The organism is Dokdonella sp., assembly GCF_044227025.1.
Lineage (GTDB): Bacteria > Pseudomonadota > Gammaproteobacteria > Xanthomonadales > Rhodanobacteraceae > Dokdonella_A.
On the sequence record NZ_JBGAFX010000004.1, the window covers coordinates 1 to 57,671 of the forward strand.

Annotated in this window: 50 protein-coding genes, 1 tRNA gene and 1 other annotated feature (1 of these 52 running past the window's edge); of the genes, 35 read left to right on the forward strand and 16 right to left on the reverse strand. The window is 66.4% G+C overall.

What is annotated here, in order from left to right; all coding sequences use genetic code 11:
* From gmtX to ACILRJ_RS10385, 5 genes are all read left to right on the forward strand, one after another.
* Window positions 1-723 (forward strand): gamma-mobile-trio protein GmtX (gene gmtX / locus ACILRJ_RS10365; protein ID WP_395683099.1); only part of this gene is annotated, 723 nt, incomplete at its 5' end.
* 126 nt (window positions 724-849) lie between these two features.
* Window positions 850-2,589 (forward strand): hypothetical protein, encoded by a 1,740-nt coding sequence (locus tag ACILRJ_RS10370; protein WP_395683101.1) that lies wholly within the window; start codon window positions 850-852, stop codon window positions 2,587-2,589.
* 703 nt (window positions 2,590-3,292) lie between these two features.
* A complete protein-coding gene (locus ACILRJ_RS10375; RefSeq protein ID WP_395683103.1) occupies window positions 3,293-4,237 on the forward strand; it encodes a DUF2971 domain-containing protein in 945 nt (314 codons plus the stop codon).
* Window positions 4,238-4,309: 72 nt separating this feature from the next.
* The gene (locus ACILRJ_RS10380) at window positions 4,310-5,173 is read left to right on the forward strand and encodes a hypothetical protein (RefSeq protein WP_395683105.1); all 864 of its coding nucleotides are present in this window, start codon (window positions 4,310-4,312) and stop codon (window positions 5,171-5,173) included.
* 19 nt (window positions 5,174-5,192) lie between these two features.
* Window positions 5,193-5,426 carry a hypothetical protein gene (locus ACILRJ_RS10385; RefSeq protein WP_395683107.1) on the forward strand — a complete coding sequence of 78 codons (234 nt, stop codon included), beginning with the start codon at window positions 5,193-5,195 and terminating at the stop codon, window positions 5,424-5,426.
* A 58-nt stretch (window positions 5,427-5,484) separates the two neighbouring features.
* Here ACILRJ_RS10385 and ACILRJ_RS10390 read toward each other — a convergent pair whose 3' ends face one another.
* Together ACILRJ_RS10390 and ACILRJ_RS10395 are read right to left on the reverse strand one after the other, a co-directional pair.
* Entirely contained in the window at window positions 5,485-6,777 is a 1,293-nt protein-coding gene (locus ACILRJ_RS10390; RefSeq protein ID WP_395683109.1) for a Spo0J and IME4 domain-containing protein, read from the reverse strand.
* A 111-nt stretch (window positions 6,778-6,888) separates the two neighbouring features.
* Window positions 6,889-8,102 (reverse strand): IS3 family transposase gene (locus ACILRJ_RS10395; protein WP_395681472.1). Its coding sequence is split into 2 segments (ribosomal slippage): window positions 6,889-7,817 and window positions 7,817-8,102, totalling 1,215 coding nucleotides; the frame shifts between segments, so codons are not numbered across the junction.
* Window positions 7,708-7,824, reverse strand: a sequence feature (AL1L pseudoknot). (Overlaps the previous gene by 117 nt.)
* A gap of 109 nt (window positions 8,103-8,211) precedes the next feature.
* Here ACILRJ_RS10395 and ACILRJ_RS10400 point away from each other — a divergent pair.
* Together ACILRJ_RS10400 and ACILRJ_RS10405 are read left to right on the forward strand one after the other, a co-directional pair.
* Window positions 8,212-8,970, forward strand: coding sequence for a hypothetical protein (locus ACILRJ_RS10400; RefSeq protein ID WP_395683111.1), 759 nt, complete (start codon window positions 8,212-8,214; stop codon window positions 8,968-8,970).
* On the forward strand, window positions 8,967-10,388 hold the full coding sequence (locus ACILRJ_RS10405; protein WP_395683113.1) for a hypothetical protein: 1,422 nt from the start codon (window positions 8,967-8,969) through the stop codon (window positions 10,386-10,388). Before ACILRJ_RS10400 ends, ACILRJ_RS10405 begins: the two co-directional genes overlap by 4 nt.
* A gap of 65 nt (window positions 10,389-10,453) precedes the next feature.
* Here ACILRJ_RS10405 and ACILRJ_RS10410 read toward each other — a convergent pair whose 3' ends face one another.
* Together ACILRJ_RS10410 and ACILRJ_RS10415 are read right to left on the reverse strand one after the other, a co-directional pair.
* Window positions 10,454-11,083 (reverse strand): helix-turn-helix transcriptional regulator, encoded by a 630-nt coding sequence (locus ACILRJ_RS10410; RefSeq protein WP_395683115.1) that lies wholly within the window; start codon window positions 11,081-11,083, stop codon window positions 10,454-10,456.
* A gap of 112 nt (window positions 11,084-11,195) precedes the next feature.
* Window positions 11,196-11,271, reverse strand: a tRNA-Phe gene (locus ACILRJ_RS10415).
* Window positions 11,272-11,481: 210 nt separating this feature from the next.
* On the opposite strand from ACILRJ_RS10415, the gene ACILRJ_RS10420 reads away from it, so the two are divergent.
* Window positions 11,482-13,227: a hypothetical protein gene (locus ACILRJ_RS10420; protein ID WP_395683117.1), complete on the forward strand. Its 1,746-nt coding sequence runs from the start codon at window positions 11,482-11,484 to the stop codon at window positions 13,225-13,227.
* Window positions 13,228-13,278: 51 nt separating this feature from the next.
* Here ACILRJ_RS10420 and ACILRJ_RS10425 read toward each other — a convergent pair whose 3' ends face one another.
* From ACILRJ_RS10425 to ACILRJ_RS10440, 4 genes are all read right to left on the reverse strand, one after another.
* Window positions 13,279-13,455 (reverse strand): hypothetical protein, encoded by a 177-nt coding sequence (locus tag ACILRJ_RS10425; RefSeq protein ID WP_395683119.1) that lies wholly within the window; start codon window positions 13,453-13,455, stop codon window positions 13,279-13,281.
* Between the two features lie 266 nt (window positions 13,456-13,721).
* Window positions 13,722-14,399: a YceH family protein gene (locus ACILRJ_RS10430; RefSeq protein ID WP_395683121.1), complete on the reverse strand. Its 678-nt coding sequence runs from the start codon at window positions 14,397-14,399 to the stop codon at window positions 13,722-13,724.
* 77 nt (window positions 14,400-14,476) lie between these two features.
* Entirely contained in the window at window positions 14,477-14,689 is a 213-nt protein-coding gene (locus tag ACILRJ_RS10435) for a hypothetical protein (protein ID WP_395683123.1), read from the reverse strand.
* Between the two features lie 134 nt (window positions 14,690-14,823).
* The gene (locus ACILRJ_RS10440) at window positions 14,824-15,645 is read right to left on the reverse strand and encodes a hypothetical protein (protein ID WP_395683124.1); all 822 of its coding nucleotides are present in this window, start codon (window positions 15,643-15,645) and stop codon (window positions 14,824-14,826) included.
* Between the two features lie 368 nt (window positions 15,646-16,013).
* Between ACILRJ_RS10440 and ACILRJ_RS10445 the strand changes: the two genes are divergently transcribed.
* The 17 genes from ACILRJ_RS10445 to ACILRJ_RS10525 all read left to right on the forward strand — a co-directional run bounded on the left by ACILRJ_RS10445 (window position 16,014) and on the right by ACILRJ_RS10525 (window position 31,577).
* A complete protein-coding gene (locus ACILRJ_RS10445) occupies window positions 16,014-16,394 on the forward strand; it encodes a helix-turn-helix domain-containing protein (protein WP_395683125.1) in 381 nt (126 codons plus the stop codon).
* A gap of 91 nt (window positions 16,395-16,485) precedes the next feature.
* Window positions 16,486-17,142 (forward strand): hypothetical protein, encoded by a 657-nt coding sequence (locus ACILRJ_RS10450; RefSeq protein WP_395683126.1) that lies wholly within the window; start codon window positions 16,486-16,488, stop codon window positions 17,140-17,142.
* Between the two features lie 36 nt (window positions 17,143-17,178).
* On the forward strand, window positions 17,179-17,736 hold the full coding sequence (locus ACILRJ_RS10455) for a cob(I)yrinic acid a,c-diamide adenosyltransferase (RefSeq protein WP_395683127.1): 558 nt from the start codon (window positions 17,179-17,181) through the stop codon (window positions 17,734-17,736).
* A gap of 222 nt (window positions 17,737-17,958) precedes the next feature.
* Window positions 17,959-18,360, forward strand: coding sequence for a hypothetical protein (locus ACILRJ_RS10460; RefSeq protein WP_395683128.1), 402 nt, complete (start codon window positions 17,959-17,961; stop codon window positions 18,358-18,360).
* The gene (locus ACILRJ_RS10465; protein WP_395683129.1) at window positions 18,357-19,280 is read left to right on the forward strand and encodes a histone deacetylase family protein; all 924 of its coding nucleotides are present in this window, start codon (window positions 18,357-18,359) and stop codon (window positions 19,278-19,280) included. The genes ACILRJ_RS10460 and ACILRJ_RS10465 overlap by 4 nt, the downstream gene beginning before the upstream one ends.
* Before the next feature lie 53 nt (window positions 19,281-19,333).
* Window positions 19,334-20,077: a CsgG/HfaB family protein gene (locus ACILRJ_RS10470; RefSeq protein ID WP_395683130.1), complete on the forward strand. Its 744-nt coding sequence runs from the start codon at window positions 19,334-19,336 to the stop codon at window positions 20,075-20,077.
* A 16-nt stretch (window positions 20,078-20,093) separates the two neighbouring features.
* Complete coding sequence (locus ACILRJ_RS10475; protein ID WP_395683131.1) at window positions 20,094-21,137, forward strand: hypothetical protein; 1,044 nt, start codon at window positions 20,094-20,096, stop codon at window positions 21,135-21,137.
* A 253-nt stretch (window positions 21,138-21,390) separates the two neighbouring features.
* The gene (locus ACILRJ_RS10480) at window positions 21,391-23,739 is read left to right on the forward strand and encodes an LPS-assembly protein LptD (protein ID WP_395683132.1); all 2,349 of its coding nucleotides are present in this window, start codon (window positions 21,391-21,393) and stop codon (window positions 23,737-23,739) included.
* A gap of 118 nt (window positions 23,740-23,857) precedes the next feature.
* Window positions 23,858-25,186, forward strand: a complete 1,329-nt coding sequence (locus ACILRJ_RS10485) for a peptidylprolyl isomerase (RefSeq protein WP_395683133.1) — start codon at window positions 23,858-23,860, stop codon at window positions 25,184-25,186.
* A 46-nt stretch (window positions 25,187-25,232) separates the two neighbouring features.
* Window positions 25,233-26,249 (forward strand): 4-hydroxythreonine-4-phosphate dehydrogenase PdxA, encoded by a 1,017-nt coding sequence (gene pdxA, locus ACILRJ_RS10490; RefSeq protein WP_395683134.1) that lies wholly within the window; start codon window positions 25,233-25,235, stop codon window positions 26,247-26,249.
* A complete protein-coding gene (locus ACILRJ_RS10495; protein WP_395683135.1) occupies window positions 26,246-27,358 on the forward strand; it encodes a methyltransferase domain-containing protein in 1,113 nt (370 codons plus the stop codon). Before pdxA ends, ACILRJ_RS10495 begins: the two co-directional genes overlap by 4 nt.
* 69 nt (window positions 27,359-27,427) lie before the next feature.
* Window positions 27,428-28,228, forward strand: coding sequence for a 16S rRNA (adenine(1518)-N(6)/adenine(1519)-N(6))-dimethyltransferase RsmA (gene rsmA / locus ACILRJ_RS10500; protein ID WP_395683136.1), 801 nt, complete (start codon window positions 27,428-27,430; stop codon window positions 28,226-28,228).
* On the forward strand, window positions 28,225-28,608 hold the full coding sequence (gene apaG / locus ACILRJ_RS10505; protein ID WP_395683137.1) for a Co2+/Mg2+ efflux protein ApaG: 384 nt from the start codon (window positions 28,225-28,227) through the stop codon (window positions 28,606-28,608). The genes rsmA and apaG overlap by 4 nt, the downstream gene beginning before the upstream one ends.
* On the forward strand, window positions 28,608-29,456 hold the full coding sequence (locus ACILRJ_RS10510; RefSeq protein ID WP_395683138.1) for a symmetrical bis(5'-nucleosyl)-tetraphosphatase: 849 nt from the start codon (window positions 28,608-28,610) through the stop codon (window positions 29,454-29,456). Before apaG ends, ACILRJ_RS10510 begins: the two co-directional genes overlap by 1 nt.
* 10 nt (window positions 29,457-29,466) lie before the next feature.
* The gene (locus tag ACILRJ_RS10515; RefSeq protein ID WP_395683139.1) at window positions 29,467-29,760 is read left to right on the forward strand and encodes an ArsR/SmtB family transcription factor; all 294 of its coding nucleotides are present in this window, start codon (window positions 29,467-29,469) and stop codon (window positions 29,758-29,760) included.
* A gap of 88 nt (window positions 29,761-29,848) precedes the next feature.
* A complete protein-coding gene (locus ACILRJ_RS10520; RefSeq protein WP_395683140.1) occupies window positions 29,849-30,598 on the forward strand; it encodes an SDR family NAD(P)-dependent oxidoreductase in 750 nt (249 codons plus the stop codon).
* A 91-nt stretch (window positions 30,599-30,689) separates the two neighbouring features.
* The gene (locus tag ACILRJ_RS10525; protein ID WP_395683141.1) at window positions 30,690-31,577 is read left to right on the forward strand and encodes an alpha/beta hydrolase; all 888 of its coding nucleotides are present in this window, start codon (window positions 30,690-30,692) and stop codon (window positions 31,575-31,577) included.
* Between the two features lie 3 nt (window positions 31,578-31,580).
* Here ACILRJ_RS10525 and ACILRJ_RS10530 read toward each other — a convergent pair whose 3' ends face one another.
* From ACILRJ_RS10530 to lgt, 3 genes are all read right to left on the reverse strand, one after another.
* Complete coding sequence (locus tag ACILRJ_RS10530; RefSeq protein ID WP_395683142.1) at window positions 31,581-32,078, reverse strand: dihydrofolate reductase; 498 nt, start codon at window positions 32,076-32,078, stop codon at window positions 31,581-31,583.
* Window positions 32,079-32,281: 203 nt separating this feature from the next.
* A complete protein-coding gene (locus tag ACILRJ_RS10535) occupies window positions 32,282-33,076 on the reverse strand; it encodes a thymidylate synthase (RefSeq protein ID WP_395683143.1) in 795 nt (264 codons plus the stop codon).
* Window positions 33,076-33,978, reverse strand: a complete 903-nt coding sequence (lgt, locus tag ACILRJ_RS10540; protein ID WP_395683144.1) for a prolipoprotein diacylglyceryl transferase — start codon at window positions 33,976-33,978, stop codon at window positions 33,076-33,078. The genes ACILRJ_RS10535 and lgt overlap by 1 nt, the downstream gene beginning before the upstream one ends.
* A gap of 143 nt (window positions 33,979-34,121) precedes the next feature.
* Between lgt and ACILRJ_RS10545 the strand changes: the two genes are divergently transcribed.
* From ACILRJ_RS10545 to ACILRJ_RS10555, 3 genes are all read left to right on the forward strand, one after another.
* Window positions 34,122-34,718: an ECF-type sigma factor gene (locus ACILRJ_RS10545; RefSeq protein ID WP_395683145.1), complete on the forward strand. Its 597-nt coding sequence runs from the start codon at window positions 34,122-34,124 to the stop codon at window positions 34,716-34,718.
* Between the two features lie 26 nt (window positions 34,719-34,744).
* Complete coding sequence (locus ACILRJ_RS10550) at window positions 34,745-37,594, forward strand: protein kinase domain-containing protein (RefSeq protein ID WP_395683146.1); 2,850 nt, start codon at window positions 34,745-34,747, stop codon at window positions 37,592-37,594.
* A 191-nt stretch (window positions 37,595-37,785) separates the two neighbouring features.
* Window positions 37,786-39,240: a hypothetical protein gene (locus tag ACILRJ_RS10555; protein ID WP_395683147.1), complete on the forward strand. Its 1,455-nt coding sequence runs from the start codon at window positions 37,786-37,788 to the stop codon at window positions 39,238-39,240.
* A 126-nt stretch (window positions 39,241-39,366) separates the two neighbouring features.
* Here ACILRJ_RS10555 and ACILRJ_RS10560 read toward each other — a convergent pair whose 3' ends face one another.
* The 3 genes from ACILRJ_RS10560 to ACILRJ_RS10570 all read right to left on the reverse strand — a co-directional run bounded on the left by ACILRJ_RS10560 (window position 39,367) and on the right by ACILRJ_RS10570 (window position 42,483).
* Window positions 39,367-40,560 carry a class I SAM-dependent rRNA methyltransferase gene (locus tag ACILRJ_RS10560; RefSeq protein WP_395683516.1) on the reverse strand — a complete coding sequence of 398 codons (1,194 nt, stop codon included), beginning with the start codon at window positions 40,558-40,560 and terminating at the stop codon, window positions 39,367-39,369.
* A gap of 256 nt (window positions 40,561-40,816) precedes the next feature.
* Window positions 40,817-41,551, reverse strand: coding sequence for a hypothetical protein (locus tag ACILRJ_RS10565; RefSeq protein WP_395683148.1), 735 nt, complete (start codon window positions 41,549-41,551; stop codon window positions 40,817-40,819).
* Window positions 41,548-42,483, reverse strand: coding sequence for an aminotransferase class IV (locus ACILRJ_RS10570; protein WP_395683149.1), 936 nt, complete (start codon window positions 42,481-42,483; stop codon window positions 41,548-41,550). Before ACILRJ_RS10570 ends, ACILRJ_RS10565 begins: the two co-directional genes overlap by 4 nt.
* Window positions 42,484-42,569: 86 nt before the next feature.
* Here ACILRJ_RS10570 and ACILRJ_RS10575 point away from each other — a divergent pair, with 86 nt between their 5' ends.
* Window positions 42,570-44,600, forward strand: coding sequence for a thioredoxin domain-containing protein (locus ACILRJ_RS10575; RefSeq protein WP_395683150.1), 2,031 nt, complete (start codon window positions 42,570-42,572; stop codon window positions 44,598-44,600).
* 81 nt (window positions 44,601-44,681) lie between these two features.
* Here the strand turns inward: ACILRJ_RS10575 and ACILRJ_RS10580 are convergent, their stop codons facing one another.
* Window positions 44,682-44,822, reverse strand: coding sequence for a hypothetical protein (locus tag ACILRJ_RS10580; protein ID WP_395683151.1), 141 nt, complete (start codon window positions 44,820-44,822; stop codon window positions 44,682-44,684).
* Window positions 44,823-45,068: 246 nt separating this feature from the next.
* On the opposite strand from ACILRJ_RS10580, the gene ACILRJ_RS10585 reads away from it, so the two are divergent.
* Window positions 45,069-47,873 carry a pre-peptidase C-terminal domain-containing protein gene (locus tag ACILRJ_RS10585; RefSeq protein WP_395683152.1) on the forward strand — a complete coding sequence of 935 codons (2,805 nt, stop codon included), beginning with the start codon at window positions 45,069-45,071 and terminating at the stop codon, window positions 47,871-47,873.
* A 561-nt stretch (window positions 47,874-48,434) separates the two neighbouring features.
* On the opposite strand, the gene ACILRJ_RS10590 is transcribed toward ACILRJ_RS10585, so the two are convergent.
* Entirely contained in the window at window positions 48,435-50,393 is a 1,959-nt protein-coding gene (locus ACILRJ_RS10590) for a hypothetical protein (protein WP_395683153.1), read from the reverse strand.
* A gap of 366 nt (window positions 50,394-50,759) precedes the next feature.
* On the opposite strand from ACILRJ_RS10590, the gene ACILRJ_RS10595 reads away from it, so the two are divergent.
* The 5 genes from ACILRJ_RS10595 to ACILRJ_RS10615 all read left to right on the forward strand — a co-directional run.
* Window positions 50,760-53,822: a diguanylate cyclase domain-containing protein gene (locus tag ACILRJ_RS10595; RefSeq protein WP_395683154.1), complete on the forward strand. Its 3,063-nt coding sequence runs from the start codon at window positions 50,760-50,762 to the stop codon at window positions 53,820-53,822.
* 273 nt (window positions 53,823-54,095) lie between these two features.
* Window positions 54,096-55,169, forward strand: a complete 1,074-nt coding sequence (locus ACILRJ_RS10600; RefSeq protein ID WP_395683155.1) for a right-handed parallel beta-helix repeat-containing protein — start codon at window positions 54,096-54,098, stop codon at window positions 55,167-55,169.
* A 415-nt stretch (window positions 55,170-55,584) separates the two neighbouring features.
* Window positions 55,585-57,096, forward strand: coding sequence for a serine hydrolase domain-containing protein (locus ACILRJ_RS10605; protein WP_395683156.1), 1,512 nt, complete (start codon window positions 55,585-55,587; stop codon window positions 57,094-57,096).
* 61 nt (window positions 57,097-57,157) lie between these two features.
* Window positions 57,158-57,532, forward strand: a complete 375-nt coding sequence (locus ACILRJ_RS10610) for a DUF6249 domain-containing protein (protein ID WP_395683157.1) — start codon at window positions 57,158-57,160, stop codon at window positions 57,530-57,532.
* Window positions 57,525-57,671: the start of an RNA polymerase sigma factor gene (locus ACILRJ_RS10615; RefSeq protein WP_395683158.1), read on the forward strand. Its footprint extends 429 nt past the window's final position; 147 of the gene's 576 nt are visible here — the first part of the coding sequence; its start codon is at window positions 57,525-57,527; the stop codon falls past the right edge of the window. Before ACILRJ_RS10610 ends, ACILRJ_RS10615 begins: the two co-directional genes overlap by 8 nt.

Consider the following 57,671-nt stretch of genomic DNA (forward strand, 5'->3'; position numbering starts at 1 on the left):
ACGCCCGACGGGGTGCTGGCGCGCTTGCGGGCGCTTCATGCAGATCCGCGTCGGCAGCGATCCCTATTGGTCGTCGACGAGGTATGCCGTTTGCAGCGCGAACATGGAAGCCACGACTTCAGCGTGAAGACGATCGGCCGACTGTCCGCCAATCGTAAAGGCCCGGGACGCGCGGCCATCGCGAATCCCAACGGGGCACCCTACCGGGAACTCATCGGAGCGCACCAGCGAGCGACAGTTCCGATGCGTGCGGCGAGCACGGGTGCGCAGGACGACGAAGCCGCAATCTTGGCCGGAGTCAGTGGGCCGCTCCAACGGGCGCGCGTTCGCACGGCGCTGGCCGACGCTCGCCACTGGGCCGAGGAGGCGAAGCGGTGGCGCCGGAAAGCGAATGCGCTGCAGGCGATTGCCAATGCGTCCGCCACTCTCACGCTGGAACCCGGAGAAGGGGCCGGGGACCTGCCTAACGCTCGATTGGGTCGCGCGGCGCGCATCGAGTTGCTGGCCACCGAGAAGGCCGCGCTAGCGGCGGCGCTCGATGGACGGCGCCTCGGAACCATTGGCCTTCGCACCGACGCACGCGGGCGCGTCCTGGATGCGGAAGGCAGGGTTGTTTTTCCTATTGGATTTGCCACGATGCTTGCGAAGGTGGCGGTTGCGGTGGGCGTTGAGTTCGGTGACCGGACTTCGGTGACGTCACCGACGCAACGTAGTGATTCCTAGGGATAAGTGGATCGGTTACTAGGGAATCCTTGAATTTTCCCTAGTAACTTCATGTCACCGAAATCACTCAGCAGCGACGAAACGATGTCTTAATGCGCGGCACTAAGGCAAGCACAGGCGGGCTGTATGAGCGAGAACGCGGACAGTTCCAAGTTGCTGAGCATCCCGAGCAATGCGGGAAGGGCGATCGTGGGCTCGGCAGCTGTGCTCGCGCGCCCATTGCTGAAAACGGCCGATTTCGCGAAGTTTAGCCAAGCGCGCTCCTTGGATGTGGATCCCGCGCGGTTGTTGCGTTTGGAGCGGCTCGGGCTGTTCGCACCCGTGTTCCGCGTCAAAACGCCGGAGGAAGACGTTCCTCCCATGCGCATCCCGCATGGTGACGGGGACGATTGGTTCGAGCGCGGATGGGCGTGGGACACGACCTTCGTTCCAATCCGCCACGAGATTCCCCGAGACGAAGATCGCTCGCAGGAGGGCTACTACTCGGTTTTCCAACTGGACTACCTGCGGATCGTACTTTCTGAACTCACACTTCCCGTTCAATTGGACCAACTGCTCACAAAAGGGCCGCAGCTGCCGGCCAACTGGGAGCGCTCCGTCGCCGACGTCGTAGAATGGACGCGATCCTCACTCACGAGCGCGCGCGAGCATGCCTTCCGTCCTGCGGTCGCGTTGCTCTGCCAGTACATCTCGAACCGGTACTACCCGGCCGCGATGAGCGATATGCGGTCGACGCGCATGCGGAGCACCACGTCTTGGGATAGCTGGATTGAGGTCGGCGATCCGCGCAAGAGTGCAGAGGATCATGCGGCGCGCGTTGACCCCGCTGACGTCGCGTCGCGCTTCAACCTCACTCCCGCGCGCCTCCGTCATGCATACGAGACGCTCGCTCATTCCCAGGAAACCGTGGACCCATTGGCGCGGTGGTACCCGCTGGTGCAGTTCGTCGCCGTCGACGAGCGCGAACGGTTGAAGGGTAAAGCCCTGCTCGCCGAGACGCTGCGACGTGGCTCCCTGATGCTGCGAGCGCTTCATCGGGACTTGTACAACGAGGAACTGCCGCCGCCGAATGAAGTGGCCGGGACGGTGATCAACTACATCCCGGAGCTGGCTGTCCGCAGCAATCAACGACGGTACCTGGAGTTCGTCGTCAACGACTACGGGCTAAACCCTCAACCCAAGCTCGTGCTCTTCGTCGAGGGTCAAAGCGACGAGCGCGCTGTGCATCTGCTCTTCGAGCGGTTGTTCGGCTACACGACCTACAAGGCATGGATCGAGGTGGTCGCCGTACGCGGCGTGGACAACGCGACGGGCACGAGGGAAGACGGGTACAGGGCCATCATGCGGCTCATCGACTATCTGCACCACCACCAGACGCTCGGCATCGTTGTGCTCGACAACGAGAACAACGCGGTCAAACTTAAGCGAGAAGGTGGCAAGATGCGGTCCTTCTTCGGTCATCGAAACCGGGTGACACGACCCGAGTACATCCACGTCTGGAAGACGTCGTTCGAGTTCGACAACTTCTCGGACACGGAACTCGCCCTCTGCCTAACGCGGGCGTGCGGGGGAACGTTCGTATTTCGGCGCGCTGAGATCACCCTGTGCCGAAAGAGTCCGCAACCGGGCTCTGCACTCACCCGACTCTATCGACAGCGCACATCCGCGGACCTCAACAAGATGAGGCTGAGTGACGAACTGGTCGATCAGATCTTCGCCGCCGACGCTCGGCGCAAAGTCGAAAACCGACCGATCGTCAAACTGCTGCAGCGGATTGCGAGGTTGGCGCTGCGAAACCCACCTCCGGTGACGCAGGAAATCTACGATGCAAACCAGCAATCCCGTTTCTTGGCCAAGAAGTCGTAGACCTGATTTGCAACAAGGGTTTGCCCTGCCTTACGAGCCCACGTTATTTCACGAGGCGGTCCCAACTGTCGTCTTCGAAAGATGCGGGCGATTCGACGATCACCGCTCTTATGGCGAGTCGACGTGGAATGAGCGCCCTGGTGCGTGCCTTCGTCGCCGAATCAAGCGTGTGCTGACGTCGCCTACATGGTCTGAAACGCCTTGGGCTCATCGGAGCCAGCTAGTCACTGCGTCGCCGCCCTCTTCAATTCAGATTGGCGTCTGAGCAAGCTTCCTACCATCGACTTTTAGATTTCCGCCCCAGATGGTGAAGCAGCTTTCACTGACGCGCCGTAGCGCCATTGTGACGGAGGCTGGCGGCGAGGATGTCAAGCAGCGCAAGAAGCGCATATCACACCGGATTGAAGAAGCGAACTCATAATATGCTTTCATGGGCGAGGCATATCCCTGATGCACCGCCTCGACGTCGACAGACCGTATTGGCATTCGGCAAGTTGACGAGCACCAAACGACGGAGAGAGACTAAGCGTATCAGCCTGATGCGAACCAGGCGGTGGCGGTTGATCGGAACGCCATCCCGCACGCTTGCTTTTGTTCTCGGGGGATCCAAAGGCGCAGCGCACAAGTAACAGGCAATAGGCCGCTCGCTCGGAGAGAAGAGCCGTCGTTTCGCTCGCGTGAAATTCGCATCAGGGGACTCAATATGCCTCCCGTCACGCTGTTTAAGTACAGAGAGTTGAGCGAGCGAACGCTGGACATCCTAAGAACGTCGACAATGTGGTTTGCGACGCCCGCGTCCCTGAACGACACCTTCGAGTTCAATGTTCCCTACTACATTCCGCTTTCAGCGCACGAAGTCGTCAAGGCCTATGAGGCGCGGTTCGATATCACGCGCGTCGCTCAACGATTGCTGGACGCGATGATGCGACACGCAGGAGGGACGCCCTTCGAACCGACGCCCCGGTTTGTTAAGAATTTTCTGACTCAGGCGACGCCGGAAGATCGAAGGTTGTACGCCATCGGATTCATACACTTCTACAGGCAACAGGGACTGACGACGGAGCAGATTGTCCAGCATATCCCCCACGTCGACGGCATGGCGCTTACGGACTATCTGGAGAAGGAACTGCGCGAAGCAGCTCGACGGAATCACGCTATCGGCGAGGCGTGCGGTGTCTGCTCGTTGGCCGGAACCCCCGACAACCGCCTGATGTGGGCGCACTATGCACGATCGAATAGTGGAATATGCATCGGCATCACGTTCGACGAGCAAGATTTGAGTAGCACCGGTTTGATACCGCTCCCCGTCGCCTATGAAACCGAACTGCCCAAGGTCGATCCCATGCAGTTCTTTGATCGGTCGTCGGACAACGTCGTGGAGATGTTGACGTTGTTGTACGGGACGAAGCATGTCGACTGGGCCTACGAGCGCGAATTTCGGTTGATCGCACCCGGTGGCGGAAATGCCACCCATCGCATTCCGGGGCGGATCACGCATGTCTTCTTTGGTGAAAAGCTCGACCCGCATAAATTCCCTGATATACGCAATGCGGTCCACCAGGACACCATGCCGGACTTTTTCGTGATGATGCGGGAGCCAGGCACATGGAACTACGTTCCACGTGCGGTCGACCTCCGGGATGCGTGACCGCGCGGCGGCCGATTGGATGCCGGAAAAGCTTGTGCGAGTTCCACGTTTTTGGAAAGGACGGACTAGCGTATGAAGAGCACCTTTGTCATATGCATGGCTTTAGGAGCGGCGGTTGCGTTGAGCGGATGCGGCCTCAGGGTGCCGGAGTTGCGTCCACTGGCGCGGGATCGCGACGCGGAGAAAATCGACGAGAACATGATCGTCAACCAAGTCAAATGCGAGCTGACGAAAGGCGTGCAGTACGTAGTCAGCCACCCGCCGACGCTGGGGCAGCCGATCGACTGGATCAAGGACTGGGGGGCGACCGTGAGCCTCTCGATCACCGTCGATGAAAAGGGCGGGATTGCGCCCGGAATCACCTTCAACGATGTTCGCCCCAACGCGATCACCGCGTTTGCGAACGGGAACGTCACCACTTCTCAGAATTATTCGACGTCGCTCGGCTTTTCCGGGTCCGCCGGAGCAACCCGGAAGGAAACCATTCAGTTCACGTACGCGTTTGCGGATCTTCTGCAGAATCACGAGCTTCCTATGGATAGACCGTGTGACAACGAAGACGGCGTTCGTCTGCATAGCGATTTGAAGATCGCGGAGTTCATCGAAAACAAGATGTTCGTGGCGTCCGTTCCTGGAAGTACCGGATACCCGCCGACCGGCTCTCCATTCACGGTGTTCAGCGACGAAATAACGTTTGTCGTGGCTTATGCAGCCAACCTGACGCCCTCGTGGAAGTTGCTTCGCTTCTCTGCGGGCGCGCAGGGAGGCGCATCGTTTCTGAGCGGCAGCCGGACGAAGACCCAGTCCCTCGTGATCACGTTGGGATTGGCCAAGAAGACGGACGGCAAGAAGCCTCAACTGGACGCCGAAGCCCAGGCCGTGCATCAAGCCGCGCTCATCGGACACGCAATCAGTTCCTCCCTTCAAGGCCAGTGATTGAATAGGAGAAAATCAAATGGCGATTCCGCACACTCTCAAGCAGGCTCTCGACCTCGGCCACAAGGAACTGAGCGCAGACGAGTTGGAGCGATTCAAGGCGATCTTCGGTGAGGCGCGAAAGGTCGCCGACTGCGGCACGCTCAATCCCGGCGAGAAGTGCGCGGAAACCGCATGCAGGGACGGCTACAAGATCGTGATGTATTGCGATGGCACGAACGGATGTACGCGCGCGGTGAAGGTCGCGTGCTAGTTAGACAACGATAGCTTGGGGCGGCTGCCTGTACTTTCCAGTGGGAATGGAGGGCGTCTCACCCATGTTTGCTCGCTGCGTTCTTCCCGGATTTCGACCGGTTCGTTTTCTGGTTGCTGACCTTCGTGACCGACTCCGCTTCACGTTTGGCCGGATTCTTTGCGCGCCGATCATCATCGTTCGCCGCGCCGTCGGTCCGCGGCACGCGCTCGATCTGGTTCCCCAGTGCCACCCATCCAGGCCTCGCATGCCGACTGAACAGCTCCAGCTTGCCCGCATCCGGGTACAGGCGCTCCAGCTCCTGCGCGAAGTGCACCGGCTTGCGCGAGTGCATCGTGACGACGTCGGCGTCGATGTAGGCACTCTTCATTGCGGCCTGGCCTTTCGTCACCAAGCCCTGGCCGCGGCGCGCCATCAACAGCGTCTCGTGCATCGGCCGGACCGCACCCCACGTCGGCGAGCCCTTGCGCTTGACCCACACGGCGGACGTGACGTACTCGAACCCCCACGCCTCGATGACGTCCATCGCGCGCTGCAGGTAGCTGTTCGGGGCCCAGAGCCAAAGCACTGCGTTCTTCGCCGCGATTCGTGCGACTGGCAGGGCCTTGATGGCCGCCAGCGGCATCGTGGGGTAGTGTCGGGACGGGGCGGCAGGGTATGTCGAAGGGCCTCCTTTGACTTCGTAGTCCCACGGTGGGTCGGCATAGAGCAAGTTGAAGACCACGTTCCGAACCGAGAGCTGGTCCAAGTGCTGTTGAGCATCGCCCGAGGCCGCGATGGTCTTCTTGACCTCGGCTGCAATCGCCCGACTCTCCACAGTGCGCACCGCTTGGGGCAAGGACATCTGGCCCGATAGCACTTTCTCGTGAACGTCCTTGATGGCCTTGATCTTGCGGTAGCGGTCGAGCGTGTCCGCGCTGACGCCGACGGCGCGTGCTGCATCCTCGCGGCTCATGCCCGTGATCGCGCCGTGCTGGTTTGCTCCCTTTTTCAATGTTGCCAGTGCGTCGGCAATCGCGGCTCGAACGCCCAACGAGAACTCGCGCCGGCAGGCATTGAGCTCGAAGAAGGAGCGCCCGAGGAGCGCCTGCCCTGACGTTGCCGCATCGACGGGCAGGTCGATGATCCACGGCGTGGCTCCCGCATGGGTAAGCGCCGCCATGCGGCGGCGTCCGTCCACAATCTGGCCGCCACGGCGAAGAATGGGCGCAAGCTGACCGTGGAGCCGCAGGCTCGTGGCCAAGCTCTGGTCGGCTTCTTTGTCGGCGGTCGGGACGCGGGCGAGGACAGCATTCAAGGCCGCGACCTGGGCGGCTGTGGCCAAGACTCGCTTGGCCGGCAAAGCGTTCATAGGTTTCTCCCGGTATCCTGCATCAATGCAGGACGCGCTTTTTCCACCATAAGCAGGGTTCAAAACTGCAACTGAATCGCCCCGGAAATCCCGGAGGCTGTTTGGTTTGAGTCACACCTCGATGGCGGACTCGTGCTGACGATAATAGTTTTCTTCGGCTTCTGCTGGAGGAATGTATCCGATGGAGCCGAGCAGGCGGCGATGGTTGTACCAGTCGACCCACTGTAAGGTCGCCAGTTCGATCTGCTCGCGGCTGCGCCACGACTGACGGTGCACCACTTCGGCCTTGTACAGGCCATTGATTGTTTCGGCGAGTGCATTGTCGTAGCTGTCGCCCACGCTGCCGACCGATGGTTCGATGCCTGCCTCGGCCAGTCGTTCGGTGTAGCGGATCGATACATATTGCGAACCGCGATCGCTGTGATGAACCAGTCGGTTCGCCGGACTTCGCGCATGCAGCGCCTGTTCCAGTGCGTCCAGCACGAACTGCGTTTGCTGGCCAGCGGACACCTTCCAGCCCACGATGCGCCGTGCATAGACGTCGATCACGAAGGCCACGTAGGCGAACCCTTGCCACGTCGAGACGAAGGTGTAGTCGCTCACCCATAGCTGATCGGGCCGCTCGGCCTTGAACTGCCGATTCACGCGATCCAGCGGGCACGGGCGCCCGGGATCGGGCTTGGTCGTACGAACGGCCTTTCCACGGACCACGCCGACGATGCCCAGCTCTCGCATGAGCCGCTCAACCGTACAACGGGCCACGACCCAGCGCTCACGTTGCAACTGCTTCCAGACCTTCCTCGCCCCGTACACCTGCTGGTTCTCTTCCCACGCGCGCCTGACCTGCGGCAGCAACGCGGCGTCGCGTTGTAGACGCGCCGGTCGCTTCGTCGGATTGGCGCGGCGCCCCGCGTGCAGGTAATACGTCGACGGGGCGATCGGCAATACCCTGCAGATCGGCTCGACCCCGTACATCGACCGGTGTTCATCGATGAAACGCGTCATCACTTGGATCGGCGGTCGAGCTCCGCCTGCGCAAAATACGCACTGGCCTTGCGCAGGATCTCGTTGGCCTGGCGTAGCTCCTTCACCTCGCGTTCCAGCGTCTTCACGCGCTCTCGCTCCGCCGTCGTCAGACCGGCACGCGACCCTTGGTCGCGCTCGGCCTGCCGAACCCAGTTGCACAGCGTCTGCGCCGTGCAGCCGATCTTGGCAGCAATCGATTCGATCGCCGCCCACTGCGAGGTGTGCTCAGCCTGGTGCTCGCGCACCATCCGAACTGCTCGCTCTCGTACTTCCGGGGCATACTTGTTGGGCTTCTTCATGACTCCATCCTCTCAAAGGTTGGAGCCTCCGGGAAAGCCGGGGCGATTCAATACCACGCAGTTGGACGGATTTCAGGGCGAAAGAAAACGCTGGACACCCCCGCCGAGCTTGCAAGGTAAGAAGCATTTTCCGGTGCTTCGATTCAATGCTCTGCAGGTTACCGAGAAGGCCACCGTTTGTAGAAAGGTGGTGTGCGACATCGAAGGCTACGCCGCCGTTCGGGATGCAGTGCAGCGAGCGGGAGTGGACCTTCTCGTCGCCAGAACGAGAGTAGGGGTGCTTGCTTTCGGAAGGGATGCCGCGGTTCGCGAGGCCTTCGAGCCTCATGGAATTCAGGAGTTCGACCTCCATACCATCGCGTCGGACCGACTATATCGAGAAACGGGTGAGCGCGGCCTCCTGCGCGACGCTTTGGTGAGAGCGCTGGCCCGCGAAAGGGCACTCAGCGTGCAGCGCAAAGGTCGAGCCGACTTGATGGCGCCGGCCAACGATCAAGACGCGGTTTGGAAGCCCTTGCAGCAGATCGTAGGCAGACTGTCCGGAGTGGTCCCCGGGGATCCAACGTTGGCGTGGAAGGAGGCCGTCGCGGTGCGCCTCGACTGGGCCGCCGATAGTCTTTGGTTGTTGATGGAGCCACGAACGATGTTCGACGGTTTGACGGACGAGAACCGCGCCCTGGCCACTGACTTTGCTCGTGAGCGGTCCGTCAAGCGATACAACCGCGAGCTGAACAACCTGATTGCCTTCTGGGCGGACCAGCTTTCCGGCGCGGGCGGTGTTCTTCGTGCGCTTGGTATCGGAGACGGCGTGGACGCGGTTTTTCGCCTCGGAACCACAACTGCGTTTTCAAAAAGAGTGAGTGCATGAGCAGTGAGATCGCCCCGCACGTATGGCTGCCTGAGCCAGAGCTGTTGTTTCATCCGGATCGCCCCAAGGATCGTCACGCTCACCCCCTCGTGGGCTTGATGACATTCGGCCCCTATTCAAAGCAACTGCTCCCCGATCCCATCCGCGTCGCCACCGTTGTTCCCGCTGCTGATGGGCAAGTGCTGTTCTCGTTCATGAAAGAACTGCGTGCTCCTGCAAAGGCCAGCGAGCGCGTCGACTACCTGCCGGACTACCCTGGGTTTGAGCAGGTGTTTCGCCTGCGCATGGAAGGGGCGCCAACGCATTGCCACGTGAAGCTGGATCCCGGGTTGGAGCACGACTTCCAGAGTTCAGCAAGACCTCACATCACTCTGGCGGAGCATCTGGTCCGTGCCATCCAGCGTGTGGAAGTCCACCGGCATGACTTCGATGTCTTGTTCGTCTACATCCCTCAACGGTGGGCCGCAGGTTACGTCGGGGCCGCCGATGAGGATTTCGATCTGCACGATCACTTGAAGGCCATGACGGCGCGCCGAGGCATCCCGCTCCAGATCGTGCGCGAGGACAAGGCCATCGCCTACCCGCACCGGGCCAGCGTTATGTGGCGCATCAGCCTTGCGCTCTACGCAAAGGCCGGTGGCGTCCCGTGGAAGCTCGCTGAAACCGATCCCGAGGCTGCCTACATAGGCATCTCTTACGCGTTGCGGCCGGGGTCAACGGACGGTCCACATTTCGTCACATGCTGCAGCCAAGTGTTCGATGCGGAAGGGGCCGGGCTTGAGTTCGTGGCTTACGATACGCGTGAAGCCACGGTCCAGCGTGACAACCCTTACTTGAGCCGCAACGAAATGTTTCGGGTCATGACTCGATCGATGGACCTTTATCGACGTCAGCATGCGGGGCGCTCGCCGCGCCGGGTTTTCGTCCACAAGACCACTGAGTTCAAGCGTGACGAAGTGGACGGTGCAATGGAGGCCTTCCATCTCTGCGAAGCCGTCGATTTGGTGCAGGTCGTCGAAGACGTCGGCTGGCGCGCTGCTCGAATCGACCATGAGTTTGGGTCGAAGAAAGGCAGGCCGGCGGGATTCCCAGTGGCCCGCGGAAGCCTAGTCGGTTTAGGACCACGGGATGCGCTGCTTTGGGTTCATGGCGACGTGCCCAACGTTGGCAAGCGGCGCTCGTATTTCCAAGGCTCTCGCAGCACCCCGCAGCCGTTGCGCTTGGTGCGCCATGCGGGACACGGCACGTGGGATGAGTCGGCTCGGTCTATGCTGGCCTTGTCGAAAATGGACTGGAACAACGACGCGCTCTACGATCACCTTCCGGTAACCTTGGGATACGCGAAGGTCTTGGCTCGCGTTGTGAAGCGGATGCCCTTGCTCGGCACAATGCCATATCAGTTCCGATTCTTCATGTAACACGATGATGATTTTCCTGCAGCTAACCGACAAGTTTATTGGCTCAGGCCCATTGATGCCGTAGCTCAACTGCCGGGGCTGAGCCGGCGGAGCCGGCCTTGCGCCGTCGCTGATCCCAAGTCCATTTCGAGGCTGTCGTGGTGGTTCCTGGCGGCATCGGTCTCGGCGCACCGCCGCACCGAATCCAGGAACGCGTCCAGGCGCAACCACTGCACGTCGTCAGCGTCGGAACGTTCTTCATCGAGTGACGCGAGGAAATCCTGAGGCCGCTTCCCCTCGCATCGTCGGAACAGCCATTCATCCCGTGGTAGTCCGGTCATCAGGAACGAGTCGAACGACGCGTGCTTCGAGCGCCGACGGCCTCCACGGAAAAGAGGTTCGTCCAGTCCGCTGACTTCCCCAGCAGTAAGGACGGGTGTCGGAGGTGCGGTGGTGGGAAGAGCCGCAGCACGCGATGGCTGCTGGCCGCCGGCGAGGGTTGAGGCCCACTCCACTAGAGCTTGAGCCGGATAGCGGACGAGCTTCGAGCCCAAGGTGATCCACAGCGGCGGTTGGACCCCTTCGGCTCGCCACTGTTGAAGCAGACGCACCGAGCATTGAAGCAACGCTGCCACGTCCTTTTCAGTGAGCAGCAAGGGGCGAGGAGCGGCCGCTAAGGCTTCGAAAAACGGATCCGTCGTGGGCTGTTCGGTCATGACCGAAGCCTACCCGACCACGGAGCCGCCGCGACGTTGGAAATGCGGGAGCCACAAGGGAGCCACAAGCGCAGACGGTTGCGGCGCTCGCCACTTAAGTCATTGAAATGAATGGTGGCCGGGGACGGAATCGAACCGCCGACACGGGGATTTTCAATCCCCTGCTCTACCAACTGAGCTACCCGGCCAGGATGTCTTGCTGCGTGCAGTCGCGGACGCGACCGCAGCGGGGCCGCGTATTAGAGCCGCGCGGGCGCGCCGCGTCAAGCACGCGGTGCTTCGGCGCCGTCTGGTGGTGCCTTCACCGCCGATGCGCTCGCGGATTTGCGCGCGAGGTCGCGGACATGCCGACCGTTCGGCGACTAGGCTGCCGTTCCGCGACTAGGGAGGGGGGCGTCATGCGTCGGTTCGTGCTTGGGTTGTCGATGCTGTTTCCGGCGGCCGCCATGCCGGCGGCTGCGCCATTCATCGCGGCGCCCGTGCCGGCGGGCTCGATCCCGGTGCAGTTGTGTCCGACCGAAGCGGTCGCGAGCGGTTCGCCGCATCTCGTCACGTTCGGTCTGCCGTTGCCGCGCGGGTCGCTGACGAGTGCCCAACTGGCGAGCGTGCGTGTCCTCAAGGGCGCGAACGAGATCGCGGCATTCGTCGAACAGATGACGCCGTGGCGCCATCGCAGCAACGCGGCGATCGACGGCGCTTCGGTGCGCGTCGCGCGCATCCAGATCGAATACGCATTCGCCGGCAGCGCCTGCGAGTCGGTGAGCGTGAGCTGGGGCGGAGCCGCGCGCACCCAGAACCGACCGAGCCTGCTGCCGCCGCGCACTGCCTGGCACGTCGTCGGCAGCGGTACGTTCGTCGCCGCCGACGCGGTGCGCGAACCGGACGTGTATGCCGTGCTGCCGAAGGAATGGCTCGCCAAGGGCGTGCTGAAGGGCGTGCAGGATCTGCCATTCGACGCCAGCATCACGTCGACGCGCGACGATCCGGCGACGATGGACGCGACCGAGCACTGGCCCGGCTGGAGTGAAGCCGATCATGCCCTGAAGAACAATTTCTTTTCCGGGATCAACGAGGATCCCGGCGTGCAGGCGGCGAACCAGTGCCCGTACAAGACCGACTACGAGCCGTGGCTGTACGACCGCAGCGCAACGATGTATGCGCTGTATTTCCGCGGCGGCTCGCTCAAGGCACTGCGCGAAGCCGTCCGCGCCTCGGATTTCTACGCCGGCCACATCGACGCGAACGGCTGGTTCTCGCTCAAGGGCGAGGACACCAAGTACGTCTATCCGGAAAACCTCGCCTACACCGCCTGGCTGACCGGCGACGCGACGCAGTTGTCGCACCTGCCGGCGATGCTCGCCGCGCACGACACCTTCCCGGACGTGTGGGTGACCAACCCGGATCGATTCTGGACCGAGCGCCACGCCGCATTCAAGCTGCTCGCAAATTCGATCGCGTGGGAACTCGACGGTGGCATCGCCCGGCGCGACAAGGTGAATGCCGAGATCGCCGAACTCGTGCGCCACCAGGACGGCGCCAACGGACAGATCCCGCAGCCGGCCGGTTTCGTCGACGGTGGCCTGTACCATCTGGGCACGCAGCACGACTACGACTGGGACGAAACCTCGTACGGTGCATCGAGCTGGATGAGCGTGCTGCTGGTCGATGCGGCGTTGCGCGCCTACGCGACCGCCGAGGACCTGCCGACCGCGAACCTGGTCCGTCGCCTCGGCAATTTCCTGCGCGTGGCGACCGTCGACACGCTCGAGCACAGCTACGACACCTACGAGGACACGCTCGCCCTGCCGCGCTACGCCATGCTTATCGACGGCAGCGACGGGCAGCGCAACTATGAAGACATCGAGCACGCGCTCGATGTCGCCGCGGGTCTCGCCTGGGCCGGCTATTTCGCCGACCTCACCGGCCAGCCGGATGCGCGCCTGCGCCAGCGCGCGACCGATCTGTATTTCAGCTACGACATCGGCGTGAACTACTGGATCCGTCCGCTGGGCCCGCAGTCGGGCCTGACCGCATATCGCGTCGCGCCGTGGCGCAAGTGGGGCTGGGAGCAACGCGTCAGCGTCGGCTTCGGCTGGGCGATGGGCGCGGCCGGCGATTCGATCTTCGCGAACGGCTTCGACTGAGGAACTCCGAACAATTGTCGTCCTCCCCGCAAACGCGGGCATCCAGCGACTTCAGCCTTGAAAGCCGCAGGATGATCGGCCTGCGCGCGCCAGGACATCGACGCGGCCGGTCGCACCGCGTTCGGCGAGAATCTTTCCTCCACGCAGTGGCATGCGCGGTACGCACCCGGCGTTCGCTGCGACGATCGAGACGAAGCCGATGCAGACGATCGCGACGGCGGCGCGCACGTCAATATTCCTTCGCCGCGCGCCAGTGGTTGCGGTCTTCCTCGCGGCGCCTCAAGGGTGGCGGCTGTCTACGCGCAAACCGCCTTGCCGACGGATCATTGCATGGGGTGGACCGCAGGGATGCGCAGCACCGAACGGGAATTCCGCGCGGGAGCGGCGGAATCCGCGATGCTTTCGCGGGTTGGCGCAATGCTTTTCGCCGTCGGAACGAACTGCATCGCGACCTCAAGCGCTCCCACACGAGCATCAAGAGACCGGACAGGCGTTCAGCCGGAGCCGAGCGTGCGACGCAGCTCCTCGAGTTCCGCGCGCAGCGAGGCGACGTCGCCTTCCAGCGTCTCGACGCGGTCGGCAAGTTCGCTGCGTGACGAGGCGCGCGGTTCCGGCATGGCCGAGGCGGCGAAATGCGCTTCGTCGACCGGCCCGCACAGCAGATGCATGTAGCGGTCCTCGCGCTGGCCGTGCGCGCGCGCAATCCGCACCACCAGCGGCGGCTCGCGCTGCGCCAGTCGGTCGAGCGTATCGCGCACGTCGTCCAAGCCCGGAAAGTCGGCCAGGCGATCGCTGCGCGTGAGCAGTTCCACCAGCGTCTGCGGTCCGCGCAGCAACATCACGCACAGCACCGCGCGCTGACGCGCCGTAGTGCCGTAGATCGCGTCGAAGCGATGCTCGTAGCGCAGCGCACGCTGCGACGAGGGCGCGACCTTGACCATGTGCCGGCCTTCCAGCACGCGCAGGGCATGCGCGACCGCGCCGGTTTCCAGTTGCATGACCGGCTCGCGACTGGTCTTCTGGTTGCACGCGGCGACGACCGCGTTCTCGGTCAGCGGATACACATCCGGCGTGGTCGCCGCCTTTTCGATCAGGCAACCAAGGATGCGCGCCTCGATTGCGTCGAGAACCGGTGGCTGGTTCCGTTCATCCGACGCCTCTGGTTCCTGCATGGGTCGACCCGTCGGCTTGGCTGGCCGGCAAGTCTAGCGCGATTGCGCGACCGCGACAGGGACGCGGTCGGGTCCAATCAGGACAGGCTCGCGCGCCGGGCCGCGAACCGCTGCAGGGCGAGCTGCAGTTCCTCGACCTTGTGATTGAGCGCATTCAACTTGTTTCGCGTCTCGATCACCTTCGCGATGAGCTCGGCGCGAGCGTGCAGTTCTTCGTCGGTCATGGGTTCGCCGAGCGCGCGCATCTGGGCCGAACGGTCACATTCGCGCGCAAGCGTCTGGTAGCCCATGAGCGCATGGGCCGGAATGTGTTTGATGATCACCGGGGAACTCCCTTGGAGCGATTCGGATCCATCGACCGGACCCCGTCCTGGGATCCGGTCGGCCTTCGAGCAAGGTCAGCCGGGGTGTGGACCGACCGTGCTTACGGACACGCGAGCGACACCTCGCTGTGCGCGATGATCACGTCGGCAGTCACGAGTTGCGCAACGTTGAGCGTGAGATGGATTGCATTCGTGGCATTGGCGAGGGAATGCACACCGTCGCCGGTGGTGGTCTGCTCATTGAGGATCAGGGTGGCGCCGACGATGCCGAGTGCCGCGAGGTCGACGTTGGTATTGGGGGCTGGATTGAGCGGAAGGCCTGGCACCGGAATGCCGAGGATCGAGACGACGGGGTCGACGAGCGTGCCACCGCCCGGCGGCAGGCCGCCGAGGCCGCCACCGTCCCCGCCGCCGCCGCCGCCGGAGACGAGGTTGCCGGTATCGAAGTTCGAGAAGAACAGGAAGTCATTCAGGAGCGACGACGTGGCCCGTACCGGGTCCGGACAGATACCGGCAAGCGAACTCGTCGACGTCACGACGCCCGCATTGAGGGACAGCACGCTCGCGCCGGCTCCGAGGGCGAGGTCCTCGACGGAACTTCGCGCGGCGATGGCCGACATGTTGCCGCCGACGTATTCTGCATCGGACGCGAGTGTCCCCGTCGACAGGGTGATGAGGTTGAGCGGGCTGGAGAAAGCCGCCGACGGCAGCGTCTGCGAGTCGGATGCGCTGGCCAGTACGTTCGTGAGCGTGGCACTGGTCTGCGCCCCGACATCGAGCTGGGCCAGGCCGATCAGGTTGACGTGCACCGCCAGGTCCCATGCAGACGCGTTGCCGACCGGACTGGCCGCCATTGTCGCGTTCGCGGACAGGGTCGCTGCAAGCAGCACCACGAGTCGATTCTTGTTCAGATGCACGGTCATTTCATTTCTCCCTTGCTTGAGTACGAAATCCGGTTTGATGTCCTTACCGGGTCCGGTCAGGACCCGTTACCATTGAGTGGCCGCTTCCAATTGCCGGCAAGGGGACCGGCGGCGACTACGAGAACCCGGTTTGGGCGATTACGAGCTGTTTCCGCCAAACCCTTACGCTTTGTATACTCTTTGCTTGTGGTCGATTCTCCGCTTCGGCGCGGCGCCAACAAGTCGGAGATTCCCTCCAGGTCCAGCAGCTTTCCTGACGAGGTGGCTGCAGACGGTAAAAAACAGACGTGATGCATGCAGGCTGCGAGGACGCCTGAGGAAGTTCGCTCAATAGAGCTGAAGAAACAGCCGCACTAAAGGAATGCGCCATGGACGAACGGCAACCGCGAGCATTCACCGGCCCGAGGCCGAACCGCATACGCCATGCGCGAAGAATGGCGCGCCTCACCCAGGCCAAGCTGGCCGAATCGATCGGTGTCGGGGCCAGTGCGGTGGCCCAGTGGGAACTTCCCAGCGGAACCTCGCCGACGGTCGAGCACCTCGACCGCATCGCCTCGGTCTGCCGCGTATCGTTCGAATGGCTCGCCACGGGCCGCGGCAACGCAGTCGGCGGTGTCGAGGAGACCCTTGCGGTCGAGGCGAGCGAAATGGCCGCCGATGAATTCGAGGACCGCCTCCTCATCGCGTTCCGGCGCATCGCGCGCCGCAAGCGCGAGCCGTTCGTGCGCTGGATGGAGGAATTCTTCTGACGCGAGCGGCTTGTCCCAAGGAGGCCCCGTCCGTCGTTTCAAAGCGGGGCCGCGCCGGCTAAACTGCCGGCTTGCCCAACGGGACCCGTCAATGAGCCTGCCCCAGCCTTCCCTTTCGAATGATTTGCGCCTCGGTATCTTCCTGATCCTCGGCCTGCTCATGGCCGCCACGCGCAGCCATCATTTCGCCGTAGTACCGGACGCGTCGTGGGCGGTTTTCTTCGTCGCCGGCTTCTACTTTTCCGCCGCGGGTGCCGAAAAGACGGCCACCCCAGGCGGACTGTCCGGCCGCGCCGCCAGCCTGCTGGCGTTCGCACTCCTGATGGCGCTGGCGGTGCTGACCGATTTCTACGTGATCCGCAGCCAGGGCATCGATTTCTGGAGCCACTATTGCGTCTCGCCGGCCTACTGGTTCCTCGTGCCGAGCTACGCGGCGCTGTGGTTCGGTGGCGCCTGGCTGCGCGCCCACCGCCACGGGCTGCAGCTGCGGGACCTCGGCCTGCTGGTCGCCAGCGCCGTCGTCGCGGCGAGTGCGTGCTACCTGGTGTCCAACGGCAGTTTCTACTGGATCAGCGCGAGCGTGCCGGCGCGCAGCTTCGGCGGCTGGATCGAGAACCTCGGCGACTGGTACCTGCCGTTCGTGCAGACGACCTTGATGTACATCGGCATCGCGGCGGCATTGCATGTCGCGACCGTGGTCGCGGCGAAGGCGCTCGTCGGCGCCTCCGCGTCGCGCGCGGCCCGCTGACACCGGCCCTTTCCCGACGGGAGAGGGAGCAGAGACATGGGCAACCGACTCTCGAAAATCTACACGCGCACGGGCGACGACGGCACCACCGGCCTCGGCGATGGCACGCGCGTGGGCAAGGATTCGGCGCGCGTCACCGCCTATGGCACGGTCGATGAACTGAACAGTTCGATCGGCATCGTGCTCGCCTGCGACATCGACGCGCGCATGCGCGAGGTGCTGACCCAGGTGCAGCACGACCTGTTCGACCTCGGCGGCGAGCTGTGCATCCCCGGCATGGCCATGGTGCGCGGGGACGACATCGATCGCCTCGAACAGATCCTCGATTCGTTCAACGAGAACCTGCCGCCATTGAAGGACTTCATCCTGCCCGGCGGCGGCATGGCCGCGGCGCAATGCCACCTCGCGCGCACGATCTGCCGTCGTGCCGAACGCGAAGTCGTGACCCTCGCGCGCCACGATGCGGTGCGACCGGAAGCGGTGCGTTACCTGAACCGCCTCTCGGACCTGCTGTTCGTGCTCGCGCGCGTGCTTGCGCGCGCATCCGGCCACGGCGAGGTGCTGTGGCAGCACGAGCGGCGCAAGCGCGGGTAGGATCGAACGCGCGATGACGCCCTGGAGCCTGCGCGGCAGAAACGTTCGAGGCGAGAAGTCCGCTGCGCGAGGACAGTTTTTCGACGATTCGTCGGCCCGTAGTGGTTCTACGGGCCACGAGGTGGCGAAAAAATGGACCGCGTAGCGGGCTTCGCAGCCCGGACGGCTTCTGCCGCGCAGGCTCCTCTCCAGGCCCTCGCGTTCGTCGAACGACACGGGATCGTGCTCGAATCCAGTCGCCGCGGAACCATCCCTTCGCTGGCCGATGCGATCGCCGGCGAGGAACTGGTCGGCAACTGGTGGTCGCACGCGAGCGGAAAACGCATCTTCGCGGCGACGCGCGCCGTGCGCGATGCCGACGACGTGCTCGTGTGCCGACTCGTCGATGGCAAGATCACCTTCGTGCATGCGCGGCTGTGGCCTGCGCTGGCACGGCTGGCCGACCAATTCCCGCCAGCGCATCTCGCGCGCCTGCACGAGGTGCATGGCGGCAACGGCGCGCATCGAGTCGCGCAGGTCGACTACCCGGACTGGCTCGATGACGCCACCCGCGCCGCCGCGCAGAAGATCGGCGAGGCCGGTGCGCGCGACGCGCTTGCCGCCGTGCTGGCATTGCCCGCATGAGCGTCGCGCTCTACACCCACGCGAGCTGCCTCGCGCACGATCCGGGGCCCGGCCATCCGGAATCACCGGCGCGCCTCGCCGCGGTGCTCGATGCACTGGACGCACCGCGATTTGCCGCACTCGATCGCCGCCAGGCACCGCGTGCGACGCGCGCCCAGCTCGAGCGCGTGCATCGTGCGGACCTGGTCGACGACATTCTTTCGAACGTGCCGGCGACGGGCTGGTGCCGACTCGATGCGGACACCGTCATGTCACCCGCCTCGGCGGAGGCGGCGCTGCGCGCGGCCGGCGCCGCCTGCGCCGCGGTCGATGCCGTGCTGACCACGCCGCTGCAGCGCGCGTTCTGCGCGGTGCGCCCGCCCGGACATCACGCGACGCCGTCGAGCTCGATGGGCTTTTGCCTGTTCAACAACGTAGCCGTGGCGGCCGCGCAGGCGCTCGCGGTACATCGCCTCGAACGCGTCGCGATCGTCGACTTCGACGTGCACCACGGCAACGGCACGCAGGACATCTTCTGGAGCGACGCGCGCGTGCTGTATGCATCGTCGCACCAGTGGCCGCTGTATCCGGGTACCGGCGCGCGCGGCGATACCGGTGCCGGCAACATCGTCAACGCGCCGCTGCCGGCAGGTGCGGGCAGCATCGATTTCCGCGATGCGTTCAACCGCATCGTGCTGCCCGCGCTCGACGAATTCGCCCCGCAACTGATCTTCATCTCGGCCGGCTTCGACGCGCATCGACTCGATCCGCTGGCCGGACTGGAACTGGAAGCGGACGACTACGCCTGGGTCACCCGGCGCCTGCTCGACCTCGCCCGGCGCCACGCACAAGGGCGCGTCGTATCGAGCCTTGAGGGCGGCTACGACCTCGGCGCGCTGGCCGAATCGAGTGCAGCGCACGTCGGCGCCATGCTTGGCTGAAGGCGACTGGCGAGGCGCGTACACTGTCGGGCAGGCGATCCGGGAGGACACGCATGCGAGCGATGAATGCGGCGGCGATCACCCTGTTCTCGGCGCTCGTCGCGTCGTTTGCGCCCGCGCGCATCGTACACGCACAGGAATCCCATCCGGCCAAACCGGTGCTGGCGGTGCTGAAGTTCCAGGACGAAACCGGCGCGATGCCGTTCCAGGGCGGGATCGGGCGCGTCGTCACCAATATCCTCGCGAGCGAACTGGCCGCGCGCGACGTGTTCACGGTGGTCGAGCGACGCAAGCTCAATGCGATCCTCGAGGAACAGAACCTCGCCGCTTCGGGGCGACTCGCACCCGGCGAGGGCGCGAAGATCGGCCAGCTCACTGGCGCGCAATACCTCGTGATGGGCACCATCACCGCGTTCGAACCGGATACCGAGACGCGCGTCAGCGGCGGCCTGTTCCGGCGCACGCGCATCGAGCAGACCGATCACGGGGCGTATCTGGCGCTCGACCTGCGCGTGGTCGACACGAGCAGTGGCGAGGTCGCCTACGCGCGCACGATCGAAGGGCATACCGGCGATCGCGCCGTGACGATCGATCTCGCGCAAGCCGATGCGGGCATGCGCATGATCGACAACGAGGCCGACGCGAAAGCCGTGCGTGGCGCGGTGCTCGAGATCATCGACTATCTCGAGTGCGTGATGGTGCGGCGCGACGCCTGCGCATCGACCTACCAGATGCGCGAAGACCAGCGGCGCGAAGGCACGCGCAAGACCTTCCGGCCGGATGGCTCGCGACGATGAGTGCAAGGAGGTTCCGATGAGATGTGCCCTGCCCGCCGTGCTCCTTTGGTGCGTGCTGCCGTGTTGCGCCGGCGCCGACACCACGCTCGGCTATCGCGGCGACGCCGGCTGCGCGGGCGACTTCGACCAGGTGCGCATGAAGGACTCCTGGCTGCGCATGGATACGCACCAGGGCAGCGACAGCAGCATGATCTACGACGGCGCCGAGAAGCTCGTGACCTTCGTCGACCACGGGCAGCGTCGCTTCATGCAGGCCGAACTCGACGAGGACGCGATCGACCTGCAGAAGGACATCATGGCCAGCCTGAACACGAAGATGCGCAGGGAGACCGGTGTCGACATGTTCGCGATGGCGAAATCGCTGTGCCCGGGAATGGACGGCGCTGCGGCGCGCGATCGGCTGCCGGACGATGCCCCTGCCTGCGGCAACGCCTCGACGCCGGGTGCCGCGATGATCGGCGCCGACGGCAGGCCGATGGATCGCCAGCAGCTCGAAGCGGCCATGAAGGACGGCCGCATGCCCGCGATCGATCCGGCCGGCATGCAGCAGATGCTGCAGAAGCAGATGGCCGCGATGCCGCCTGAGCAGCAGGCGCAGATGCAGCAACTGCTCGCGGGTGCCGCCGGCGGCTCGATGCTGCCGACTGGAAAAGACAGTGCGCCGCCGCGGCCGTTGCCGAGGATCGATCGCGACGCGGGCGAGACGCGCGTCGGCGATATCACCTGCCTGCGCCGCCAGCATCTGCGCGGCGAGCAGATGCTGCGCGAGGACTGCCAGGCACCGGTCGCCGCGCTGCCGTTCAATCCGGTGGAGGCTCGTCGGATCGCGCGCTTCAGCAAGGCGATGCATGAATGGAGTCGCAGCTTCGACGCCGGCGAGACGCAGGAGGCCGTCGACGATCGCGTGCTGATCCAGCGCATCTGCTACCGCGACGGCCATGAAAGCGGGCGCACGACGTTGCGCATCGACCACGCGCCGATCGCAGAGTCGGCGTTCGCGTTGCCTCAAGGCTATGCACCGTTCGACCTCGGCCTGCGGCAGGGGCCGGGTTCACGCTGACCACGAGCGAGCGAGCTTCCCCAACCGTTCGCGTTGAGCGCAGAAAGCGGCAGCGACCGCAGTCGAAACGCTCCGACGAATCCGAAGCCGCTTCGACCAGCCTGCGGCCCGCGCCCAGGGCGATCGGTTCGGGTGCCGGGGCTTGCCGGAATCCACGGATTTCAAAGCGATGCGCCAAGCGCGCGCCGGTGGGTTTGCTGCCGGGCGGCAGTTTCGGCAAAGTAGCGGTTCTGCATCGCCAAGACGAAGCCCCGTGCTGCCCAGCCTTCCCGCCTCCGCCAGCCGGCGCCACCTCGCGCTCGCCATCCTCCTCGCCTTGCCGTTCGCCACCGCGAAGGCCGACGAGGCGCCCGCCTGCCCGGCCGGCCAGCTCAAGTGCCCGAAGAAGCCGCTCGACTGGGGCATGTGCGGCAAGAACGACCTGCTCGACTTTTACGTCGCAGGTCTGCCCACCGAGGGAGATCGCAAGCTCGCGCCACGCGATGCGAGCGCGCTCAAGGTCAGCACGCTGGACAAGACTCACTACGTGCTCGAGGGCAAGGCGGAGATTCGCCAGCTCGACCTGTTCGTGCACGCCGAGAAGATCACCTACGACAGCGAGACGACCGACTTCACCGCGAACGGTCCGGTGACGTACCAGGATCGTGGCCTGCTGATGTCGGCGGAAAACGCCAAGGGGAATACCGATCTCGACCAGTGCACGCTCGACGGCGTGCGCTACCAGTTGATCGAGGCGCGCGGCAACGGCGTCGCGCAGGTCGCGGTGGTCGATGACGCGGACCACGCACGCCTGACCCGCGCGACCTATTCGACCTGCAACCTCAACGACCAGCAGTGGGCGTTCGCCGCGCGCGAGATCGATCTCGATCGCGCCGAAGGCGTCGGGCGCGCGCGCGACGTGACATTCCGCGTGCACAACGTACCGGTGTTCTGGCTGCCGTACGCGCGCTTCCCGCTCGACGACCGGCGCAGCAGCGGCTTCCTGTTTCCGAACATCGGCTATGGCGAGCGGCGCGGCTTCGACCTGACCCTGCCGTATTACCTCAACCTCGCGCCGAACTACGATGCGACGATCGCGCCGCGCCTGATGACCGAGCGCGGCGTGATGCTCGGCGGCGAATTCCGCTATCTCACCGACGGCAGCAGCGGCACGTTTGCCGCCGACATCCTGCCAAACGACCGGCGCGCCGACGATGAATCGGTTGAATACGGCCAGTCGATCCCGGACACGCGCTGGTGGTACCAGTGGAAGAACACCAGCACGTTCAGTGCGAACTGGGGCGCCGGCGTCAACCTCAACCGCGTCTCCGACAACCGCTACTTCGAGGACTTTGGTCGCGGCCTGTACAGCTCGGCGGTCAGCTTCCTGCCATCGAGCGCATACCTCAATGGCCACGGCTCGTGGTGGAGCGCGTCGATCGGCGGGGATTCCTACCAGATCACCGACCCGACGCTCGACTCGCAGTACGAACCGTATCGGCGCCTGCCGCGCATGACGTTCAACGGCCAGCATGCATTGGTCGGGCTGCTCGAAGGCGGCATTGACGCCGAAGCGGTCGCGTTCTCCAAGGATCATGCGCTGGAAGGCCGTCGCGTGGACCTTTATCCGCACCTCGACCTGCCGCTCGAAGGCGCCGCGTGGTTCGTGCGCCCCGAGCTCGGCTACCGCTACACCAGCTACAACCTCGGCAACCTTTCCGACAGCGGCAATCCACTGATCGACAGCAAGAATCCCAGCCGCGGCGTGCCGATCGTCAGCGTCGACAGCGGCCTCGTGTTCGAGCGCTCGCTGCAGTTCGGCGACGAGGCCTGGACGCAGACGTTCGAGCCGCGCGCGTACTACCTGCGCGTGCCGTACCGCAACCAGGACGACCTGCCGCTGTTCGACACGCAGGAGATCCCGTTCAGCTTCGGCGAGCTGTTCCGCAGCAACCGTTTCGTCGGTGCCGACCGCCAGATGGATGCGAACAACCTCTCGCTCGCGCTGACCACGCGCTTCCTCGAGGACGCGACCGGGACGGAGCGTGTGTCCGCGAGCATCGGCCAGATCCGCTATTTCGATGATCAGCGCGTACAGATCCCGGGGCGCAACCCGACGGATTACGGCGGCTCCGCCTACGCCGGCGAGATCGACCTGCACCTCAGCGACCGCTGGCGCATCGTGCTCGACCAGCAGTGGAACCCGAATACGCACCAGACGGACCTGTCGACGTTCTCGCTGCAGAACCGCTTCGGCGACGGCGGCGTAGTGAATTTCTCGTACCGCTACCGGCGCGACTTCCTCGAACAGGTCGATCTCTCCACCGCGATCCCGCTGACCGCCGGCTGGCGCCTCATCGCACGCGAGAACTACGCGCTGAACAATCCGCTCGCGAGCGCGACCGATCCGCACGGTCGCGGCGGGCGCACGCTCGAACGCTTCTTCGGCATCGAGCACGACACCTGCTGCGTCGCTTGGCGCGTGATCGCGCGGCACTGGATCCGCAACGTCAACGGCGATGCCGACAATGCGCTGTATTTCGAGCTCGAATTCAAGGGCATCGGCTCGCTCGGCCAGCAGACGGACTCGTTCCTGCGCCGTGGTATCCTAGGTTATCAATGACTTGCCGGCGGACCGCCGGCCTCGCAGGACGCCACCGCAGCCACTGCGGGGCTTGCGAACCGGATCTGCCTTCCCTGTTCCCGGCGCCACGCGCGCCGGACCATCCCGGAAACTCCCGATGAACCGAACCCTGCTTGGCCTTGCCTTCGCGCTGCTGGTCCCCGCCGTGTCCCCACCCGTCGCCGCGCAGGCCGCCACCGGCCAGCCCCTCGACCGCATCGTCGCGGTGGTCGACGAAGACGTCGTGCTGCAGAGCGAGCTCGACCGCCAGGTACAGGCGGTCACCACGCAGTACGCATCCAATCCACAGCAGCTGCCACCGCACGATGTGCTCGAACGCCAGCTGCTCGATCGCCTGATCCTGCAGAAACTGCAGGTCGCGCGTGCCGACTCGACCGGCGTCAAGGTCTCCGATGCGCAGATCGACCAGGCGCTGACCCAGATTGCCTCGCAGAACAAGATGGACGTCACCCAATTGCGCGGCGCGATCGAAAGCCAGGGCATGAACTACACCGGTTTTCGCGACAACGTGCGCGAGCAGCTGATCGTCCAGGCATTGCGCCAGCGCGTGGCGCAAAGCCGCGTGCAGGTCAGCGACGCCGAAATCGACAGCCTGCTCAAGAACGGCAACCTGCATCCGGGCCAGTTGCACCTCGGCTACATCATGATCAACGTACCCGACGGCGCCACGCCCGAGCAGATCGACGAGGCCCGCGTCAAGGCGGACGACGTCAAGCGCCAGATCGACGGCGGCATGGATTTCGCTGCTGCAGCGATCCGCTACTCCAACGCCGAAAACGCGCTGCAGGGCGGCGACCTCGGCTGGCGCAGTGCGAACGAGCTGCCGCCGGCGATGCTCGACGCCGCCGAAAAGCTGCAGGAAGGCCAGACTTCGGCGCCGCTGCGCGGCCCCAACGGTTTTCACATCATCAAGCTGGTCGGCAAGCGTGGCGGCGACAGCCACGTCGTCACCGAATACGAGGCCAGCCACATCCTGGTGAAGTCCAGCGAGCTGGTGTCGAACGAGCAGGCAAAGAAGAAGATCGAGGACATCCGCCGGCGCATCGCCGGTGGCGCCGATTTCGCCGTGGTGGCGAAGGAATCCTCCGACGACGACGCCACCGCCGCGCTCGGCGGCGACCTCGGCTGGTTTTCCGGCGAAGCCTACGGCGCCAAGGTGGACGAAGTGGTCAAGTCGCTCAAGCCGGGCGAAGTGTCGCAGCCGTTCCAGACCCCCGCCGGCTGGCACATCATGAAACTCGCCGACAAGCGCGAGACCGACAAGGCCGGCGAGATGCAGCGCGACGAAGCAAAGAACATGCTGTTCCAGCGCAAGGCCGAGGACGAGTACGGCAGCTTCCTGCGCCAGATCCGCAGCGAGGCGTTCATCGACATCCGCCTGCCCGGCGGCGACGCCGGCAAGTCCGGGTCGGGCGCCACGCCATAACAAGATCCCGTCGCCCATGCCCACGCCGGGGATGGCGGCGCGCGAAATGAACTCCCGCACGCTGCCGCGCATCGCGCTGACCGCCGGCGAACCCGCCGGCATCGGCGCCGAGCTGATCGCCAGGCTCGCCGCGAGCGATATTGCCGCCGACCTCGTTGCGATCGGCGATCCAGACCTGCTTGCGGCCGGCGCGCGTGCGACCGGCGTCGCACTCGACCTGCGCGCCTACGATCCTGCCGAAACCGTCGCAGCACGCGCGCCGGGAACATTGCGCATGTGCGCCTTCACGCTGTCGGAGCCAAGCGTGCCGGGCCGGCTCGACCCACGCAACGCGGGCTACGTGCTGGCGACGCTCGCGCGTGCGGCCGACGGCGCGAGCAGCGGCGAGTTCGATGCGATCGTGACCGCGCCGGTGCACAAGGGCGTGATCAACGATGCCGGCGTCCCGTTCACCGGCCACACCGAATTCTTCGCCGCGCGCGCCGGATGCGAGGTCGTGATGATGCTCACCGCACAAGGCGGCGCGCGCGCCGGTGGCGACCTGCGCGTAGCGCTCGCGACCACCCATCTACCGCTGGCCGCGGTACCTACGGCGATCACGCGCACGGGCCTCGTGCGCACGCTGCGCATCCTGTGCGACGACCTGATCACGCGCTTCCGCATCGCCGCACCGCGCATCGCCGTGCTCGGCCTCAACCCGCACGCGGGCGAGGGAGGTCACCTCGGGCGCGAGGAAATCGACACCATCGCACCGGCGATCATGCAACTGCGCGCGGCCGGCTTCGACGTGCAGGGCCCGATCCCGGCCGACACCGCATTCGTGCCGACGCAACTCGAACGCTACGACGCCGTGCTCGCGATGTACCATGATCAGGGCCTGCCCGTGCTCAAGCACGCCGGCTTCGGCGACGCGGTCAACGTCACGCTCGGCCTGCCCTACCTGCGCACCTCGGTCGACCACGGCACTGCCCTCGACCTCGCCGGCACGGGCCGCGCCGATCCGGGCAGCCTGTTCGCCGCCACGCGCCTCGCATTGCGGCTCGCCAACGGGAAGGAACCATGATCAAGTCATTCACGCGCATCCTGCGAGGCATGTCGGCAAGCACGCCCACGGCCGAGGAACTCGTCACGGAGCTCTACCGGGGGCTTCTCGAGCGCGAGCCCGATGCAGGCGGCCTGCGCGGCAACGTGGCCGCGATGCGTGCTGGCGCGCCGCTGGCGGAGATCGCGAAGGGAGTCGCCAGTTCCGACGAATTCGTCAAGAAGAGCGGATTGCTGCGCGTTCCGCCATCGCAGTTGCCTGACCTCAGTGCCGAGTTTCCCGCACGCTACCAGCGCCTCGAAGACGGCACGTGCGTGCTCGCCCTGGAAGACGACGACGGCTTCGACTGGATCGAAGGCCAGATCGGCGAGCACCGGTACTACGACAGTTTCGGCGTATGGTCGCCGACGATCGATCTTGACAAGCAGGTCATCGCGTCGACTGTCGCCGGCCTCGGTGCGCGGAATTGCCTCGAAATCGGCTGCTTCACCGGCACGGTGCTGTCCCTGCTGCACGAGCGCGGCATCGACGTTACCGGAATCGACCTCAGCCACCTGGCATTCGTGCTCGCGTATCCGTCGATCCGCAGCCGGATTCGCTTCGGCGACCTGTTGTCACTGGACCTCAAAGGCCCGTTCGACGTCGTCCTCGCAATGGATATTCTCGAGCATCTCAATCCCACCCGGCTCGATCGCTATCTGGAAAGAATCGTCAGCCTGCTCGACCAGGAGGGATACCTGCTGCTCAACTCGCCGATGTTCGGCACCGACGACGTGTTCGGCGAAGTCGCTCCGCCGCATCTCCCGCAATGGAGGAGCGCTGGGCCATCGGTCTACTGGCGACACCTGCATTGCGACGCGCTCGGCTGGCCGCTGCACGGCCACCTGATCTGGGCCAGCCCCTCCTGGTGGGAAAACCGGCTCGAAGCCAACGGATTGGTCCGCGACCGCGAGGTCGAACGCCGCATGCACGCCGTCCTGGGCGGCTTCTTCGCCGGCTATGCACCCGCGCGCAAGAGCTTTTTCGTGTTGCGCCGCGCGGATGCGCGAACGCCGCCGGGAACACGCGCCGATGCGGTCGTGCGCGAACTCGCCAGCCTGCTTTCGCCGTATCCTGAATTCGCCGCCTAGCAGCCACAGCCGGGCACGCTCGACTTCGACGCGGGTTTGGTCGCCGGCGCGATCCGCTACGATGCGCGCATGAATGATCGCCACGTACACAAGAAACGCTTCGGCCAGCACTTCCTGCACGACGCGAACGTGCTCGCACGCATCGTGCAGGCGGTTGCGCCGAAACCGGGCGAGCGCGTCGTCGAGATCGGACCCGGCGACGGCGCGCTGACCCTGCCGCTGCTGCGTGCGCTCGGCCGGCTCACCGTGATCGAGCTCGACCGCGACCTGATTCCGCGCCTGCACGCGGCCGCGCAAGGCGTCGGCGAGCTGGAGATCGTAAACGCCGACGTGTTGTCGGTCGACCTGCGCCGGCTTGCCGACGGCGCGCCGCTGCGCGTGGTCGGCAACCTGCCATACAACATCTCCTCGCCGATCCTGTTCCACTGCATCGAACAGCTCGATGCGATCCACGACATGCACTTCATGCTGCAGAAGGAGGTCGTCGAGCGCATGGCGGCGGCGCCGGGCAGCAAGGTCTATGGACGCCTGTCGGTCATGCTGCAGCTCGCCTGCCGGGTGGAACCACTGATCGAAGTGCCGCCGGCGGCGTTCCGTCCGCCGCCGAAGGTGGACTCGGCGGTCGTGCGCCTGCTCCCGCGCGCACCGCACGAGCGCCATGACGCGAACCCGGCGATGGTCGAACGCGTCGTGAAGGCCGCTTTCGGCCAGCGCCGCAAGACGCTCTCCAACGCCCTGTACGGCCTGCTCACACCTGAACAGATCTCCCGCGCCGGCGTCGATCCGCGGGCCCGGGCCGAACAGCTTGCCCCGGCCGCATTCGTCGAGCTTGCCCGTATCGCCGGCCTCCCCGACAATCCGACCCCATGAGCGGCAGAAAGCCTTACGACATCACGATTTCGGTCAATACCCGCTTCCTCGACGACCAGTCGGCGCCCGGGGACAACCGCTACGCGTTCGCCTACACGATCACGATCGTCAACGAGGGCTCGGTCGGCGCGCGCCTGCTGTCACGCCACTGGGTCATCACCGACGGCAATGGCAAGGTGCACGAGGTACGCGGCGACGGCGTGGTCGGCGAACAACCGTGGGTGCGTCCAGGCGACGACTACGAATACACCTCTGGCGCCGTGCTCGAGACCGCACTCGGCACAATGCACGGCAGCTACCAGATGATCGCCGACGACGGCACCCACTTCGATGCGCTGATCCCCGCGTTCGTGCTGTCGATCCCGCGGACCCTGCACTGATGGCGGTCTGGGCCATCGGTGATCTGCAAGGTTGCCACGACGAACTGACTCGCCTCATCGACAAGCTGCGCCTGGATCCGGCGAACGACACGCTGTGGTTCTGCGGCGACCTCGTCAACCGCGGCGGCCAGTCGCTCGCGGTGCTGCGCACGGTGAAGGCGTTCGGCGAGCGCGCGATCGTCTCGCTCGGCAACCATGATCTCTCGCTGCTGGCGATCGCCGAGCGCAAGCGCGAAGACCAGGCGCGCGTGAACCCGGAACTGCGCGAGATCCTGTTCGCGCCGGACCGCGACGAACTGCTCGGCTGGCTGCGCCAGCAGAAATTGCTGCACGTCGACCGCACGCTTGGCTGCGCCATGGTGCATGCCGGGCTGTTTCCGCGCTGGACCATCGCACAGGCGGAAGAACTCGCGCGGGAGATCGAGGACAAGCTTCGCGGCGAAGGCTACCGTCGCCTCATGAAGCAGCTGTTCGGCAACAAGCCGGACCTGTGGACGCCGAAGCTGCGCGGCATCGACCGCTGGCGCGCCGGCATCAACGTGTTCACGCGCATGCGCTACTGCGATGTGCGCGGTCGCATCGGTTTCGCCGACAAGGGCGCACCGGGCACGCAGCGCCCCGGCCTGTATCCATGGTTCGAAGTACCGGGCCAGGTCAAGCGCGACCTCAGGATCGTCTGCGGCCACTGGTCCACGCTCGGCCGCTTCGCCGGCCTCGGCGTGCACGCGATCGACACTGGTTGCGTCTGGGGCGGCTGGCTGACCGCTCTGCGTCTCGACACCGAGGAACCCGAGTACGTCACGATCAAGTCCGATCGCAAGCCGGCACCGGGCAAGGAAATGGATTGAGTCCCGCGCGATGCCTGCCGCCAGACCCGTCCGCCTCGCCGAAAGACAGTTCGAACGCATCGCGCGCGCATTGGCGGAACCGCGTCGCTACCAGATCCTCAAGCAGCTCGGTGCGTCGGAGCAACCTATGCAATGCAGCTGCCTGTTGCAGAAGCATCCAGTGAGTGCGGCGACGTTCTCGCACCACCTCAAGGAACTCGAGACTGCCGGACTGATCCGCATCACGCGCGACGGCAAGTTCGCAAACCTTACCCTGCAGCGTGACGTCCTGCGCGCCTACCTGGACCAGCTGGAAAAAATCTGAATCCTCCCCTTGAAGCCGGCGAGGCCGTCCGCACGTCGTTTGACGATTAGACGTTCATCTAATCATCAAACAACAGGACATGACCCCAATGAGCAAGCTGAAAGGAAAGGTGGCCGTCGTCACGGGCGCCTCGAAGGGTATCGGTGCCGCGATCGCGAAGAGCCTGGCCGCCGAAGGCGCCGCGGTGGTGGTGAACTACGCATCCAGCAAGCCGGACGCCGAGCGCGTCGTCGCCGCGATCCAGGCGGCAGGCGGCAAGGCCATCGCGATCCAGGCCGACGTCGCGCGCAGCACCGACGTGCAACGATTGTTCGCCGAGACGAAGCAGGCTTATGGCCGGCTCGACATCCTCGTCAACAACGCCGGCGTCTACCGCTTCGCGCCGCTCGAGGACGCCAATGAAGAGGAATTCAACCGCCAGTTCGGCACCAATGTGCTGGGCACGATCCTCGCCGCGCGCGAGGCAGTCGCGCTGTTCGATGGACAGGGTGGCACCATCATCAACGTCGGCTCGGTCGCCAGCACCTCGGCGCCGGCGCACAGCGTGATCTACTCGGCGACCAAGGGCGCTGTCGACGTCGTCACGCGCGTGCTTGCCCACGAACTCGCTGGACGCAACATCCGCGTGAATTCAATCAATCCCGGCGGCGTCGAAACCGAGGGCACGCACGCAGCGGGCATCATCGGTAGCGACTTCGAGAAGCAGATCGTCGCGCAGACGCCGCTGGGGCGACTCGGCCAGCCCGCGGACATCGCGTCGATCGCGGTATTCCTCGCTTCGGCCGACTCCGGCTGGATGACCGGCGAATCGCTGCTGGTGTCCGGCGGCATGCGCTGAACGGTCGCGGGCTTCCGCGTGTCGGGAAGCCCGCTATCGAGACTCCGATCGCGGATACTCTCAGCCCGCCAAACTCGCAATCGGTCTTCGCATGCGCGCGATCAGGCACGTCGTGATCGGCATCGCCATCACCAGCCTCCTGCTGGCAAGCGCTGGCTGGTTCGTCGTCGTTCTGCTGTGTCGCCCGCAAACGCATGCGATCGCAGCCGCGCCGCCCGACCTCCGGTCTGAAGACGTCGTATTCACAACCGCTGATGGCGTTGCGGTCCGTGGCTGGCTCATGCGCGGCACCCCTGGCTGCGGTTCGGTCGCACTGCTGCATGGCGTACACGCGGATCGAACCGCCATGGTCGACCGCGCACGCTGGTTGTCGCAAGCGGGCTACACGGTGCTGCTGTTCGACTTCCGGGCGCATGGCGAAAGCGATGGTGATGCGATCACGTTCGGCCTGCGCGAAAGCATGGACGCCCGCGCTGCGATCGCGCTGCTGCGGTCGCGCGCTCCGGGCGAGCGCATCGGCGCGATCGGAACGTCGATGGGTGGCGCTGCGGCGATCCTGGCGCGCCCGCGGCTCCTCATCGACGCGCTCCAGCTCGAACAGGTGTATCCGACGATCGATGCCGCGCTCGAGGCGCGCCTTCGCGCCTACCTCGGCTGGCCAGGTAGCTGGCTCGCGCCGCTGCTCCGTGTCGAAGCGGAATGGCGACTCGGCATCGACGCCGACCAACTCCGCCCTATAGACCACATCTCCGATGTCGGCACCCCCGTCTCGATCTTCGCAGGCGAGGTCGATACGCGCACTCCACTCAAGCAATCGCAGGCGCTGTTCGCAGCGGCGCATGAACCAAAACAGTTTTGGAGTGTGCCTGGCGCGGGCCATGTCGACCTTGCCGCGTTCGCCGGCAACGACTATCGAATGCGTACGCTCGCGTTCCTGAGCGCGCATCTTCGCGACAGCCCGTCCTGCCGTTCGCGTTGACGATCAGCGAAGCGCGGCGCGCTCGTAGTCGACGAAATCCATCGCGAACGCATGCTTCGCATCCGCCGCACGGTGCTCGCGCGACGTTTCCGTCCAGTCGCGCGGATCGAGTTGCGGAAAATGCGCGTCGGCGTTCGGAGTGGCAGCATCGATCCAGGTCAGATGCAGATGTGTCGCGCGCGGCAACGCCAGCGCATAGACTTCGCCGCCGCCGATTACGGCGAGCTCGTCGGCACCCAGCGCAGCATCGATCGCTGCATCGAGCGAATGAACGACACGCTGGCCGACGAACGGCGCGGTGCCCGCGCGCGTGAGCACGAGGTTGGTGCGGCCCGGCAATTCGCGGCCGATCGCCTGCGCGGTCTTGCGGCCCATCAACACCGGCTTGCCCAGTGTGAGCGCCTTGAACCGTTTCAGATCGTCCGGCAGATGCCATGGCATCGCGCCATCGCGACCAATGGCGTGATTGTGATCGAGCGCGGCAACCAGGGAAATCCTCATCCGCCTATTCTGACGCGCGCGATGGCAGTTGTCAGCGGAACGCGGTGACTTCCGGCATTGCGCGCCGAATCCGACGGCACCGAAACGGAGCATCTCCGGCTCATGGACAGGCAGGCGTGGCGGCAACGCGCTGCGACATTTCCGCATGACGGGCCACTATGCGGGCGCGGCGGCGTACTTCCGCTGCACGCGCGACTGCGGAGCTACACCGCGACCGGTGCCCTGATCGCCGGGTGCGGCGCATAGTCGACGATCGCGACATCCTCGTAGCGGAAATCGAACAGCGAACGCACGTCGGGATTGAGCACGAGCCTTGGCAGCGCCTTCGGCTCGCGCGAAAGCTGCTCGCGCGCCTGGTCGAAATGGTTGCAGTACAAATGTGCGTCGCCCAGCGTGTGCACGAAATCGCCCGGCGCGAGACCACAGACCTGCGCAACCATCTGCGTCAGCAACGCGTAGCTGGCGATGTTGAACGGCACGCCGAGGAAGATGTCGCCCGAGCGCTGGTACAACTGGCACGACAGCTTTCCATCGGCGACATAGAACTGGAACATCGTGTGGCACGGCTGCAGCGCCATCTTCGGCAGGTCGGCGACGTTCCAGGCGCTGACGATCAGGCGCCGCGAGTCGGGATTGCGGCGGATCTCATCCACCACCCATGCGATCTGGTCGACCACGCGCCCATCCGGGCATGCCCACGAACGCCATTGCCGGCCGTATACCGGACCCAGCTCACCATCCGCATCGGCCCACTCGTCCCAGATCGAGACGCCGTTGTCCTTCAGGTAACGCACGTTCGTCTCGCCACGCAGAAACCAGATCAGCTCGTGCACGATCGACTTCAGGTGCAGCTTCTTGGTCGTGACGAGCGGAAAACCCTGCGCAAGATCGAAGCGCATCTGCCAGCCGAACACGCTGCGCGTGCCGGTGCCGGTGCGGTCGGCCTTCTCGCTGCCGTGTTCGAGCACGTGGCGCAGCAGGTCGAGGTACGCGCGCATCAGGCGGCCTTTCTCTCGGGAACGGGCTGCGACATGCTCGCGGCCGGCGGCGGCACGAGCGTCGGTGCGAAGCGCGACCGCCACAACAGGAACAGACCAACCGCGATCAACGGCAGCGACAGGATCTGCCCCATCGTGAGCCAGTCGAATGCGAGGAATCCGAGCTGCACATCCGGCTCGCGCACGAACTCGACGCAGAAACGGAAGCATCCATACAGCAATGCGAACAGGCCCGACACCGCATAGCGCGGCCGCGGCTTGCGCGAATACAGCCACAGCACCGTGAACAGCACGATGCCCTCAAGGGTGAACTCGTACAACTGGGACGGGTGCCGTGCCTCGTTGTTCAACGCGCCGGCGAGATAGATCGCATGCAGTTCGTCTCGCGTCTTGTCGAGCGCGTCGAGTGCGCGTGGAAAGATCATGCCCCACGGCTGGTCGGTATGCCGCCCCCACAACTCGCCGCCGATGAAGTTGCCGAGCCGCCCGAGACCGAGCCCGATCGGCACCAGCGGCGCGACGAAATCGATCGTGTCGAAATAATTGAGCTTGCGACGACGCGTCCAGACCAGGCCTGCGACCAGCACGCCGAGCAGGCCGCCGTGGAACGACATGCCGCCTTCCCAAACGCGAATCAGGCTGAGCGGATGCGCGATCAGCTCGGCCGTGTTGTAGAACAGCATGTAGCCGATGCGGCCGCCGAGGATCACGCCGAGCATCAGGTAGAAGCACAGGTCCGAGAACTCGTCGCGCGTGACGGGCAGCCGCCCCTCGGCGCGTCGGCGCTGGCCGAGCCACCAGGCAATGCCGAAACCGAGCAGGTACATGATGCCGTACCAGTGCACCTGCACCGGGCCGAGCGAGAACGCGATGGGGTCGATGTCGACGAAGTAGTGGGACACGGGAAGGCGATCTGACGGCAGGCGCGCATTGTGCCCGGTTGGCTCCGCCAACGCATCCGCGTGGAGCGACCGATCGACGCCCGTCCGTCGCGTGGTTCCGGCCCTCGAGGGCCCGTGCTAACCTGCGCGGAGGGGAAGCAAGAATGGCCCAGACGGATCTCACCGAGCTGCTGAACCGCGCGCAGGGCGGCGACGCGTCCGCACGCGAAGCTGCCTTCGAGCAGATCTACGCTGACCTCAAGCGCATCGCCGCAGCCGAGCTGCGCCGCAACCCCGGCGCGACGCTCAATACCACCGCGCTCGTGCACGAAGCCTACGCAAAACTCGCTGCGCACCACGCGGGAGCGCTCGCGAGTCGTGCCCACTTCTTCAGCCTCGCTGCGCGCGCGATGCGCCAGATCCTCGTCGACCAGGCACGCAGCCGGCTCGCCGACAAGCGCGGCGGGCGCGAGGCACACACCGGGCTGGACGACGCACACGAGATCGCCGATCGGCGCGCGGAAGAACTCCTGCTCGTGGACGACGCGCTCGATCGGCTGGCCGAACACGACGAGCGCGCCGCGAAGGTCGTCGAATGGCACTTCTTCGGCGGCTTCACGTTCACCGAGATCGCCGCCGAACTCGATCTGTCCGAGCGCACCGTGCGCAGTGACTGGGCTCTCGCGCGCGCGGTCCTCGCGCGCGAACTCGGCCTCGGCGACGAATTCGCCGGTTCGAGCGCCCGATTGCGTAACACGTAGTCCAGGACTCGCCGAAGGAAGCGCACGTGCATCGCGACTGGCCGCAAGTGAAGGCGCTGTTCGACGCCTGCCTCGACTCCACGCCCGCAGCACGAACGCGCCTGCTCGGAGACGGAACGACGGTGCCACCCGCGGTGCGCGCAGAAGTCGAGGCCTTGCTCGCCGCGCACGAGCTGTCCGCACCGCTCGACGGCGGTGCGGCCGCCTGGGGCGCGCCGTTGTTCGCCGCCGGCATCGACGACGTCGACGCGCCGCCCGCAAGGATCGGCCCGTACCGCATCGTGCGCGAACTCGGTCGCGGCGGCATGGGCATCGTCTGGCTTGCACGCCGTGACGAACCCGGCTTCGAGCAGCAGGTCGCGCTCAAGCGCGTGCGCGGCGGCCTCGACGGAGCCGAGGCCCGCGCGCGCTTCCGGCGCGAGCGCGGCATCCTGGCGCGCCTCGCGCACGACCGCATCGCACGCCTGCTGGACGGCGGCGTCGACGAAGGCGGCCGCCCGTGGTTCGCGCTCGAGTACGTCGAAGGCGAGCCGATCGACCGTTGGTGCGACGCGCGCGCGCTGCCGCTGCGCGCGCGCGCGCGCCTGTTCCTCGATGTGCTCGAAGGCGTCGCCTGGGCGCATCGCAACCTCGTCGTGCATCGCGATCTCAAGCCCGCGAACGTGCTCGTCGACGACCAGGGTTGCGTCAAGCTGCTCGACTTCGGCATCGCCAAGCTGCTCGAGGACGACGACACCGGATCGACCGCAACCAGCATGCTGCTGATGACGCCGACCTACGCGGCGCCGGAACAGGTGCGCGGGGAAGCCGTGTCGACTGCGACCGACGTCTATGCGCTCGGCGTGCTGCTGTTCGAGCTGGCAACCGGCCTCCTGCCGTACCGGACACCCGCGGCCACGCGGCAGGCGATCGCGCAAGCGGTCCTCGAACAGGAGCCGGAGCGACCCGCGCGCGCGCTGAACCGGGCCAATGCGGATGCCGCCGCACTCGCCGCCGCGCGCGGCACCACGCCGGCAGGCCTGCGTTCCGCGCTTGACGCCGACTTCGCGCGGATCTGCTCGATCGCACTCGCGAAGTCCCCCGAGCAACGCCATGCCAGCGTGGACGCCCTCGCCGCGGACCTGCGCGCGTGGCTCGAACGGCGTCCGCTGCTGAGCCGCCCAACGCCGCCCTGGCGTCGGCTCATGCAGTTCGCGCGACGCCATCGGATCGGCCTCGCCGCCAGCGTGCTGCTCTGCGTGACGGCGGTGGCCGGGATCGGCGCGACCTTGTGGCAAGCGCGGATCGCCACGCGCAACGCGGAAACTGCGCGCGCAGTGCGCGAGTTCACGACCGGACTGTTCGCCGCCGTCGATCCCGACCAGGCGCGTGGCCGCGACGTGCCGTTGCGCGAGGTGCTCGACCTCGGCGCACGGCGCGCCGAGACCGGCCTCGCCGACCAGCCCGCGGTGCGCGGCGCACTGCTGTCCGACCTCGGCGCGATCTACACGTCGCTCGGCGACGATGCACGTGGCATCGCGCTGCTCGAGCAGGCACGCGATGCGCTGCTCGCGCGTCCCGACCGCGACGACGACGAGCTCGCGCGCGCGTGGCTGCGCCTTGCCGAAGCGCAATTCGAGGATGGCCGCTACGACGCGGCGGCGGCCAGCGCCGACGCCGCATTGCACCTGCTCGCCGCGCACGCGCCGACCGACCCGCTGCGCATCGAAGGCGAGCTGCGGCGCGTGCGCATCGACGAGGAGACGGACCACCTCGACGCGGCCGGCGAGCGCATCGAGCGCGTTGTCGATGCGCTGCGTGCGGACCCGCGCGCGAGCGCGACAAACCTGTCGGACGCGCTCGCCACGCTCGGCAACCTGCGCCGCTTGCAGACGTGCAACGAGGAGGCGCTCGCCGCGCATACGGAAGCGCTCGCCCTCGCCCGACAAGTCGATGCCGACGACCCGATCGTCGCGTCGCGCCTGCACGAACTCGCCGCGGCGGAAGCCGCGGTGTCGCAGCCGCAACAGGCCATCGCACACCTGCGCGAGGCGTACGCGCTGCATCGTCGCGTGCACGGCGAACGCCATCCGCTCACGCTGTCGACCGAGGGAGAACTTGCATTCGCACTGGCCAACTCGGCGCAGTACGACGAATCGGACGCGCTGTTCGAACGCAACATCGCAGCACGACGCGCGGTGTTCGGCACTGACCACGCCGAAGTCGCCACGCCGCTCAACAACCAGGGTGTGAGCCAGTACACCCGGCATCTCTACACCGACGCGGCACGGTCGTTCGGCGAAGCCTGGCGCATCTGGCGCGCCGCGTACGGCGCCGAACATTCGGACACGCGCTCGGCGCTGACCGGCTATGGCGGTTCGCTGCTCGAAGCCGGAGACTTCGCGGCCGCGGAGCCGCTGCTGTTGCAGGCCTACGAGATGTCGCAGCGCCTCGATCCGCCACGCAAACGGGAATCGCCGATCAATACGCTCGCGCTGCTGTACGAGCGCACGCAGCGGCTCGACGAAGCCGAACGCCTGCTGCGCGCGAACGTCGCGCTGCAAGCCCAAGCGAACAACGGTGACGCGCGGCTCTATCCATGGACGACGACTCTGCTCGGCCGCGTGCTGCGCGAACGCGGCGACCTCGCCGGTGCGCGCGAGCAACTGGAGCGCTGTTTCATCGCGTTCGACACCGACGACTATCCCGACGGCCCGCGCACTGCGACCTGCCTCGTGCAACTCGCACTCGTGCGTGAAGCACAACGCGAAGCAGCGACGCAGGTGCGTCCGCTGCTCGAACGCGCGCTCGCCGTGCAGGAAGCGAAGCTCGGCCGGGACGATGCCGAGACCGTCGCGACGCGCGCGCTGCTCGCGCACCTGCCCATCGCGCGTTGAACCCTGCCGGGTCGCTCGCGCGTCGCACCCGTCGAGCCACGCCCCCGACGGCCGGCGGCCGCGCACGGGTGGGAGCGCCGTGATCGCAAATTGCCGCTTTTGCCGCGCGCTTGCGTAACTGCCAGCGACGGTCGCGATGCGCGCACGGAGCGCGCCCGCGTGGACCGGCCCCAAACCCGAGGAGTTTCGCCATGTTCCGCCCGATCATCGCCGCCATCCTGTTGCTCGGCGCCGCCGTCTGCACCGCCCGCGACGGCGACCTCGACCTGCGCTTCGACGGCGACGGCAAGCGCGCCGTCGCGTTCGACCTGTCGACAAGCCGGTTCGACCATGCCGTCGCGACGTTCGTCGACGCGGCCGGCCGCTATACCGTCGTCGGCTACGCCGACTACGGCCACGTCGCCTTCGCCCGCCTCCTGCCAAATGGGGCGATCGACGCGGGCTTCGGCAGTGGCGGTTATCTCACGCGGCCCCTGCCTGCCAATGCGACGGTGACGGTCGCGGCGAAGGATTTCGCGGGACGCATCGTGGTCGGCGGGCAGGCGATGAACCCGCTCGACGAGGATCCGTTCGTCTGCCGCTACGCCGCCGACGGCACGCCGGACACGCAGCTCGGTCCGGACGGTTGCCGCGTCGTGCCGGTCGACTATTCGGTCAATGGCGATGACAACGTCAATGCGATCGCGGTGTCCGAGACCGGCTACATCTACCTTGCCGGATCCGCGCAGCGCAACGACACGGGCGACTACGATTTCTTCGTGATGCGCCTGCGCGAAACCGACGCTGCGCCGGACAGCGGTTTCGGCGGCGGCGACGGCATCCAGACGATCGCCTTCGACCTCGACGGAAACCACGCCGGAGGCGACGACGACGGTGCGACGACCCTGCTGCTCGCTGGTACGTGGCTCTACGTCGGCGGCTACGCGTACACGAACGTGTTCTCCAACCACGATTTCGCGATCGCCAAGATCAACAGCGGCAGCGGCGCGCTCGATACCACGTTCTGCCCGAACGCGACCGCCTGTACCGGCAGCGAGGCGTACCAGGGCAAGCGCACGCTCAGCTTCACGCTGACGGCGACGCGTTTCGACGAACAGGTTCGAGGCTTGAAGTTCGACCGCAACGGCTACCTCATAATGGCCGGCACTGCTGCGGACAACACCGGCGCCGACCTCATCCTGGCGCGCCTGCAGACCGACGGCGCGTTCCCCGCGCAGGCATTCGGCAACGAAGGCAACCACGTGCGGGGAACCCTGCTCGAGGACCTCGCCGTCGGCGGACTCGCGGTGGACTTCGACACCAACCGCATCCTCGTTTCAGGCTCGACCGCCAGCGCGCCTGGCAGCGCGGATCCCGACCGCCTGCTCTGGGTCGGCCGTTTCCTCGCCGACGGCACCGCGGACCTGAGTTTCGCGACGGTCGGCGTGAACCCGAGCTGGGTCAAGGCCATCGCGTTCGAACACCATGACGATGCGCAGCCGACCGACAATACCGGCGGCGCGCTGCTGATCGACCGCGGTCGCATCGTGCTCACCGGTTCGCGCCTATGGCAGCGCGATGCGGGCATCGGCTTGAACGATTACGATTTCGCGGTCGCGCGCTTCGAGGGTGATGCGATCTTCATCGACGGCCTCGACGGGTACTGATTCATCGCAGCGGTTCGGGCAATGCACTTCGTGCGGGGCCGGCGGCACGCTCGCGTGCCGCCCTACGCGGATCGATGCCCGTACGCGCGCGCCCCGCATGCGGAAGCCGCGTACGTGCGCGCTGCCCTACGCGGGCAGCACGCGCAGGACGTAGCCCTTCAGGTAGTCGGTCTCCGGAATCGCCGGATGCACCGGGTGGTCCGGCCCCTGCTGCAGCGAGACCAGCATCTGCACCTGACGGTCGAGGTGGCGCGCACCCTGCTGCACACCGTCGAGCAGAGCAGCGCGCGGCATGTGGTGCGAACAGGAGCAGGTGACGAGGATGCCATCCTTGCTCAGCACCTGCATGCCGAGCTCGGCGAGGCGTCGGTAGGCGAGGCTGCCTTCCTTGAAATCCTTCTTGCGCTTGATGAACGCCGGGGGGTCGAGGATCACCACGTCGTAGCGCTCGCGCGCCTCGCGCAGCGCCTTCAGGTGATCGAACGCGTCGGCGCGGATCGCCGTCACGCGTTCGGCGAGTCCGTTGCGCTCGGCGTTGCGCTGCGTCGCTTCGACCGCGGCGGCGGATGCATCCACGCAGACGACTTCGCTTGCTCCGTACGCCGCGGCACGCAGGCCCCAGCCGCCGAGGTAGCTGAACATGTCGAGCACGCGCTTGCCCTTGACGAGGCGCGCAAGCTGGTCACGGTTCTCGCGCTGGTCGTAGAACCAGCCGGTCTTCTGCCCGCCGACCGGATCGATCACGAACTCGAGGTCGCCCTCGCGCGCGACGACTTCGCCACCGTACTCGCCATGGCCGAGATCGGCGTACTCCGGCAGTTGTTCCATCGTGCGGATCGAGGAATCGTTCTTCCACCACAACTGCCGCGGCTTGAGCACCTTCACCACCGCGTCGGTGATCGCGTCCTTGAGACGCTCCATGCCGGCGGTCGCGATCTGCCCGACGACGACGTCACCGAAGCGATCGAGCACGAGGCCCGGCAAGCCATCGGATTCGCCGTAGACCAGCCGGTAGTACGGCTGCGGGTACAGCTGCTCGCGCAGCGCGAGCGCGATGTTCAGGCGATGCACGATCAGCGAACGGTCGAGCGCATGATCGAGCCCGCGCGAAACCAGCCGCGCGGCGATCAGCGAATTCGGATTGACATAGCCGACACCGATCGGCTTGTCGCGGTAGTCGACGATCGCGACGGCCTGACCCGGCTCGAACGCGCCGAGCGGCGAACGCGCGACATCGACCTCGTTCGAGAACACCCACAGGTGGCCCGCGCGCAGGCGCGCGTCTTCATTCCGCTTGAGGTACAGGGCGGGAAGTTCGATCGAATCGGTCACGGTGCAGGCCGGCGCAGGCGAAGGCCGCGCACGGTAGCGCGTCCACGCCTGCCCCACAACCGGACACCTAATCGCCGCAGAGCCGTTCGCCGTTGCGCCCGACGCCGGCGTTTCGACTCCGCGCGCGTTGCGCGCTGCGCTCAACGCGAACGGATCAGGAATTCCCCACCCCGAAAACCCCGTTTGCCCTGAGCGCAGCGCCGCAAGCGCGTAGTCGAAGGGTTCGATCTGGGCACAGCGACCATCAGGCGTCGATGCGCAAGCGCACCTCGCGCAGGCGCTCGTAGATCGGCATGCACGCTTCCGCGACATCTGCATAGCGTCCCTGCAGCGCGGGCACCTCGTCCGGAGCCGCTTCGAAACCGGTCGATGCCCACACGCGTTCGTACCAGTGCGGCGCCCAGACGCCGTCGCTGTCGCGCGGACCCGGTGGCCACGCGAGCATGCGCGGCGTGAATGCAATGCCCAGCCAGTCGCACAGCGCACGCAGGTGCCCTTCCGGCGCGCGCAGGAATTCTCCGGCGTCGACAACCGGTACGTCGCCAAGCGCGACAAGGTGTTCGTACAGGCGCTCCTGTTGCGGCAGGCCGATGTCGTCCGGCGTCACGCTTGCGCGCGATTTCACGTACGAGGCGACCACGAGGCGCGGATCGCGGATCAGCAGCACGTTGCGCAACTGCGCGATCCAGCCGACGTCGATGTGCGGCAGCAGGTGGTGCGACATGTGCTTCTGGTACCAGACCGGTCGCTGGCCGGGTGATGAGCCGTGCGCAAGCGATGCGGCAACCCGCCGCCAATCGGTTTCGCCGGCGGCAATGACTTCCTCGCGCGCCGGATGATCGAGCCCGGTTTCCTCGAGGTAATGCGCATACAGCGGCTCGTCGCTGACCGCGCAGTCGCCACGGTTTTCCCACGCGCGCATCATCGCCGTCGACAGGTTGCGCGGACCGCTCCACATCGCGACGCGCAGCGGGTTCATGCGTTTCGCCGCGCCGCGCTCGCGGCCGCGTCGCGCGCTGCGAGTTCGCGGTAGAGCGCCTGCAGGCGTCCGACCATCGGACCCGCGTTGCCGTCGCCGAGCAGGCGCCCGTCGACGCTGCGCACCGGCACCACGCCGGCGAACGTGCCGGTGCAGAACGCCTCGTCCGCACCGTACACCTGGGTCAGGCTGAAATTCTTCTCGAATGCGGGGATGCCCGCTTCGCGACACACCTGCAGCACGTTCGCGCGCGTGATGCCGCCGAGGCAGTAATCGCCGCTCGAGGTCCACACCTCGCCCTTGCGCACGATGAAGAAGTGGGTCGAGTTGCAGGTCGCGACGAAACCGTGCGGATCCAGCATCAGCGCCTCGTCGGCGCCGGCCTCGATCGCCTGGATGCACGCGGTGATGCAGTTGAGCTTGCTGTGGCTGTTGAGCTTGGGATCCTGTACGTCCGGAAAACCGCGCCGCACGTGCACGGTGAACAGGCTCAGGCCGCGCGACAGCGTCTCTGGCTTGGGCAACTTGAACTCGGGCAGGATCACGATCGTCGCCGGCCCGACCGATGCGCGCGGATCCTGGTACGGCGTGCGCTTGGTGCCGCGGGTGACCATCAGGCGCAGGTGCACGCCATCGGTCATGCCGTTCGCGGCGAGCGTTGCGTACAGCGCATCGGTCAATGCCGCCCGATCGAGGCCGATGTCGAGCGCGATCGCCTTGGCCCCTTCGTACAGGCGATCGAGATGCGCATCAAGGAACAATGGATGCCCGTCCGCCACTCGCAAGCCTTCCCAGACGCCGTCGCCGAGCACGAAGCCGCTGTCGAACACCGAAACCATCGCCTCCACGCGTGCTTTCAGTGTGCCGTTGATCCAGATGCGGATGCCCGCATTGCGCGGGTCATCGTGGAAGTCGTGCACGCTCTGCGACATGGGGCGAGTCCGCATTGGGGAACGTCTAGTCTAGTCCGGTGGGCGTCGTTGTTTACAGGCGCGGCGCGCGAGTGCACTGTGGCGCGATGCCGAACCGCCTCGCCTCCGAAACGAGTCCCTACCTGCGCCAGCACGCCGAAAATCCGGTCGACTGGTGGCCGTGGTCCGACGAAGCGCTCGCCGCCGCGCGCCGCGAAGGCAAGCCGATCCTGCTGTCGATCGGCTACGCCGCCTGCCACTGGTGCCACGTGATGGCGCACGAGAGCTTCGAGGACGAGGCCACCGCGCGCCTGATGAACGCGCTGTACGTGAACATCAAGGTCGATCGCGAGGAACGGCCGGACATCGACAAGGTCTACCAGCTCGCACACCAGGCGCTCGCGCGCCGCGGCGGCGGCTGGCCGCTGACGATGTTCCTCACCGCCGACGACCTCGTGCCGTTCTTCGCCGGGACCTATTTTCCAAGGACGCCGCGTTACAACATGCCGGCGTTCGCGCAGGTACTTGAGGGCGTGCGCGCATGGCACGACGACAAGCCGGACGAAATGCGCACGCAGAACGGCGCGCTCGCACGCTTCCTCGCCGAGCACGCGCAGGGCAACGCGCACGCGGGCAACCTCGACGACACGCCGATCCGATCCGCGCTCGCACGCATCGCGCAGGGTTTCGACGAGGTCAACGGAGGGCATCGCGGCGGGCCGAAGTTCCCGCATGCGAGCGAGATCGAGCTGCTGCTGTCGCACGGCGACGACGCGCGCGCGATGGCCCGGCACACGCTCGCCGCCATGGCGGAACGCGGACTTGCCGACCATCTCGGCGGTGGCTTCTTCCGCTACTGCGTCGATGCGGAATGGGACATCCCGCACTTCGAGAAGATGCTGTACGACAATGCGCAGCTTCTGCCGCTGTATGCGCGCGCTTCCGCCCTGTTCGACGAGCCGGCGTTCGCGACGGTCGCCAGCGCCTGCGCCGACTGGCTCGCTCGCGACCTGCAGGCACCCGGCGGCGGGTTGTGGAGTTCGTACGACGCCGACTCCGAAGGCGAGGAAGGCCGCTATTACGTCTGGCAGCCTGATGAAGTGCGCGGCGCGCTGGATGCCGACGAGTACGCACTCGTCGCGCCGTACTACGGCCTCGACCAGCCACCGAACTTCGAGGGGCATGCCTGGCACCTGCGGATGCGGCGACCGCTCGCCGAGGTTGCGGTGCATCTGCGCATCGACATCGACATGGCACGACGGCGCTTCGCCAGTGCGAACGCGAAGCTGCTCGCACGGCGCGCGCAACGCGTCCGCCCGGGCCTCGACGACAAGATCCTGACCGCGTGGAACGCACTCGCGATCGGCGGGGCCGCGCGCGCCGCACGCTGGATGAAAACCGCTCCGCTGCTTGCCGAAGCCGAGCGCGCGCTCGACGTCCTGCACGACAAGCTGTGGCTCGATGGCCGCCTGTACGCAAGCCATGCCGGCGGGCGCACGCGCTTCCCGGCCTATCTCGACGACCACGCGTTCCTGCTCGATGCACTGCTCGCGCTGCTGCAGCTGCGCTGGCGCGAGCGCGACCTCGACTGGGCGATCGCGCTGGCCGACACCTTGCTCGAAGGTTTCGAGGATCGCGACGGCGGCGGCTTCTTCTTCACCGCCCACGATGCCGAAGCGCTGCCGCAACGCCCGAAGCCATTCATCGACGAATCGCTGCCCGCCGGCAATGGCATCGCCGCGCGCGCGCTGCTCATGTTGGGCCACCTGCTCGGCGAGACGCGGTACCTCGAGGCCGTCGAGCGCAGCCTGCGCGCCGCATGGTCGTCGCTCGCGGAGTTGCCGCACGCGTCTTGCGCGATGTTGCTCGCACTCGGCGAGTACCTGGAACCGCGCACGATCGTCGTGCTGCGTGCGGACGAGAACGAGCGGGAGCGCTGGCGCGCTGCGATCGCCCACGCCGACGCCGCGGGCATCGACCGCTGGTGCATCCCATCGGCCGCACGGCTGCCAGGCGTCCTCGCGCAGCAATCCCACGCTGTCGGCGGGATCGCCTACGTCTGCCGCGGTTCCGCCTGCCTGCCGCCGATCAGCGATCCGGCCGAACTCGTCGAGCAACTCGCGCACCACCGCAGGTAGGCCTCCCAAGCCCGGTCCGTGGCAGCGGCGGCAGCCGCGATGCCTTGACTGGTTCCGCGGCGGCGCCCGCTTCGATGCTCTTCAACCCGCAAGCGGGCGCTCGTGCAGCCCCGGCTCACGGAGCATCGCGGCTTCCGCCGCTCCCGCATCGGCCTTCGAGCCGGCACCCAGCATGTCGCACTGCAACATCCGCCCGTTCGTGAAATAGGTCGCAAGATGCATTGATATCCGCTTCCAGACGGATGTTACATGGTGCTATGGTCGGACTGTTTTGTGTCGTAGGCCGACACGAGACCGGTACCCGCGATCCGGGCACTTGCCAGGATCTTTCGCAGAACGAGTCTCCCGCGCCGCCAAGAGAGGGGTGGTGCGAGCGGGACGGACGCGACCGGGGAGCAACGGAGCTTGCGACGGTGCCGCGGCACGCCGCGGCGTTGCCCACGCGTACTTGATGGGGAGATCAAAATCGTGAATTTCGAACTCGGTCTGCGGCGCAGCCTGCTCGCCGCGGCGGCGCTCGCTGGTTTGTCGCTGCTCGGCAGCGCGACAGCGTCGAACTACAACCGCCTGCCACCGCAATTCCAGCCTGCCAGCGTGCTCAACGCGCACGGCCAGACGATCGTCTACGGCACGTCCTACCAGAGCGACACGTCGCTGCCGCTGTATTACCTGCCCGAGTGGAAAGGGTCCGTCAGCGATCGCTCGTCGGACGAACGTGAAGCCGCCGAGAACTGGCGCATCCCGGGTCGCCATGTCGACGGCAAGGACCCGATCGTGCAGGCGCTCGGCGCGCCTGGCCTGAACGCGGCGATGCCCGCTCCGATCCTCAGCTTCGACGGCATGGGCGTCGGCTCCTGTGGCTGCGCGCCGCCCGACACCAACGGCGAAATCGGCCGCACGCAGTACGTGCAGATGACGAATGCGGGCTACCAGGTGTTCGACAAGACCACTGGCGCCTCGCTACTCGGTCCGCGCGCGACCTCCTCGATCTGGGCCGGCTTCGGCGGCGTCTGCGAGACGTCCGGCCACGGCGACCCGATCGTGCTGTACGACCAGATCGCCGATCGATGGGTCATCACCCAGTTCGCCGGCGGCAGCACGATCACCGACGAATGCATCGCGGTGTCGACCAGTGCCGACGCGACCGGCAGCTACAAGCGCTACGGCTACCACCTCGGTTCGGAGTTCTACGACTATCCGCATCTCGGCGTGTGGCCGGACGGCTACTACATGGCGATGAACGTGTTCAACGCAGCGGGCACGGCGTACCTGCGTCCGCAGCCGTTCGCATTCGATCGCGCCGCGATGATCGCGGGCGCGACCAGCGCCGCCTATGTAACGACGACCTCGCTAGGCTCGAGCAACGCGCCGCTGATGCCGGCCGATCTCGACGGCTCGACCCTGCCGCCGACCGGCGCGCCGGAAGTGTTCGTCGAGTACCCCGACACCAACGCATACAACACCTACCGCTTCCACGCCGACTACGTGACGCCGGCGAACACGACGTTCACGCTCGCCGGCAGTCCGGCCGCGGCGGCGTACACGCAGCCTTGCGGCGCCACGGCCGCTTGCGTGCCGACCAAGGGCGGCGCGGCTAACTACCTCAACGGCCTCGACGACCGCCTGATGTTCCGCCTCGCCTACCGCAACTTCGGCGACCATGAATCGCTGGTCGGCAACTACACCGTCAAGGCGAACAACGTCGCCGGCATCCGCTGGTTCGAACTGCGCAATGCCACCTCGGGAACGCCGACCAAGTTCCAGGAAAGCACGTACCAACCCGATACCACCTGGCGCTGGATGGGCAGCGCGGCGATGGACGGCCAGGGCAACCTCGCGCTCGCCTACTCCGCATCGAGCAGCACGATCAATCCGCAGCTGCGCTACGCGGGCCGACTCGCCGGCGACGCGCTCAACACGATCACCCAGACCGAGACGCACCTGTTCGACGGCGGCGGCAGCCAGACCGGCTCGGGCAATCGCTGGGGCGACTACAGTGATCTCACGGTCGATCCGGTCGACGACTGCACGTTCTGGTACACCCAGGAGTACTACTCCGCGAACGGCAGCTTCAGCTGGAAGACGCGCATCGGCAGCTTCAAGTTCGCCGGTTGCGGCGGCGGTGGCGGCAACGTGGCGCCGGTCGCGAACTTCGGCGTGACGACCAACGGCCTCACCGCGAACTTCACCGACAGCTCGACCGACAGCGACGGCACGATCGCATCGCGCGCGTGGACGTTCGGCGACGGCGGCACCTCGACCGCAACCAATCCGAGCCACACCTACGCGGCGGGCGGCACCTACAGCGTCTCGCTGACGGTCACCGACAACGGCGGCGCCACCAACACCAAGACCACGTCGGTCACGGTCACTTCGCCGACCAACGTCCCGCCGGTCGCGAACTTCAGCTTCACGACGAGCGGCCTCACCGCGAACTTCACCGACAGTTCAACCGACAGCGACGGCACCATCGCATCGCGCTCGTGGAATTTCGGCGACGCGGGCACCTCGACCGCGACCAGCCCGAGCCACACGTACGCGACGGGCGGCACCTACAGCGTTTCGCTGACGGTCACCGACAACGGCGGCGCGACCAACACCAAGACATCGTCGGTGACGGTGTCCGGTGGTGGCACGGTGCTGTCGAACGGCGTTCCGGTCACCGGCCTGTCGGCGACCAGCGGCAACAACACGGCGGTCTACACGCTGGCCGTGCCGGCCGGTGCGAGCAACCTCACATTCGTCACGTCCGGCAGCAACGGTGACGCCGACCTCTACGTGAAGTTCGGCAGCGCGCCGACCACATCGAGCTACGACTGCCGTCCGTACACCGGCTCGTCGAGCGAGACCTGCACGTTCGCAGCCCCGCAGGTCGGCACGTACTACGTGATGGTGCGCGCGTACGCGAGCTTCACTGGCCTCAGCCTCACCGGCAGTTACACCACCGGCGGCGGCGGCACGGTGCTCACCAGCGGTGTTCCGGTCAGCGGCATCTCGGCGGGACTCAATGCGTATTCGACGACGTACACGATCGTCGTTCCCGCGGGCAAGACGAACCTGACCGTGAAGACCTCCGGCGGAACCGGTGACGGCGACCTGTACGTGCGGCTCGGCTCCGCACCGACCACGTCGACCTACACCTGCCGCTCGTGGGCCAGCGGCAACACGGAAACGTGCTCGCTGTCGTCCCCGGCCGCAGGCACGTACTACATCCGCATCTATGGCTACACCGCGGCATCGGGCATCACGCTGACGGCGACATACACGCCGTAGCCCGCGCATCCGCAGGGGCGGCCGGCACGGCCGGCTGCCCCTGCAACGGACGACAACAAGGAAGGCGGAACCATACCGCCTGGCATGCGTGACTCCCACAACCGCAGCAATGCGGTTTTTTTTTTGCCGGCCATGGATGGCCGACACGCCGAAAATGCAGGAGCATTTTTCGGCGGGTGCCTGGATGGCTCCGCAGTTCCCATCGAAGCACGCAGGAGCATTTTCCGGCGGGTGCCTGGATGGCTCCGCCGTTCCCATCGAAGCATGCACGAGCATTTTTCGGCGGGTGCCTGGATGGCTCCGCAGTTCCCATCGAAGCATGCACGAGCATTTTCCGGCGGGTGCCTGGATGGCTCCGCAGTTCCCATCGAAGCATGCACGAGCATTTTCCGGCGGGAGCCCGGATGGCTCACCGATTCCAAACGAAGCACCTCGCATGCTCCTGGCATGCGAAGACACTCCCCTCGTCTTCCTGCCACGCCACGGATGACCGCATGACGTCCTCGCGCGATCAGGCCCGATGCTCCCCGGAAGGAGCACCGGGCGCCTCGGCAACTGTGCCTACTTCGCGCGACCGGGGTCGTCGTACTTGCCACCACGCGGCGGCTTCACGCGCCCGATCGCGATCGGCTTGCGCAGGTTGACGAACACCTTGGCCGCGTCGTCCTTGCCGATGACGGCGACATCGAGCGTGCAGGCTTCGAGCAGGTTGCGATCCTTCACGCCCTGCTCCATGCAGACCGCGCGCGCGTGGCGGGCGAGCTGCGGGTCGAGGTCCTTGCTGTAGAACGGACGGTCCGGGATGCCACGTTCACCCGGCTCGCCACAGGCCGACAACACCGACTCGCGCGGCGACACGCGCCAGCTGTCGCCGAAGCGATGGTAAAGGTCATTGAACGCGAACGGGCTGTTGAACATCGCACCGTCGCGCGCCTCGATCTGGTTGACCTTGCCCTTGCCGTTCGCGAGCAGGCCATGCACCTCGGTCGGCCAGCGGCCGAGCCCGACGGTCGCGTCGATATGCGAGTCGCTGACGACCGCGCGCAACGAATTGCCCTTCTGGTCGATGATCACGTAGACGTTGCCGACGCGCTGGATGTCGACGCCGCTCGGCAGCGACAGCACCTGGTTGTCACCGATCTCCCGCGCGTCGCCATCGACGGCGATGCGCGCCGGCGCGGTGCATACCGCGACGCGCGTGTCGCCCATGCGCGTCGCGACCGCCTTGTTGACGGTCGCATTCGGCCACGTCGGCGCACCGGACACCTGGCGTGCCTGCACGACGAAGTCCTTGCCGGTTTCGGCGAGCACGAAGTCGCCGGAGGCCTGGAAGTCGTACAGCAGTCCGCCGAAGGTATTGAGGTGCGTGTCGCCGACGCCGTCCGCGGTCACGCAGGCCGCGGGTGTTCCCGGGATGTTGCTCTGCGTGAATTCGATCGCGGGCGCTGCCTGCGTCGGGATCGGATTCATGCCGACCAGCGTGAGGTTGTTGGTCTCGCCGGTGAAACTCTCCGCCTGGCACGCGGGCGCGTTGCGCGTGCCGTTGTGCACCGTCGTCTTGACGACCATGCTCGAGTTCGCGCCAAAGCCGGCCTGCCCGCCGCCGGAGGAATTGCCGCCGTCGCCGAACACGTTGAACTCGGCGTCGGTCCAGCCGGCCGCGGCTGCGACCGCATTGATGCCGACGCGCGTGACCGCGTTGGCACCGGCGGTCACGGTGACCTGGTCGCTGCTGCTCGTCACTGCGGCGCCCATCGACAACGTGCCGAAGTCGCTGACCGCAACGCCCGCGGGCAGCGACGCGGTCGTGGTGCTGCGGAAGCAGTAGATGTCGGTGTCGCCGCTGAAACTGAACTGCTGCCAGCCGCCGGCGGGACAGGTCGTGTTGAAGCGGATCAGCCAGTACTGGATGAACGCGCGGTGCGAGACGTTGTTGTTCTCGTACACGAACTGCTCCCAGCCCTTGCAGTCCGGATTCGGGCTGCCGGCGCAGGCCGAACTCGCGAACTGGTTGGTGTTGATCTGCAGCGTGTAGGTATTGGCGATGTTCCCTCCACTGTTGCCGATCGGGCCGCTCTCGGTGAGCCCGCCACTGATGCTCGGGAACGTGCCTTCGACCGCGCTGATCGTTCCGGTTGGATTCGCCGCGAAATCGTTGCTGCCGCCACCGCCGACCACGAAATGCTTGGCGATGCCGCGCGCGGGCGGCATCGGGTACGTCGGCGCTTCACCGCAGGCGATCGGACGCCACTCCACGCGCGGGAACGAGGATTCGTAGCAACCTTCGGCAGGACGCTCGAGCTGCAGCAACGACTTGCGCCAGGCGACCTGCGTCTTCGCGATCTGCGGTCGCTTGACCACGCCGCGGGTCGCGCTCGCGGCCTGCGGCTGCGTGGGCGGTGGCGTGGGTGGCGCGGCGATCGCGTTCGATGCGAAGAACGCGACCAGGCCGCAGGCTCCGACCAGGACAAGCGGGAACGAAGACGTCGCGCGCGTGCGCGATGAACCGAGGGGACTCATGACCTTCTCCTTGCGATGTCAGCTTCCAATGGCCCTGCACGGGCGGATTCGCCTCGCGGCGTTCACTGCAGGCAAGGAATCGCCGTCCGCCTGCGCGACGGTACGCACGCACATCCAGTGGCGCGTGCGTACCCGAAGACTTCGCGCAAACGCGCAGGCGATTACACGGGCATCGCACGCATCCCGCAGCAACAGGACGTCGCGGCGTCCGCCGCTCCCGCAAGGGCCCGGCATCCTCCGCACCGCCGAGCAGGCGCCGAGAGGCAACGAGCGCGCGGGCCCTCCTGTGGGAGTGGCGGAAGCCGCGATGCCCTCCTCTCGCCCGGGCACGCAAGTCCGGCACAATTCGTGCAGGACGCGCCGGTCATGCTGAAGATCTCCACCACCGTCGTGTCGTTGCTGTGCCTGATCGGCTCGTCGTTCGCGGCGGAACCTGCGCCACCTGCGGCGCCGCAAGCGCTCGACCTGTTCGATCTCGGTGCCCCGTCCTTCACGAATTTCTCGCCGCGAGACGGCGTGCCCGAGACGGTCACGGTTGCCACCGCAACCGATCGCGAGGGTTTCGTCTGGCTCGCTTCGCCCGCGGGCGTGTTCCGCTACGACGGTCGCCGCTGGGAGCCGAGCGGCGACGCCTCGATGGCGCATCCGGCCGACAGCCTTGCGCTCGATGCGCAAGGCACGCTGTGGGCCGCGTTCCGCGACGATGGCCTGGCGCACTACGACGGCACGCGCTGGCACGTCGAGGACCGGCGCAGCGGCCTGCCCTCGCAGCAGATCCGCCGCTTTGCGCAGATGCGCGAAGCCGATGGCTCCGCCACGTTGTGGGCAGTCACCTGGGACCAGGGCGTGATGCTGCGCCGTGACGGTCGCTGGATGCTCGATCCTGACAACGCGCAGCTGCCGCAGGGCGCGATCCTGTCGATGGCGCAGACTTTCAGCATCGGCCGATATGAACGCCAATGGGTCGGCAGCGGCAACGACGGACTGTGGTTTCGCGAGCGCCGTCCAGGCGTGCAGTCCGCCTGGCAACGGTTTCGCGCGCCCGGCTTCGACCCGGCGCAGGTCGAATACCTGCTCGCGACCGGACAAGGCGGGCACGAGGCCCTGTGGATTTCGGTGTTCGGTGCAGGTGTGTGGCGGCTCAGCGACGAGGGCCTGCGCCACTGGAGCAAGGAAGGCGGCGAACTGCCGACCAACGACGTCTACGACATCGCGCGGACACCGCTGCCGAACGGCGACCACGCGATCTGGGTGTCGTCACGCTCCGGCCTCGTGCGCATCAACGGCGACCACGCGCAGGCGTTCGACCGCCGCCACGGCCTGCCATCCGACGTCGTGCGCGGCCTCAGCGCATGGCGCAGCCCGAACGGCGACGAAGTGCTGTGGCTCGCGACCGAAGCGGGCGTCTCGCGCACGATCATCGGCGCCAACGGCTGGCTCACCGCCTCGTTGATGGGCGCGCACGCGACCGGCGTGTTCTCCGTGCTGGTGGAACCGGATGGCCACGGCCAGGAACGCCTGTGGGTCGGTGCGAGCGACGACGGCATCGGCTTGTACGAGCAGGGTCGCTGGCGCACCTTCACCGCGGCGAACGGAGCACTGCCGGTGCCGACCGTGCGGCTGATCAAGGCCGCGGCGGACGAGCACGGCGAGCGTACGTTGTGGGTCGGCCAGCGCGAGGGATACCTGCTGCGCGTACGCGAAGGCCCGGTGTTCGAGACGATCGACACGCCGTGGAACAAGAGTCCCGGCGAAAGCGTGACCGCACTGCTGACGCGCACGGTCGAAGGCCGCTACGAGCAATGGGTCGGCACGCGCCAATCCGGTGCGTATCGCCTGCGCGACGGCCAGTGGAGCGCGATCCGCGCGGGCGGCGCGGTCGAACCGTCGCGCATCGGCACGCTGGTCGAGCAGATCGACGCGCAGGGTCACTCGTGGATATGGGCGACCACCAACCAGGGCCTCGCGCGCTTCGATCGCGAAACCTGGACGCTGTTCGGCCGCGATGCCGGATTGCCCGACCTCGAACTGATCGACGCGACGCTGATCGCCGATGCGCAAGGGCGGCCGATCCTGTGGATGGGCACGTCGAACAGCGGCATCGCGCGCGCCGACCTGTCCGATCCGCAACATCCGCGCGTGCTGCCGGCGGACCTGCCGCCGCCACCCGATCCGAACGCGTACAGCGCGCTGAGCGATTCGCAGGGGCGCATCTACGTCTGCACCAACAACGGCGTGCAACAACTGACGCCGATCGAGGGCGGCTACGCGTCGCGCGTGTTCACGCGCACGGACGGCATGATCCACGACGAATGCAACACGAACGGGCAGTTCATCGACGCGCACGACCGCTACTGGACCGGCACCCTCGGCGGCCTGATCGTGTACGACCCGCAGCGCGCCGCGCGCGACGAATCGCCGAAGGCGCTCAAGCTGATCGGCGCGTACATCGACGACCACCGCGTCGACGGCGGCACCGTCCACGTGGACCCGTCGACGCACGAAGTGCGCATCGAATTCGCGCTGCTGTCGTGGCAGCGCGAAGGCGAATCGCGCTTCCGCACCCAGCTGCTCGGCTACGAAGCCAGACCCGGCGAGTGGACCGCGCAGAACACGCGCACGTTCAACGCGCTCCCACCGGGGCACTACGTGCTGCGCATCGAAGCACGCGACTATGCCGGCAATCTCAGCACGCCGATCCAGTTGCCGATCGAGATGGCGGCGCGCTGGTGGCAGCAGACGTGGGCGCGCGCGGCCGGCGCGATCGCGCTGCTGCTGCTCGGCTACGCGATCGTGCGCTGGCGCACGCATGCGTTGCACATGCAGCGCCAGGCGCTCGAATCGCGCGTCGACCAGCGCACGCACGAACTCGCCGACGCCAATGCACGCCTGCTGGAACTGTCCTACGTCGACGCACTCACCGGCCTCGCCAATCGCCGCCGCCTGCTCGAGACGCTCGAACACGGGCCGCATGCGGACGGTGGCGCGCGCGCCGCGCTGATCTACGTCGACGTCGACTATTTCAAGGACTACAACGACCGCTACGGCCACCCCGCCGGCGACGAAGCCCTGCGTCGCGTGGCCAGCGTGATGCGCGCGTGCGCGCCGCCCGGCGCGCTGCTTGCGCGCTACGGCGGCGAGGAATTCGCCTGCCTGCTGCCCGACGCCGACCTCGCCGCCGGCGTCGCGCTCGCCGAGCGCTTCCGGCGCGCGATCGCCGCTTTCGACGTCCCGATCCCGGGCTCGGACCTCACCCAACGCGTCACGATCAGCGCCGGCGTCGCCAGCGCACGGCTGTGCAGTTCCGCCGACGCGCATCGCCTGCTGCGCAACGCCGACCAGGCGCTGTACCAGGCCAAGCACGACGGCAGGGACCGCGTGCGCGCCGCAAGCGATTCCCCAGCCGACCCGGCAACGTCGCCGTCGTAAGGGTGGGCCCCGGCCCACCGGCTCTTTGATCCGCGACGCGCGAAATGGTGGGCTTGAGCCCACCCTACAAACTGCAAAGCATCGCGGCTGAAGCCGCTCCTACAGGAAGCAAAGGCGGCGCTCCCCCTGCTTTGTAGGAGCGACTTCAGTCGCAATGCTCCCGCGCGCCTGTGGGAGCGACTTCGGTCCGCGCTGCAGGATTTGTTCGCCCGCTCCTTCCACGGTGTTCCTCATGGCAGGCACCGACCCTGTCCCGGTGTATCCGGACGACCGATGACCCGCTTCCGCCGCCTGCTCTGCCTGCTGCTGTCGTGCACCGCCGTGCCCGCATCGGCTACCGTCACGTACTGCGTCGCCACGCCGACGCAACTGCAGGCGGCGCTCGATGCAGCCGAGTCCAACGGTGAAGCGGACTTCATCAAGGTGCGGGCCGGCGTGTATGCGCTGAGCGACGCCCTCCATTATTCGAGCCAGGGCGCCGGCGCGGACCAGTTGCCGGTCATCATCAGCGGTGGCTACAACAGCACCTGCTCGATGCGCACCGGCATGACGCTGCTCGATGCGCAGAATGCGCAACGCGTGATGATGCTCGACCTCGGCGGAGCGGACCTCGTCGTGATCGACCACCTCACCCTCATGCGCGGCGCCGCGGGCGTGTTCGTCGGCGGCGGCGCCAACCTCACCATCGTGATGTACGACCAGGGCGGCGGCGCCGACGTGCGCGTCGAAGCCTCGCGCTTCCTGCTCGGGCACGGCGAAACGTCCGCGGGCGGACTCTCCGTGTCCGGCTGGGGCACCTTCACGCTGCGCAACAGCCTGTTCAACGGCAACGTGAGCGACGGCACCGTCGCATTCGCGCTCAACATCACGGGCGATGCCTACGTGGTCAACAACACGATCACGAACAATACCTACGTCGGCAGCAACACCGGGTTCATCGTGTATTCCAACGCCGGCACCGCCGCTTCGCACGTCGAGTTCAGCAACAACATCATCTGGGGCAACGATGGCGCCGGTTTCGACCTCTACATGCTGCAAGGCGAACGCCATCGCCTGTACCACAACGACATCGGCACGCACACCTCGCTCCCGGGCGCCAACGCCTCCGGCAACCTGTCGGTCGATCCACTGTTCGGCAACTGCGGCGCGCTCTGCGTCGACGTGCCGCTTGCCGCCGACTCGCCACTGGCCAACATGGGCGACAACGGCGCGGACCCGGGCGTCGGCAGCACCGACCTGCTCGACGCGCCGCGCGTCGGCGGCGGCGTGGTCGACATCGGCGCGTACGAACTCGATCGGCTGTTCGACGACGATTTTGAACCGCCGGGATCCTTACTCGATGGCTGACGACGACATCGACGCCAGCAGGTAGCGCACCAAGGTCATCGGCGCGTGCCGGCATCGCCGCACGCGTCTTGACGCGTGCTCGCCCTGCCGCATCACGCCGCCGCGATCGCTTCCACCTCGAGCTTCCACGCCGACTCCAGCAACCGGCAGCACACCACCGTCGACGCGACGCGATGCGCGCCGAGCTGCTTCTCGCGCATGCGCGCGTTCGCCTCGTCGCCACCCGGATCGGCGAGATACGTGCGGCAGCGACACGGGCTCGCCCTGCACTGTCCACCGCACCCTATCAGGAGCGTGCCCACGCCGAAAACATCGGCACCCGCTGAATCCAGCCGGCCCCATCGGCGCATCCATGCCTGCGACGACCGCTGCGACCGCGGTCCCGCAAGGCTTCCGACCCCACTGGAGTGCACCGATGACCCGTCCCACCCCGATTGCGATGCCGCGTATCCGCGCAGGCCTCGTCCGCCCGATGCTCGCGATCGCAACCCTGCTGTTCTCTTCCGCTGCGCTCGCTGCGCCCGCGACCCTCTCCGACGCCACGCCCGTCGGCAAGCTCGGCGGCGAGCTCATCCGTCGCGTCAACACCGGCAATCCGGAGCAGGTGCGTACCTGGGCGTTGACGGTGTTGTCGTCCGCGATCCCGGCGAGCGACAAGGCGGATTTCCTCAAGGATCTCGTATCAGCCGCGCGCGACAGCGGTGGCGTCGACGTGATCGACGTGCGCAGCGACCCGCACATGCCCGGCATGCTCCAGGTCGCCATTCAGGCGCATCGCGGCGGCCGCCGCGCGGTGCTCGTGCTCGCGGCGGATCCCGCGCATGCCGATCAGCTCGCGCAGGCAGGCATGTTTCCGCTGGACGATCCGACGCTGTATGCCGCATGGCCGAAGGCGGCGGTATCGCATGAGGCGCTCAAGCAACTCGTCGACACGACGCTCGACCAGATGGTGCGCACGTCGGATTTCTCCGGCTGCGTAACGGTCGTGGATCGCAACGAGACCGTGGTCGACACCTGCCGCGGCCTTGCCGAACGCCGCTTCGGCGTCGCGGTCGACCACCAGACGCGCTTCCACGTCGGCTCCATCGGCAAGATGTTCACCGCGGTGGCGATCGCCCAGCTCGTCGAGGCCGGCAAGTTGTCGTGGAATGCGACGCTCGACGCGCTCGTGCCCGAATACCCCGACCACGCGGCGGCGAAGAACATCACCGTGTGGCAACTGCTGCACCACACGGCCGGCCTCGGCGATTTCTTCGTGCCGGAGTTCTTCGAGCACCAGGAGACGTTCGTCAATCCGGCCGACTACCTCGACCTCATCGCGCGCCAGCCCAAGGCCGGTGAGCCGGGCAAGGATTCGATCTACAGCAACGCGGGCTACGTCCTGCTCGGCCGCATCATCGAGAACGTCTCGCACGAAGGCTACTTCGACTACATCCAGCGCCACGTGTTCGCACCCGCCGGCATGACCGCGAGCGGCTACGACCGCATCGAGGACATCACGCCGAAGCTCGCGGTCGGCTACTTCCATGACGGCGTATTCGCCACCGAATGGAAGGCCGACTGGCTGAAGACCGGCTTCAAGGGCAGCCCCGCCGGCGGCGGATACGCCAACAACACCGACCTCCTGCATTTCGCCGGCGCATTGCGCGACGGCAAGCTGGTCAAGCCTGCAACGCTCGCGAAGATGTTCGACGATGCGGTGCCGGCCGGCCCCGGCAACTACGCCGCGGGCTTCGGCGATCGCCTTTCGCACGAGCGCCACATCCGCGGCCACGCGGGCGGCATCCAGGGCACCGATGCGAACCTGCAGATGGTCTGGGAAACCGGCGCAACGGTCGCGGTGACCAGCAACGAAGGCCCCGGCCGGTCATGGATGCTCGCCGAGCACATCGCCGACCTGCTCGCCGCGGACGGCGCGAAACCCTGATCCCTCGCACGGCTTACGATTCATCCCCAGCAGCACCCACACGCACACCCGGAGCACGTTCATGGAAACCGCACTTCTCGTCATCCCGCTCGTCGTGATGTCGGCCCCGATCCTCGTCGCGCTGATCCTCATGCACTACCGCACCCGCCGCACGCAGGCGCGCTATCAGATGCTGCTGCAACTGGCCGACAAGGGTGTCGCATTGCCGCCGCAGTTGCTGGTCGAACCGGAGCTCGCCTACAGCGAACGGCGCCGCGGCCTCGTGCTCGTCAGCGCCGGCCTCGGGCTCATGGTGACGCTGCTCGTGCTGCCGGGCCACGTCGACGACGGCCAGTCGATCGGCAGCCTGTGGGGCCTCGGCCTGCTGCCGCTGATGATCGGCCTCGGCTACCTCGCGAGCTGGTGGTTGAACCAGCGCGAGCAGCCACGTGCATGACGGAGCCGCCGAGGCGCGCGTCGACCAGGCACTGGTCGCGCGCGCCCTGCTGACCGGCGACCACCAGCCGTTCGAACAGCTGGTGCGTCGCCACCAGGGGCTCGTGCGCGCGCAGCTGCGTCGCCTGCTGCACGGCGAC

Coding starts and splice junctions, on each gene's coding strand:
- ACILRJ_RS10370 (WP_395683101.1), top strand. CDS start 850: ATGAGCGAGAACGCGGACAGTTCCAAGTTGCTGAGCATCCCGAGCAAT.
- ACILRJ_RS10375 (WP_395683103.1), top strand. CDS start 3,293: ATGCCTCCCGTCACGCTGTTTAAGTACAGAGAGTTGAGCGAGCGAACG.
- ACILRJ_RS10380 (WP_395683105.1), top strand. CDS start 4,310: ATGAAGAGCACCTTTGTCATATGCATGGCTTTAGGAGCGGCGGTTGCG.
- ACILRJ_RS10385 (WP_395683107.1), top strand. CDS start 5,193: ATGGCGATTCCGCACACTCTCAAGCAGGCTCTCGACCTCGGCCACAAG.
- ACILRJ_RS10390 (WP_395683109.1), bottom strand. CDS start 6,777: ATGAACGCTTTGCCGGCCAAGCGAGTCTTGGCCACAGCCGCCCAGGTC.
- ACILRJ_RS10405 (WP_395683113.1), top strand. CDS start 8,967: ATGAGCAGTGAGATCGCCCCGCACGTATGGCTGCCTGAGCCAGAGCTG.
- ACILRJ_RS10410 (WP_395683115.1), bottom strand. CDS start 11,083: ATGACCGAACAGCCCACGACGGATCCGTTTTTCGAAGCCTTAGCGGCC.
- ACILRJ_RS10420 (WP_395683117.1), top strand. CDS start 11,482: ATGCGTCGGTTCGTGCTTGGGTTGTCGATGCTGTTTCCGGCGGCCGCC.
- ACILRJ_RS10430 (WP_395683121.1), bottom strand. CDS start 14,399: ATGCAGGAACCAGAGGCGTCGGATGAACGGAACCAGCCACCGGTTCTC.
- ACILRJ_RS10435 (WP_395683123.1), bottom strand. CDS start 14,689: ATGGGCTACCAGACGCTTGCGCGCGAATGTGACCGTTCGGCCCAGATG.
- ACILRJ_RS10440 (WP_395683124.1), bottom strand. CDS start 15,645: ATGACCGTGCATCTGAACAAGAATCGACTCGTGGTGCTGCTTGCAGCG.
- ACILRJ_RS10445 (WP_395683125.1), top strand. CDS start 16,014: ATGGACGAACGGCAACCGCGAGCATTCACCGGCCCGAGGCCGAACCGC.
- ACILRJ_RS10450 (WP_395683126.1), top strand. CDS start 16,486: ATGAGCCTGCCCCAGCCTTCCCTTTCGAATGATTTGCGCCTCGGTATC.
- ACILRJ_RS10455 (WP_395683127.1), top strand. CDS start 17,179: ATGGGCAACCGACTCTCGAAAATCTACACGCGCACGGGCGACGACGGC.
- ACILRJ_RS10465 (WP_395683129.1), top strand. CDS start 18,357: ATGAGCGTCGCGCTCTACACCCACGCGAGCTGCCTCGCGCACGATCCG.
- ACILRJ_RS10470 (WP_395683130.1), top strand. CDS start 19,334: ATGCGAGCGATGAATGCGGCGGCGATCACCCTGTTCTCGGCGCTCGTC.
- ACILRJ_RS10475 (WP_395683131.1), top strand. CDS start 20,094: ATGAGATGTGCCCTGCCCGCCGTGCTCCTTTGGTGCGTGCTGCCGTGT.
- ACILRJ_RS10485 (WP_395683133.1), top strand. CDS start 23,858: ATGAACCGAACCCTGCTTGGCCTTGCCTTCGCGCTGCTGGTCCCCGCC.
- pdxA (WP_395683134.1), top strand. CDS start 25,233: ATGAACTCCCGCACGCTGCCGCGCATCGCGCTGACCGCCGGCGAACCC.
- ACILRJ_RS10495 (WP_395683135.1), top strand. CDS start 26,246: ATGATCAAGTCATTCACGCGCATCCTGCGAGGCATGTCGGCAAGCACG.
- rsmA (WP_395683136.1), top strand. CDS start 27,428: ATGAATGATCGCCACGTACACAAGAAACGCTTCGGCCAGCACTTCCTG.
- apaG (WP_395683137.1), top strand. CDS start 28,225: ATGAGCGGCAGAAAGCCTTACGACATCACGATTTCGGTCAATACCCGC.
- ACILRJ_RS10510 (WP_395683138.1), top strand. CDS start 28,608: ATGGCGGTCTGGGCCATCGGTGATCTGCAAGGTTGCCACGACGAACTG.
- ACILRJ_RS10515 (WP_395683139.1), top strand. CDS start 29,467: ATGCCTGCCGCCAGACCCGTCCGCCTCGCCGAAAGACAGTTCGAACGC.
- ACILRJ_RS10520 (WP_395683140.1), top strand. CDS start 29,849: ATGAGCAAGCTGAAAGGAAAGGTGGCCGTCGTCACGGGCGCCTCGAAG.
- ACILRJ_RS10525 (WP_395683141.1), top strand. CDS start 30,690: ATGCGCGCGATCAGGCACGTCGTGATCGGCATCGCCATCACCAGCCTC.
- ACILRJ_RS10530 (WP_395683142.1), bottom strand. CDS start 32,078: ATGAGGATTTCCCTGGTTGCCGCGCTCGATCACAATCACGCCATTGGT.
- ACILRJ_RS10535 (WP_395683143.1), bottom strand. CDS start 33,076: ATGCGCGCGTACCTCGACCTGCTGCGCCACGTGCTCGAACACGGCAGC.
- ACILRJ_RS10545 (WP_395683145.1), top strand. CDS start 34,122: ATGGCCCAGACGGATCTCACCGAGCTGCTGAACCGCGCGCAGGGCGGC.
- ACILRJ_RS10555 (WP_395683147.1), top strand. CDS start 37,786: ATGTTCCGCCCGATCATCGCCGCCATCCTGTTGCTCGGCGCCGCCGTC.
- ACILRJ_RS10565 (WP_395683148.1), bottom strand. CDS start 41,551: ATGAACCCGCTGCGCGTCGCGATGTGGAGCGGTCCGCGCAACCTGTCG.
- ACILRJ_RS10570 (WP_395683149.1), bottom strand. CDS start 42,483: ATGTCGCAGAGCGTGCACGACTTCCACGATGACCCGCGCAATGCGGGC.
- ACILRJ_RS10575 (WP_395683150.1), top strand. CDS start 42,570: ATGCCGAACCGCCTCGCCTCCGAAACGAGTCCCTACCTGCGCCAGCAC.
- ACILRJ_RS10580 (WP_395683151.1), bottom strand. CDS start 44,822: ATGCATCTTGCGACCTATTTCACGAACGGGCGGATGTTGCAGTGCGAC.
- ACILRJ_RS10590 (WP_395683153.1), bottom strand. CDS start 50,393: ATGAGTCCCCTCGGTTCATCGCGCACGCGCGCGACGTCTTCGTTCCCG.
- ACILRJ_RS10595 (WP_395683154.1), top strand. CDS start 50,760: ATGCTGAAGATCTCCACCACCGTCGTGTCGTTGCTGTGCCTGATCGGC.
- ACILRJ_RS10600 (WP_395683155.1), top strand. CDS start 54,096: ATGACCCGCTTCCGCCGCCTGCTCTGCCTGCTGCTGTCGTGCACCGCC.
- ACILRJ_RS10605 (WP_395683156.1), top strand. CDS start 55,585: ATGACCCGTCCCACCCCGATTGCGATGCCGCGTATCCGCGCAGGCCTC.
- ACILRJ_RS10610 (WP_395683157.1), top strand. CDS start 57,158: ATGGAAACCGCACTTCTCGTCATCCCGCTCGTCGTGATGTCGGCCCCG.